This is a genomic window from Lacrimispora xylanisolvens, from assembly GCF_002934545.1.
Classification (GTDB): domain Bacteria; phylum Bacillota; class Clostridia; order Lachnospirales; family Lachnospiraceae; genus Lacrimispora; species Lacrimispora xylanisolvens.
Map to the genome: position 1 here is coordinate 57,672 of NZ_PTJA01000018.1, position 44,725 is coordinate 102,396.

The window sequence follows — 44,725 nt, forward strand, 5'->3', positions numbered from 1 at the left end:
GCTTGATCCGGAAAATAATGAAAAACTTCTGCCGATTGATGTGGTGGAAACCGGATTGGAATCTGATGGCACTCATAAAACTGGTTATGCACTTTCAAAAACAATCAGGCTTGATGAAGTAAGCAATAAGCTGACTGAACTGGGTAAGAATCCAAAAGATATCCTTCAATATAATACAGAAGGAGACCCGGTTAAGCTGGTTCTGGGACTGGAAGAGATTTATGCACCATCTAAGGTTACGATGGATGCAACGCTTCATGTTTTAAACGTGACAGTTCCAATTAGCAAGGATTATATTGATGAGCAGTATTTCTGGGATACCGGGAAAGCAACTGAATTCAGGCTGATTAACAAGGTTTCCAAAGAATATCCGGTAACTATTAAGAAATATGGCTATACCCCGGATACAGGCACATTCCAGAAAACAGATGATGAACTGGACGGGATGAATATTCAGAAAACCCCTCTTTCAGGGGTTGGGTTTGAAGTCTGGCAATATCAGTGGAATACATCTGGATATGATTATAAGAAATATGGCACTTATACAACAGACAGTACCGGCAAGATTTTAATACCCGGCGGACTTCCTTCCGGCCTCTATAGAATGAAGGAAACGCTGACTAAGGAACAGAACAAACAATATATTACCATGTATACCGGTGACAACGGGCTTTGGAGGTATTTTACCGTAGCCAGCACATCACTGACAGTACCTGTTTACAATCCGAAAAAGCCTATGCTTGAGATTGAAAAAACTGCATGGAACGGAGAGCGGCCAGAAGGACTTTCTGGTATTACATTTACATTAAAGACTCCTTCAGGCGGTCAGGTTACGGCTGTCACACAAAAGCAGGGAGACGGAAGATATGTTGCTGCATTAAACGGACTTGACAGCGGCACCTATACTTTGCTCAGTGAGAAGCTGGGAAGCAGCGCTGAAAATACGGCAACGGATAATTATTTCCAACAACAATCCGTATCCGTTGGTTATAAGCCGGTTGCAGACGGTAACAAAGTCACTCTGGTTCCGGTTGCTGACGGTATCGCTGGCCCTCTGGCTGCACTGACCGTTAGAAACCCAAGACTTGCACAGCTTACATTACATAAGACAGATGGTGAGGATAAGCAAAGCGGTGATTCCATGAAAGGAGCAGAGTTCCGCCTGGAATACATGAAGTTCCGAACTGGTACGGATCTAGACGGAGGTGTTCTGCGTAATGTGGAAGATCCTGCTTACGATAAACCAGGGGATGGATTTACAGCTTTGACAAAAACACTGGAAGATCAGGGAAATGGATCTTATATCCTTAAGAACTGTCAGCCAGGCTGGTATCGCATTACAGAAACAAAAGCGCCTGATGGATATACCGTTGGCACCGCACCGTTGGTGGTGGCTGTAACCGGAGATATGACCGGAACGTATCAAAATACAGAAGTAACCTTTGAGAATCGGCAAAAGGTTACCCTGACAATAACAAAGAAACTTATTTTTGGAGATGGGTTTATAAATGACCAGGATATGAAAGATAAACTTCCGTCTCAGGTTGTGTTTGATGTTTATACCTACTCTGATGCACAAAAGGACTATAAGCCGGTATATGATGAGAATAACCAGCCAGTTACTGTAACGATTCATAACTTTGTGGCAGCAGACGGCTATTATACCGCAGAAGGTAAGATTCAGCTGGCTCAGAATCCGGAAGGCGGAGCCTATTATGTAAAAGAGCGGGAAAATCCAGACTGGATGCTGACTGGAGAATCAGGAGTAACCAATGGAAAACTATGGTCGGATGGTTATATCCAGGCAGGAACAGGTTCAGATTTTACCACCAAGACTCCGGTTGCCATAGGAGTTGAGAATCAGTATGCAAAAGCAAAAATCCGCATAACGAAAGTTGATGCAGCAGATTCTACAAAGAAGCTGACCGGTGCTGGATTCAGCTTATATTCCGATCAGGCACTGACATCCTATGTAGGTGATTTTAAAGAAATCGGAACAAGCGGTATTTATGAGTTTTTATTATCTACAAAGAAATTCAATCCGGGGACCTATTATGTAAAGGAGACAAATGCCCCTCTGGGATATTTAACCATTGGGACAGCAGTTCCGGAACAGGGACTGACAGCTGAGACCGGAAAGACTACAGAGATTACCGTAGAAAATCAGGGCGGCATTGATTTCCAGATTACCAAATACAGCGGAGATGGTAAAACAGAGGCAGGAAAAGCTGGAATCACCTTTGAGCTTTATAAAAAAGAGGCCGGCGATACCTGGAACTATGTAACAGAGGGAACCACCGACGCCCAGGGTAAACTTTCTTTCCGGGGTCTGAAACAGGAATCTGGATATTCCTACGGGTTATATGAAGTGCCTGTAAAGGATCATGGATTTGATACCTTCCGGCTGGAGGCGTTTAATGGGGGAAGCGGAACTATTCTTCCCGTGACCGCAGATTTAAATAAGAATGGGGAGACCATACGGAACCTTGACTTATACGTGCTTTCTGATCGTAATACCAAAGCACCGGGAGTCTATCAGTTTACGGTTCATAATCAGGAAGCGCTGCCGTTAAAACTGTTTAAGAATGATATAAATAAACAGGATAATCCGTCCTCTGCAATAAACGCATTTGTAAAGGTAACAAATAAAGAGACCGGAAAACAGGCGGGAGATATTGTTTCAGTACCTTATGGTGAAAGCGGAACCACAGTTATGCTGCTTCCCGGAACCTATGAGATAGAAGAGACATCTATTACGCCAAATGCAGATGGATATGTAATTAATCCGGATGACAACAGAACCGTTTATAAAAAGGAAGTAACCATTGAAAAAGGAAATATTCCGTCACCCTTAGAATTTACCAATGTGAAGCAGAAGACAGGAGTAAATCTTGAAAAGTCCACTCAGACTACTTCTTTAAAAGATTTATGGTGGAATGACGGTCAGGTGGTTACCTACACCCTTACACCAGGAGCAGTTAATACCATTCCTCTTGATCAGTACGAAGTCACCGACCAGGGACTGACAATGCTTGATACAGGTAAAAATGTTCTTGATGAAAAAGAATACAGCAACGAAAAGTATACCATTCTTTCTGTTAAGCCAGGCAAGGCCGCTCAGGTAAACCGGCTGAAGGAAGGAAAAACAGGAACCATTATGGCGGATGTTACCTTCTATGGATTTGACGGAAGCCAGATTGGAACGGTGCAGACCGTAAGAGTTTCCGGGGATGGTGAGATTGGTGAGATAAAACCTGTTGGCAGCAGGAAAGTCAAATCATTTAAAATCAGTTACCGGGATGAGACGTTAAAGGGATCTACCAAAAACGCTTATACACTGGGGCAGGATTTTGTACCTGGAACGATTGCTGTTACAGCAAAACTGAATCGTCAGGATGCAACTCTTGCTGACGGAAGCTACAAAAAAGATATTAAATATATCCGTAACAAAGCGGATGTATCTATGAAATACCGGAAGTGGGATGTAAATGGAACCTTAAATTCCGGTCAGGATGCCAGCAAGGCAGAGGCTTTATGTGATATTTCCGTAGTGCAAAGCCAGGCTCCAATCCTGTCAGTAAGTAAAAATGTAAATCCTGTTAAGGGAGTACAGCCAGGTAATGAACTTACCTATACACTTACTGTAACCAATGCAACCACAAGCAGTGATGAAGGAATTGCACCAATCCAGAAGCCGGTTCTCATTGATCTGGTTCCTTTAGGTGTATCAGTTTCCGGAGAAACTTCAGGCGAGGATCGACTGCTGACGGCAGTTGCACTGGATCGTGCCCCCAATGGTGTGACCATTGATAAGACAGTCCGGAAAGTGGATCCTGAAACAGGGCGTGAGACATTGTTTATACGTCTGAATGGGAATCTGCAAAAAGGGGAGTCCGTTACAGTATCGGTAAAAGCAAAAGTTGCAGGAAATATTATTAATTATGGCAAGAACATTTTAAACACCCTGTTTGTAACAAGCGATGTGCTGCAGCCGGCATTTTCACTGAACCATACCGGTGCCTCCTTTATGATTAATACCAGCTCAGGTACCAAGTGGCCCAGCAATGATTTACCGTCTGGAGCGCTGTTGCCGGATGAAAAATACCGCAGCTACGGTTACGCTTCCGATTCCGCAGAGAATACCATGAGCACCGGAACGGGTATCCAGCTCTATAAAGAAGTAAAGGGTAATCTGGATACCAGATATGTTTCCGGTACGACCACGGGTAAGGTGGCGAAGTCAGCAGAGGATACCGAGCTTACACAGTATGATGGTACTGTATTATACCGGCTTATGGTAAACAATGCATCGTCACAGGACTATGTCAGCCAGCTGCAGCTTATGGATATTCTGCCGGTAAAAGGAGATTACAGTACCGGTAATTTTGAAAGAATCAGTGACTTCCGTTTGAAATATGACAGCATTCAGTCTATTGAAATTGAAAACAGAAAAGATACCGGAAGTTCAGGAAGAAAAGTTCAGGGCTTTGACTATGAGATCTCGTATTCCAATAAAACATTTGATAATCGGGATACGGCAGTTGCCGGAAAGAATGCAATGTTAAATAATACTTCAGGATTCTGGTCCAGTAGCTCCAGTGATCCTACCGCCATTCGCATTAAGATTACAGATCCTGAATTTTATCTGGCACCAGGAGAGAATCTGGTTGTTACCTACAAGACCGTGGTGCCTTACAGTACGGCAAAAGAGCTGGAGGATGTTGCTTACGGATATGCTGTCAATGATTTTGCAACTGCCTATAGTTATAAAGAAGCAAGTCTTGAGAGCATAGAAAAGCCGTTTTCACAGGTGCAGACCAGCAATTCCGTACAGGTGCTTCTGGTTCCTGGAAAAGTGAAGGTATCGGGACGAATCTGGATTGATGATGACAACAACGGAATACAGAATGAAAGTGTTAACAAGGATCATCTGCTTACCGACCTGTTCCCACTGCTACAAAGTGGTTACTTTAAGGTCAGCCTGATGAAGTTTAGTAAAAATGGTGATGATCAGACCTCTATGGTACCGGGAACGGGAGATGCCAGATTCTTATTTGACAGCCTGACTCCGGCTAAGCCTTACGATCTCCCTGACTCAGAAATCACGGAGAGCATACAGGATAAATGGTACAGCGGCACATCACTGAAATTAAACAGCTTAAAGGGAGATGATCCGGCTCATTATCAAATTGAAGTGAACGAAGGAACGATGCCGAAAGGCTTTGAGGATCTGATATTAAAACTCGCAAAGCCCAATATGCTGCCGGATGGAGAGAATAAAAAAGCTGGCAGATCCAGAGTTCCAAAGACATTGCAGGAGGGTGGAGCCAATTACGACGAAAGCCGTGACAGCAACTTTAATGAAACGAAAAACGGATATTCCTCAGAAGATTTCTTCTTATGGTCAACAGCAGGGGAATACGATACAACCAAGGACATAGGCTTTGTACCTTACAGAAGTGTAACAGTAAAGAAAACAAACAAAGCTCAAAATCCGGTTGAAGGAGCTCACTTTACGGTATATGGTCCTTTTACAAACCAGGAAATGGATTCCTTACGTAATACAATAATCACCAATACAAACGTGCTGAAGACTCCGGCTTCGGAAGGTAAAACAACGCTTACAGACGGTGAAGCAGTGTGGAATGCAGGAGAACTTCTGTATTACATGAACTATATCATTGTTGAGGATGGCGCTCCTGCAGGTTATCAGCTTTCTGATGCTGTGTCCAGTGATATGGAAGCAATGGATTCCTATCAGGTTCAGGGTCAAAAGGCATGGGTTCTTAAGAGTAAAGAGTTTAAGACAGAGGCTGAACCCATTCCAAGTACGGTTACAGTAGAGGATTCTTATATAGCCGGTTCACTTGATTTTACAAAGATTGACGGGATTACCAAAGAACAAATTGCCGGTGCTTCATTTCAGATTAATAAAAAGAGTGATGTGGTGAAAGATGCATGGGATGCTATGATTGCATCAATGAAGAAAGATGCCTTATCTATGGGAATAACTGATGTGAAAGAGAACAGTCAGGGCGTTAGTTTTAAAGTTACTGACGGATCGGTTCATATTACGGGAATACCCCTTGGAAGCTATACTCTTTCGGAAATCCAGGTTCCTGACGGATATGATATCTCAAAGAAACTGGAAGAAACCGCATTTGAAATCACTTTGGATGGGCAGAAGGCACAATTAAACAATATAGAAGGAAATGTAATTGAGAATACCAGAACAGAATACAGTTTAAGCATCAGAAAGGCGGATAACGCCGGAAATGAAGCAGTAAAGGGTATTTCATTTTCCATCTCAGGGCCAGGTAAGTATGAAAGCAATACCTGGAATCCATTTAGCAGAAACAAGTTTAAAGTAAATGATCCGGAGAATACCGGTTATGAAGTAAAACAGACTGGTAATGATGGCGTTGTAACCTGGAATCTGCCTTACGGCGATTATGAGCTTACAGAGCTTCCAGCTCCTGGATATCAGGCAATAGAGCCGTTCTATGTCAGAATTGGGCAGGATGGAGCGGTATCACTGCTAAACGCTAAAGACAGGACGGATATTGTTCTTGATAGTCAGGAACAGAAGACAATCAATGTGGTTGTAACAAACAACGTGCTGACTGCTCCCATTGTGATTGAGAAAATGGATGGGGAAAGTAAGAGTCTTATTACGGGAGCGTGGTTTGAACTCAGCGGTACGTCACTGGTAGAAGGAGCATTTAAAAAGTATTTGAGTAATGGTAATGTGACAGGATCCGGTGTTTCTAACGTTACAACTAAAACCAATGGAGATGTCCTCTCCGTAACATTCCGGGTAGACGGCCTGGGAGATTCCAAACAGGGAAAACTGACTCAGATACCATACGGAACCTATACACTGAAGGAGACTCAGGCACCAGCTGGATATCTCTTCGGCGGTGATTATGGGTTTATAAAAGAGTTTGAGCTGAAAGAACCGGAAGGAATCAGTCTGACAGGAAGTGAGGCAGTTATTAATACACCTCATGAACTGACAATTGAGAAACGGGATAAGTCAACAAATGCTCTGCTTTCCAATGCTGAATTTATTTTAATGACACCAGAAGGAAAGTATGTAAGCCTTGATGGCAATAACTCCTTTACCGGTCTGACAGACAAAAAAGAGGAAGGATCTTCCTTTACAACCAGCAGCAGCGGTACGGTAACGGTAAAACGCCTGCCTGCAGGAAACTATGTTTTAAAAGAAATAAAAGCCCCGGAAAACTACAGTGTGTCTGCGGATACGGAAATTTCCGTACTGGAAACTGGTAATACAGACAGGATCCAGGTATTTGATGCAAGAGAGCGGGCTAAGATACGTATTAATAAGGCTGCATCCCACAACCATGAAATGCGTCTTTCCGGAGCAGTATTTGATATTTACTCTGATCAGGGATTAACGGCACTGGCAGGTACCATCACAACTGGAACTGACGGATTGGGTGAGTCACAGATGCTTCCTCTTGGAACTTATTATTTGAAAGAGAAGGTTTCACCAGCGGGATTTGAAGCCGGCAGCAGGGTCTATGAAGTCACTTTAAAGGCAGACAGTGAAAGCAGCAACGTAACAACAGATGGAAGTGAATTTGTCTTCAATGATTATGGAACCGGAAACCTGACCTTTGACAAGGTGGATGGAGTGACAGAAAAACTTCTTCCGTCAGCGGAATTCTCTATAACGAAGAGAACCACACAGATCGAAGGGACATATGAAGATTTCGCTGATAAGCTGCTTAAAACCAGTGTGGAAGAACTGGAGGCCATGGGAATCAGGGATGTACAAAAAGACGGAGACAGCATTCGCTTTACAGCGTTAAGCGGTCACGTTGATATTGGCAATATACCTTATGGCACCTACACGCTGAAAGAGGAAAAAGCACCGGAGGGTTATTTAAGCTTAAACGGGAAAGCAGAATTTGAATTTACGCTCTCTGCAGACCAGAAGAACGCGAAGCTGAACGAAGATAACCAGGTAGTCAATGACCGGGCACAGTTTGTTATAAAGCTGAAGAAGACTGATAATCTGAAAAGAAGCATAAGCGGAATCAGCTTTTATATCCTGGGACCTGGTAAGTATGAGGATAACGGAATTTTATCCGTATTCGGAGCCAGCCGGTTCCACACCCTGCCGGATGCCGGAAACGGTACCTTTGTTACAGGGGATGACGGTACTATAAGTCTTGGTTTAAAACACGGAGATTACCAGATCAGAGAGGCTGCCACCGACCGCTATGATTCCATTGAACCGTTCTATATCAGAGTGGATGAAAAAGGGAAGGTAAGCATTCTAAAGGATAACAGCAAGGCAGTTTCGGTAGATAACGATTCTGAGGCAAGCTTAACCGTAACTAATCAGATCAGTACGGGAAGCATGAGCCTGGAAAAGGTAGACAGTGAAGATACAAATAAAAGGCTGGCTGGGGCAGAATTTACGCTTACCAATGTATCTACCATGGTACCGGGAGCATGGGACAGTTATCGAAGTCTGGCAGCTTCTGATGGAGCATCCTGGACGCCAGAGAATGTAAATGGCAGTTCCATTGTCTTCACACTTTCAGGGAAGGCAGTAATTACAAACCTGCCTTATGGAACGTACCGGATCACAGAGACGAAAGCGCCCAGTGGATATTTACTGGGAACTCAGCCATGGAGCAGAGAATTTACCTTAAGCCAGTCTGAAACCAGTGAGCTTTATGTGAAACCTGCTTTATTTGAAAAAACCAAGGGGGCAGTTGAAAATCAGCCATCTAAGGTAATTGTAGTTAAGACCAATGCGGTGTTTGCAGATATCAGACTGGGTGGGGCAGAGTTTATTGTAAAGGCCTCTAAAGATGGTTATGTGAAACTGAATAATGGTTCCTTTGCCGGATATACAGCCAACGAGAAAGAGGCTACCAGATTTGAAACAGACAGCAGCGGTCAATATTCAATAAAACGTCTGCCCGCAGACACGTATACATTTGTGGAGACGAGAGCACCATACGGATATCAGATTAACTCCAGTATTACACCTCTGACTCTTGACGGCGTCAATAGCTTTACAATTACCGTACAGGATGAAAGAATCCGAGGGGATGGAGGAGATGATGATGGTCCAGGTCCAAGTCCTAGAACTCCTCAAAGTACTGTAACCATTATACCGGATCCGGTTCCGCTGGCAAATATGCCGGGAGACAGCCAGATTGATTTCGTTACAATTGATGATGGGAATGTGCCTCTGGCAAAATTACCTAAGACAGGGGAACGAAAGTCCAATGCTGGAAAGGTGATGGTGGCACTGTCGGGCTTCATGCTGGCGCTCTATGCGGCTGTTAATAAAAAAAAGAAGCCAGATAAGTAAAATATAGGAAATGGTTTATTGACTTTACTAAATTAACTTGCTATAATTTTAAAAAGTTATGGCGGGGAGATAAGGCCGGAACTTTAAGGGGTTCCGGCCTTATTTTAACATTTGGAATAACTTTATTTTATTAATAATTCTGTATTATTTATAATCTTAGGAGGAAAGAAAATGATGTCTTACGTGGATGAAGTTTATGACAGAGTCGTAAAGCAGAACCCAGGAGAAGTAGAATTTCATCAGGCAGTAAAAGAAGTTCTTGATTCTCTGCGCATTGTCATTGAAGCAAATGAAGAAAAATTCAGAAGAGCCGCACTTTTAGAGCGCCTGGTAGAGCCTGAGCGTATCATCTCATTTCGTGTGCCGTGGGTAGATGACAACGGACAGGTAAGAGTTAATAAGGGATTTCGGGTTCAGTTTAACAGTGCTATTGGTCCATATAAAGGAGGCTTGAGACTTCATCCTTCTGTAAACCAGGGTATTTTAAAGTTTTTAGGATTTGAGCAGACATTTAAAAATTCTTTAACTGGTCTTCCCATCGGCGGAGGAAAAGGTGGATCGGATTTTGATCCCAAGGGCAAATCAGACAGAGAGGTCATGGCGTTCTGCCAGAGTTTTATGACCGAATTATCCAAATATATTGGTGCAGATCAGGATGTACCCGCCGGAGATATTGGCGTGGGAGCAAGAGAGATCGGCTTTTTATACGGACAATATAAACGTATGACCGGGCTTTATGAGGGTGTTCTTACAGGAAAAGGACTTACCTACGGAGGTTCTCTGGTGCGTACCCAGGCAACCGGTTACGGACTCATTTATATCCTTGATGAGATGCTCAGACATAATGGCAAGGAATTAGAAGGAAAGAGTGTGGTAATTTCCGGATCAGGTAATGTGGCAATTTATGCGTCGGAAAAGGCAATCCAGCTGGGAGCCAAGGTAGTGGCTTTAAGTGATTCCAACGGATATATCTATGACAAGAACGGCATTCGTCTTGAAGTAATAAAGGAAATTAAGGAAGTACGCAGAGGCCGTATTAAGGAATATGCCGATGAAGTTGCTTCTGCCGTATATACAGAAGGAAAGGGAATCTGGACAATCCCATGTGATATCGCCCTTCCCTGTGCAACCCAGAATGAGCTGAATTTAGAGGATGCAAAGGCACTGAAGGCCAACGGCTGTTTTGCAGTTGCAGAGGGTGCCAATATGCCTTCCACCAGAGAGGCAACCGATTTCTTCCTAGAAAATGGTATGCTGTTCATGCCTGGCAAGGCTGCCAATGCAGGCGGTGTTGCTACCTCTGCACTGGAGATGAGTCAGAACAGTTTAAGACTTTCCTGGACCTTTGAGGAAGTGGACAAGAAGCTTCATGACATCATGGTAGGAATCTATGAGAAGACTGCAAAAGCGGCAAAACGCTATGGTGTAAAAGGAAATTATGTGGCAGGTGCCAATATTGCCGGCTTTGAAAAAGTAGTAGAAGCCATGATGGCACAGGGCATCGTATAAGACCGGGTCCGTACCTTTTTTTGGAAGGTACGGACCTGAATTTATTAACATCAAAAATTTTACTGGAATTCTCAAATGTTTTAGTATATAATAAACCGTAAGGCTTGAGGCGGAGTATTCTTCGCCTTATTGTTTTCCTGAAAATTATCTTAGAAAAACAGAAAGCAGGTGATGATTCTATGCATAAATTCTTAAGAACCATAGGTTTCAGTCTTTATGAAAAAGACAGGGAAATTGATAAGCTGTTAGATAAGCTCTGTGAAGATCTGTCCGATGTAAAAAGGATACAGATTGACGAAGAGTCCAATCTGTGTGAAATCCGAAGAGAAGTGGCGCCCGGAATGGGGATTGCCATCTATGGAGAGATGGACCGGGATGGAAAGTTTCAAAGAATGTACTATTACCCATATTTAAAAAGCAGTGATATAACTTCAGAAGTATCATGCTCCATACAGCGTCACACAGAACGGGAAACCTACGCCGGGCTTTTAGACGAATATAAAGTTGGAATTTCTCTGATTTTTTATATAGACAATTCCTTTGAATGCAGAGAACGGATCATAGACCATCATTCCATGGATACCAGTTATTCATGCCTTACGGGTCTTGCAGTCAGCGGTAAGGTTCTTCTTCCCATTCAGAAGTCAGATAAGCAAAGGGAAAAGGCAAGAGTAGCTGCAAAGGATCGCAATAATCTGTTAGAGGCGGCTAAGAACGGCGATGAAGATGCGATGGAGACATTAACCATCGAGGACATTGATCTCTATTCCCAGGCGTCAAGACGGGTTATGAAAGAAGACTTGTATTCCATTATTGATTCGTGCTTTATGCCGTGCGGTGTAGAATGCGATCAGTATTCTGTAATTGGTGAGATTATTAAAATTGATGAGATGAAGAACCATATTACAGAAGAAGAGGTATACGATTTTACTCTTGAATGCAGTGATTTAATTTTCCATGTCTGTATCGCGAAAAAAGATTTAACGGGAACACCGGAAGTCGGACGCAGATTCAAAGGACAGATCTGGATGCAGGGAACTGTAAAATTCAAGGAATCAGAGGAATAAATCCAAGAATGACTTGACGAATTCTTTATATTTGAATATAATAAGTTTTGAACTGTGCTGCAGGCTGCCTGCAGCACAGAGATGTTTCCGTAGCTCAGCTGGATAGAGCGACCGCCTCCTAAGCGGTAGGCCGGGTGTTCAAATCACCTCGGGAACGGGATAAGGTATCGAAACCGTAATGGGTTTCGGTACCTTTTTTTTACTTTTATTATGAAAAAAAGGAAAAATATGGTATTATTAAACTCAGATGTGGCGATAAAAAACAATTAAAAAAGAGCATGGAGGGTAATAATGGCACTTTTTAATGTAATAAAATATAATGGAGAACCAGATGTCTTCGCATGGAAGTACCCAGACGAAGAGTTGGGTACATGGACGCAGCTTGTCGTCAGTGAATCCCAGGAGGCAGTTTTATTCAAGGGTGGTGAGGCCCTTGATGTTTTTAAGAGAGGAACTCATACTCTGGAAACTGCTAATGTGCCAATTTTAAATAAGATTATAAACCTTCCCTTTGGTGGTAAATCTCCTTTTACCGCTGAGGTGTGGTATGTGAACAAAGCGTCTTCACTTGATATAAAGTGGGGCACTCCATCACCAATACAGATACAGGATCCTAAATTTGGTTTGTTTATTCCAGTACGTTCTAACGGTATATTTGGAATAAAGATTTCAGATTCAAAAGAGTTTCTTACGAAAATGGTTGGAACATTGCCCTCATTTGACAAACCTGGTCTGGTAAAATTTTTTAGGGGTATCTATATTACAAAAGTAAAAGACGCAATTTCAACTTATTTGCTGAAACGACAAATCAGCGTACTAGAAATCAATGCGTATATAGACGAGTTATCTCAATTTTTGAAAGAACAGCTTATGCCGGTTATGTCTGAATATGGAATAGAATTAGTTAGTTTCTATGTAAATGATGTCAGTGTGCCTGAAGATGATACTGCAGTAAAGAAATTAAAAGATGCATTGGCTAAAAAAGCGGAGATGAATATACTGGGTTATAATTATCAGCAGGAACGATCATTTGATACAATGGAACATGTTGCTGGAAATCCCGGATCTATATCAGCGCCATTTATGAGTGCGGGTATGGGACTTGGTATGGGAACGGGCTTTGGAAACACATTAAATGCCATGACACAGTCATTGAATCTTGGACAGGAGTCGGGAGCAGTATGCCCCAATTGTCATTCTGTTAAGAGAAATGATCAGAGATACTGTGGTACCTGCGGATATGATTTCACCAATCCAACCGGCCCAAATTTATCTCAAAAATGTCCAGGATGTGGCGGGAGCATACCAGTAAATGCACGGTTTTGCCCGGAGTGCGGTAAAAATATCACCATTACCTGTTCCAAGTGTGGTGCTACAATGAATGGCAAGTCAAACTTCTGTCCGGAATGTGGGGAGAAATTTGTTTAGAAGAATATTTTAAAGGAGAATAAAATGCAAAGGGAGTATAGATTTCCTGGGTGGCTGGCTATCATCTTATGGTTTGTATTCTTTTGGCCTGTAGGTATATATAAGCTTAATGAAAGAATCAAAATAGACAAACCAGGGGCAAAACATAATTGTAGAATTATGTTTATATTTGGCGTGATATTAATGGTTTTTAATATTTGGCTGCTGGGGAGTGCGCATATAAATTTTGGAGATATTAAAACGTTTTACCCTGTATTAATCATAATGTTATTTCCTAATTTTTATATATTCTTGAGAGCAGTGTTATTAAAAAAAGAAGCAGATTACTATGAGAAGCAACGAATTGCATCAATTAATGAAAGTAAAAAATTTTTAAATAAAATGACAGATGATTTTATGAAAGATTTTAAAGATTTCCAAAATCAGACTACAATTTTATTTACTCAAAATCAAACAACTTATATGAATAAACAGGAAAATAATTGTGAAATGCCCAACAGGAGTTATGAGAAGGATACACAAAGGAATCCTAAGGTAGTCATTTGTCAAAGTTGCGGTGGAAAGAATACGGTTATTACAGGAACAGTAAGTGAATGTGAATACTGTGGATCACCATTATCATAAGTGGCACCTAGATAAAATACAACTAATCTAGATAATATGAAAGTAAAGGTGAGAAACAGTGAGAAGCTCGGAATCCCATATTAGCTTTGGACATTTTATTGCAAATTCAATGATCGGCTTAGGTATTTTTAATACAATTATTTTTGGTACGTTTACCCTATCGGTAATGATGCATCCAGAATTATCTTTTGTGTATCGTATCTTAGGTTTTTTAATTACTGGCTGCGGAATATCACTTATTGTTTTTGGAAAAAAACGAATGAAGCTAATAGATGAATTTAGAAGATATCAAATACTTTTGAGTACAAATTCTTCAGGCTCTATTGTGTCTCTTGCCAATGCAATTAATAGTCCTAAAGAAGAAGTAATTAAAAAACTAAATTTAATGATAAAGCGAAAATTTTTTAAGGATGTCTATATTGACATTGCGTCAGAATGTATTTTACCAGGAACTAAAGTGGTATCTCAAAGAAAAATCGAAGAAAAACAGAATTTTGTTACCGTGACATGCCACAATTGTGGAGCAAGCAATAAAATAATAAATGGAAAGGTTGGTGAGTGTGAGTATTGTGGCTCACCACTGAGTTGGAAGAAAAAATGAAGCATAAAACTAAGTTTATTTTATGGCCTGTAGTTATTATTTGGTTCTTGCTTTTTATGCCTGTTGGTTTTTTATTATTCCATAGGAAAATGAAGACAGATAAAGAAGGGGCTAAAATAAACAGCAGGATTATGGTTCTCTTAGGAATAATAGTTTTGCTGCTAAACTGTTATTATTGTTATTGGTTTAAATTTGTAAATACGGGTGCTGAATTTTCGGAAGCAATTCCGGGAATAATTTTGCTTACCTGTATTTCTTTACATATGTTTTATGGTTCCCGAAAAGTTAAGGAGTCAGGAGTCAGGTATCAAAGATATATGGAGCTAATTGTTGACAATCACCAAACAAATACCGAGCGTATAGCAGCAATGATGGCTCTAGATTTTCCAAAGGCTATAAAAGAAATACAGGAGATTATTGATGGGGGTTATTTAGAGGATTCTTATCTATATGACAATAATCGTAGAATTCATCTGTCGGATAGATTTAGCAGAACAAACATCAGGCATGAAGCAACAAAAGCAGAAAGTTTAAAAGTTCTTATTTGCCAGAACTGCGGGGCTCAAAATAAGGTCACGACTGGAACTGTATGTGAATGTGAATATTGCAAAACACCATTATCATAAAAATGTATCTTGAATTGGAAAAGAAAAATGACATAATCGCGTACCGGACCAGCTTTTTTTGAATAGTATAAATCAAAAAGATTGAGATATAAGATTATGGGTTATTATGTCACTGTTGATGGAAATGTCAACATTTATGTGGAGGATTTAAATCCGGACTGCGAAAATACCATCCTGTTTCTTCATGGATGGCCGGGAAGCCGTAAGTTGTTTGAATATCAGTTTGATGTACTTCCGGCTATGGGATTTCGCTGCATAGGGATTGATACACGGGGGTTTGGAGATTCGGATAAGCCTTTTTGCGGGTATGACTATGACAGACTTGCAGATGATGTGAGAGAAGTTATTGATGCACTGGGATTAAGAAATATCACCCTGGCAGGTCATTCGACCGGGGGTGCCATAGCAATCCGGTATATGGCAAGGCATAAGGGTCATGGTGTATCAAAGCTGGCTTTGTTTGCGGCAGCAGCCCCCAGTTTGATCAAACGAGAGAATTTTCCTTATGGAGTTGATGTACAGACCGTAACGGATATTATAAACGGGACTTATGAAGACCGGCCAAACATGTTAAGTAACTTTGGAAATATATTTTTTTTCCAGCATTTAACCGCACCATTTTCGGATTGGTTTTTCCAGGTGGGACTGCAGGCAGCCGGATGGGCGACGGCAAAAATTGCAAATACATGGATTCAGGAGGTTTTATTCCAGGATCTGACAGAAATTTGTGTACCAACTCTGATTATTCATGGAATCCATGATAAAGTGGTACCCTTCCCATTAGGGGAGATTCAGCATCAGTATATTAAAAATTCAGTACTTCTGCCATTTGAATTCAGCGGACATGGCGCGTTCTATGATCAGAAGGATGAGTTTAATCAGGCATTGGCAGAGTTTGCAAAGTAATTATGATAGCGTATATAGCAGGGCAATTAGAAGAAAGGGAACTGGTATTTTCTTCTGTTGTCCTGTTTTTCTATGCCTTTTTAAGATACTGTGAATTAAATCTCACGGGAATAAATGCTCATCACCATTCACAAATTCTCTTATATGAGGTATAATGAAATCACGTATACATAACTTTGTACTGTATTAAAGAGATAGAAAGGTGAGGGATGCTGCATGAATATGAGGAAGATTATGGCACTGATGCTTACGGCGGCATTGGTTACAGGGGCAAACTGTACCACTGCATCAGCTGCTTCCAGAAAGAAGATTACTACAGTAAAAATGACGGTGACGGCGGATATTGTGTTGGGCGGAAACATTTCTGAACAGCAGGCAGAAGTTACGGTAAAAGGCGATAAAATTGAGGTTGATCAGTGTGAATTTGTCAATGACGGTTTCCAATGGTATGAAAATGATGTTCCAAGACTGGAAGTAACCCTGCATTGTCAGGATGATTATTATTTTGACACTAAGGATGGAAGTTACACCATTGAGGGCGGGACGTATGTAAAGCAAAAAAAAGAAGATTATAATCAGACTGTGATTGTTACCATAGATTTATCTTCCGCTGGCGAATTTACCCAGCCAGTCAGCTCCTTAAACTGGACTGATGGACATGTGGCAAACTGGTCAAAGAGCGTGGGAGCAGGAAGTTATGAAGTCAAGCTTTATCGTGATGGAAAAGGCGTGGGAACTGCAAAAACAACGGATCAGACAAGTATGGAGCTGGGAGGCTTCCTGACAAAGGAAGGAAACTACACATTTCAGGTTCGCACCGTAAATGCAAAAAATCCGGAGAAAAAAGGCGCCTGGGTGGAATCTTCCTCAATCTTTATCAGTGGGGAACAGGCGAAGTCCAATTTTATAAACTATGCAGGCAGCTGGAAGCAGGATCAGACAGGCCGGTGGTATGAAAACGGAGATGGCAGCTATTCGAAAAACAGCTGGCAGAATATTAATGGAAAATGGTATTTCTTTAATGAACAGGGATATATGGCAACGGGCTGGATTGACTGGAATGGGAAACAGTATTACTGTGATACACAGACTGGACAGATGCTTACTGATAGTACGACTCCTGACGGTGCCAAAGTCGGTTCTGACGGAGCCCGGCTGCCTTAAAGATGGATTATATTTGCACGGGCTGCATATTGCAGTCCGTTTTTAATGCAAAGGAAACGGATTGCCCTGTGGCAGGACGTGGAAAATACTTGTAGAATGAGGAATTCTATCATATAATAACACGAAGGAGCAGATGGAAATGACAACAAATATGGCTGGAAACAAAGGAAAAAGGATTCTGGCACTGGCAGCTGTTCTTTGTATGATTATTCTGACTGGCTGCGTTTATAAAACAACCGGATCAGATGATTTTAATACTGCTGTGCGAAATGAGACTGATGGTCAGAAAGCTGGCTTTGGACTGGCTGCACATTTTATTGATGTAGGTCAGGGTGACAGCACCCTGATTGAAGCAAATGGTCACTTTATGCTTGTTGATGCAGGAGAAAAAGACCAGACGGATACAGTTATCAATTATTTAAAGGCACAGGGAGTAAAAAAACTTGATTATGTGATCGGCACACATCCCCACTCGGATCATATTGGCGGTCTGGAAGGAGTTATCCGGGAGTTTGATGTGACAACTGTTATGCTTCCGGAAAAAGAGCATACTACAAGAATCTATGAGCGGATGCTTGATGCCATTGCAGATAAGAATATTAAAGTTACCATCCCAAAAGCAGGTGAAAGCTACCGTCTGGGTGATGCCACTTTTCAGATTATCTCGCCCAACCAGGATTATGGGGATAATTTAAATAACTGGTCCATAGGCATGAGGCTGGTATACGGAAAAACCAGCTTTGTTTTATGTGGGGATGCGGAAAAGGAAGCGGAACAGGATATGCTGCTAAGTGGATTTCCTCTAAAAGCAGATGTTTTAAAAGTATCCCATCATGGCAGCAGTACCTCATCAACACCGGAATTTATAAAAGCGGTTAGTCCGCGGTATGCGGTTATCTCATGCGGGAAGAATAATGATTACGGACACCCTCACAAAGAAACAATGGATTTATTTAAGAAACAGGGAATTAAAGTTCTGCGGACGGATCAGATTGGAACAATCGTAATTGAAAGTGACGGAACCGGGCTTCGGTTTCCGGGGCAGGATGAGCAGCAGGAGAATCTTACGGGGGAAACCAGGGAAAATGAGACTGATACCCACAAGGATTATATTATAAATACCAATACGGGCAAATTTCACCTTCCGGATTGCAAACTTGCAAAATCCATAAAAGAGGAGAACCGGAAGCTATATACTGGAACAAGAGAAGAACTGATTAACCAGGGGTTAGAGCCGTGCAAAAGCTGTAATCCATAAAGAACCGGCATGAAGGGGGAAATACCATGCAATATATCATAGACCGGATCGAACAGGAGATTGCGATCTGCGAAGAGGAAAGCGGAGCTATGGTGAAGCTGCCTTTAAAGGAACTCCCAAAAGGATCCAGAGAAGGGGACGTATTGTTTCAAATAAACGGAGCGTTCCAATTTGATGGAGAAGAAACAAACCGGCGCAGACAGAAGATGCGTGAGAAACTGAACAGACTCATAAAATAAAGGATTTGAATATATGAAAAACTACATTGTACTGGATCTGGAATGGAACCAGAACGCTGGAGGGAAGGAGGAAGCAGTCGACCATTTTCCCTTTGAGATTATTGAAATCGGAGCAGTAAGGCTGAATGAGACCATGGAAGAAACGGGAGAGTACAGGAGACTGATTAAGCCCAGAGTCTATACTGAGCTTCATGAAAAAATCCTGGAAGTGACCCACATGGATCAACAGACGCTGATGGAAGAGGGAATCTGCTTTGAGGAGGCTGTGAAAGAGTTTTTTCTCTGGTGTGGAGACGATCCCGTATTTTGTACATGGGGATCCATGGATTTAACGGAGCTCCAGCGAAACATCGCTTATTATGGATTGCCAGATCCCTTTAAGAAACCCCTTCTTTATTACGACATCCAAAAACTTTACAGCCTCCTGGAGGGGGATGGGAAAGACCGGGTGTCTCTTGATGTTGCTGTTTTTGAATCAAAAGTGATGGAAGATCGTCCGTTTCACAGAGCTCTTGATGATGCTCATTATACAGGGCGGATTATGAGTAAAATGGACTTTAAAAAGGTGGAGGCATACTGGTCCACGGATTATTACTGCCTTCCTGCCAATAAAGAGGAAGAGATCTATCTGGTATTCCCCAGATATTCCAAATACATCTCAAGGCCCTTTGAATCAAAGCAGGCCGCCATTGAGGATAAGACGGTAACAGATCTGATCTGCTGCAAATGCAACCGGATGCTGAAGAAGAAAATCCGGTGGTTTTCTGTAAACCAGAAAGTATATACGGCACTGGGATGCTGCCCTGTTCATGGTAATGTAAAGGGTAAAATCAGGCTGAGGCGAAACGATGAGAGAATGGTTTATGTAGTAAAGACCATGAAGCTGATTGGTGAGGATGAAATTGGCGGAATCTATGAAAAAAAGGACGAAGCCAAGAAAAAACGGGTGGAAAAAACCAAAGTCCGCAAGCAGAACAAAAAGAAGGGGGCAATCCCCCCTTCTTAATATTCGCTTTCCCGCATTCGGTAGCCAACACCTATTTCCGTAAAAATATAATTTGGTTCTCCGGGATTTATTTCAATCTTTCTCCGGATGTGTGCCATATTCACTCTAAGAATCTGGTTATTGCTGTCTGCATAGGGTCCCCAGATATGGTTGATCATGTAATCATAGGTGAGTACCTTGCCGGAGTTTTCCGCCAGAAGGGATACCAGTTTGTATTCAATCTGAGTCAGATGGATCACATGCCCATTTAAAGTAACCAGGCGTTTGGCAAAATCAATTACAAGCCCCTTGCATTGATACGGAGTCTGTACCACAGAACCGTCGACTGTGCTGACTGTGGACTTGCCGTGTCGCAGCGCTGTGCGGATTCTGGCCAGAAGTTCGCTGGTGCCAAAGGGCTTGGTAATATAATCGTCAGCGCCATAATCAAGTGCTGTGACCTTTTCCTGTTCCTGGGTTCTGGCAGAAATAACAATAATAGGAATGGCTGACCAGCTTCTTACATTCTTGATGATATCCAATCCGTCTATATCAGGCAGACCCAAATCCAAAAGGATAACGTCAGGGCAGTTAGAACTGATCATAGCCAGCCCGTCTTTTCCATTCACTGCACTGATGACCTTATAATCATGTCTTTGCAGGGTGCTTTCAATAAAACCCGAAATATTCTTTTCGTCTTCAATAATTGCTATTGTAAATTTATTCACAAGTATTCTCTCCCAATGGTAATGTAAAAGTAAAGATTGCCCCAAGTGATTCATTGCCCGCTGTTATGGTTCCGTTATGTGCGGTTATGATTGTCTTACAGATGGACAAACCAATTCCCATACCCTTATGAGAATCTCCACTGCTGTTTGGGGAAGGGGTATATCCGTCAAATATGGTAGAAAGTCTTTCTGGTGCGATTCCGACTCCGTGATCACGGATGTCAAAGCGTGCGTTACTACCCTCAATTGAGATGGTTAAACTGACAGGATCTTTGGAGTTTGAATGGTACACTGCATTATCCAGAAGATTGATAATCACCTGCTCAATCAGCGTGGCATCCATGGGAACCATAACCAGTTCATCTGGTACTGTTACCTTTACCTCAGTATTAGGAAAACGTTTATGAAAACGCATAACTGCTTCGGACGCTACCTCCTCCAAGGGTTCCAGGGATTTTGCTATCTGTGTTTTCGTACCCCGGATTCTGGTGACCGTCAGCAAATTTTCTACCATGTTAAGAAGCCAGTTGGCATCCTCACGGATTCCGTTTACCAGATTTGCTTTTTCTTCTTCAGACATGGAATCGTTATCATCAAGATAAGAGTTGCTTGCACCGATAATTCCGGTTAAGGGTGTTCTGAGATCATGTGAAATGGCTCTCAGCAGATTCGCCCGCATCGTCTCTTTCTCTGCTTCCATTAAAAGCTTTTCCCGTTCACGGATAATTTTATTCTGATATTTTAAATGTGTTGTGGTGGCACTTGTAATACTGGATATGACCATCATGGCAATAAAGGTAACGGGATATCCATCCAAGGTGAAATTTAAGTGCATAAAGGGGTATGTAAATACCAGATTTACCCACATCACACTGATGAAAGATGCTACGACTCCCGGTATATAACCATTTGAAAAACGGGAGATCAGAACAACTGCCATCATATATACGATACTTACATTCGAGGTGTGTCCGCCGACAAAGACCAGCAGATAAGAAACTATGGTTGCTCCGGCCAGAGCTAAGAGGGTAACCAGAACGTTCCACACCAGTTCTTTTTTTGACAAGGACTTTTTCATAACCCCTCCCATTTACCGGAATTTAAATTTTCCTTTTTTCCAGCCTTTTTTTCTGGAGGTATAGATACCGCGGCGCTGTTGAAGAAGTGAATCAAATTCATCTGCCGAGACACCTGATTCCTTCAGACGTTTCAGTCTTTGTTCTCTCCGTATCAGAGAGTTTTGTTCTTCCTGGTGCTTCCTGTAAATCATAAAAGATATGAGGCCGCCGATAACAATGGCAGCTCCCACACATCCAAGGATCAGCCAGGCTGACAATGGGATCTCAAAAGGTCTTAATGCTTTTTCCCTGTAATCCTGGGCTGCCCGGTCTGCTTTCAGCTTTGCTGCGTCCCTTCCTGCTAAAGCGTCTACCGCTTCTTCGGACGTTTCAGAAGCTTTGGTAGAAGGAGCATCTTCAAGCTTTGATTTAACTGCGGATGCTACCAGGGAATCGTTGATTTCCAGAAAGGTAGAACCAACTACTCTGTCCTGGTAACGATAATTAATTTTAGCGATTGCATTTTCCGGATCATCGTTTGATATGTCATAACTTAATTCTGGCTGCGCATCATAAAAGTCGGCAGTCTTTGGTAATATAATGCGGCTGTCAGGGTCCAGTACCAGCGCTTCCGGTTTTGTGATGGAAAGACCGCTGAAGTTTAAATCGTTGGTAATGGAACTATAGGTCTTTTCGTATTCAGCCGCTTTTAAAGACGTAAAATTATTAAAACCAAATTCCAGAAGATTTTTGGTATCTGCCCAGTATTGGGGAGTGGACCCCTTTAATATAACGGTGATGAGCTTCATTCCGTTTTTCTCGGCACACGTAATCAGTGTATTGCCGGCAAGTGTGGTATAACCGGTTTTTCCGCCCACTGCCTCAGGATAGTAAAAAGGAGTACCTTTTCTCAACATTTTATGTCCCGGAAAAATGGCCAGTCCCTCTTTGTTAATGGAATTAGGTGGAAGTTTATAATAGGTGGTGGAATCGATCTCTTCAAAGATGGGATTATTAAAGGCTGCTCTGGCAATGAGTGCCATGTCATAGGGGGATGTATAATGTTCCGGGTTATTTAAACCGCTGGGATTGGCAAAATGAGTGTTTTTGCAGCCAAGTTCCTTTGCTCTTGCATTCATCATATCAGCAAAAGCCTCTCTGCTTCCTGCAACATGTTCTGCCAGCGCATTGGCAGATTCATTGGCAGATTTTAGTAAAAGAGCATAAAGGCAGTCTTTTACAGACAGCTGATCCCCTTCGTTAATTCCGGCATTGCTGCTTCCGGATTCCACATTGAATACCGCATCATGGGAAAAGGTTACAGTGTCGTCCAGTTTGCAGTTTTCTATCACCAGCAATGCAGTCATTACCTTTGTAATACTTGCAGGAAAATACTGGTTGTGTATATTCTGTCCCCATAGAATTGTCCCGGTATCCCCATCCATCAGGATCGCTCCATCTGCCTGTACGGATATATTGTCAGGCCAGTCAACTGCTGCTTTCCCGGTTACTGTAAAGGAAGAAGCGAACAAAAACAGACACAGGAAGAAACTTAATACTTTTTTAGTTAATTGGGTCATGCTCAATAATCTCTCCATAGTAATGTTTCAGTTTCAGATAATTTATCAATTTACAGTATAGGTGATTTTGGGTAACAAGTAAAGTTTATTTGCTATTTTTCCCCTTTTTACGCATAAGAAACACGCATAAAGCTAATATTACCACGACCGAGAAAAAGTAGAGAAAACCAATATAAAAAACAGTGTCCCTGAAAAAACCTTCCGGAACAATATTAATCAGCATGTCAGTAGATGGATCAAGCATCCAAAAATCATTTGTAAAAAACATATGGTGAAACAGTATAAAATACCTGGTAAAATCCGTAGAAATAATCCCTGCGATTCCTGCGGATCCAAGGAAAAATAACCCGCTTCCTATCAAAACCGATCGGGGAAATGTATTGTTCCAGCTTATTTTCAATAACATAAGGATAATGAGGCAAAGCACCATTATCATAAGGCAGCCTCTACGAATTGACATGGCTCCTAAAAACAGCCCCTGAACATCTTCCATATGAGCAATTTCTCTGGCACTGAAAAAATCTCTGCGGACTCCCCCCATTGTAGTTGTTACCTGAAGTTCTGTCCGGTTACCCTTTAAATACGCCATCATCTGGTTTGTGACGTCCATCAGATCATCCATTTTCATGGAAACGGATTCGGTTACATTATATTTTTTATATTCCTTTTCGAAATAGCCGGGAGTCCAGTAAACGGCTGCCTCCACTGCTGTGAATAACAGCACCACCATAAGGCAGATGGAAAAAATGATACCAATTGTATATTGCAGTAAACGGTTCATAAGTAACCTCCTGATTAATTATTTTTTACGGCTGTAGGCAGATTCCAGCAAAATCGGGTAGCCAGTAGACGAATTACAATCACAGTTGCAGCTCCTGCCAGCATGGCAATGTCTTCGTTGATGTGATTCATCAAACCGGCATACAGCATGGCACCTGCAATGGAAGCACAGGCATAGATGTGCTTTTTCAGTACATAAGGGGTCTGGCCTGCCATGATATCACGCAAAATGCCTCCGCCCACACCAGTGATGACACCTAGAAAAACTATGAGAAAATGATAATCACCATAGCCAGCCAAAACAGCAGTATCGATTCCAACTACTGTAAATGCGCCCAGACCGATTGCATCAAAGATATTCATGACCTTTTCAAATGTTTCCATGTGGCGGCCGGAAATAAATTTCTGATTCATCCTTACTGTAATAAATAGAAGCATAACCGTAATAAAGGCAAGTAATACGTAAATCGGGTCCTTAAACAGCGCAGGAGGGACATTTCCAATAATAATATCCCGCAACATACCGCCGCCCACTGCTGTTGTAACGCCCAGAACAATGACTCCCAGCAAATCAAGCTGTTTTTTTATGGCTACCATGGCTCCCGAAGAGGCAAAGGCAATGGTACCAACTGCTTCTACAAAAAAAAGCAAAGATAATTCTATTTTCATGGATATCCTCCGATTATTTCAAGTAGGGAAATTAAGGCAAGTATAAAAGCTGTGGGAGTGTTTGTCAATATACAAAAACTGTGAGAAATACAGCTGTTCACAAAATATATCTTGATTTTTTTATTGAAATTATATATTATATGAAAAAGTTCAAAAGTGAACTGTTGGAATATATTTACAAAGGGAAAGGAGCGGGTAGGTATTTGGTAAGACGGCGGAACTTGATGATCTGTTTTCAGAAAGAGGTGTTTGCATGATTGATCAGAAGGAATTTGAAAAAAACGTACAGGAGTGGTCAGATATCTGTTTAAATGATGAACGGATTGACTTAGAATCCTACGATAAATACGATGTAAAGAGGGGGCTTAGAGATAGGAACGGTAACGGAGTGGTTGCCGGTCTGACCAAAGTGTCAAAGATCTTGTCGAGTAAAACCATAGACGGAGAGAAGGTACCTTGTGAAGGGGAACTTTATTATCGGGGATATAATATTTATGACCTGGTAAATGGAGTAGTAAAAGAGGAGCGGTATGGATTTGAAGAAATTGCCTATCTTCTTTTATTTGGAGAATTGCCGGATAAAAAACAGCTGGAACGCTTCTCCCAGACACTGGGCTACAGCAGAACTCTCCCTACCAATTTTGTCAGGGATGTAGTGATGAAAGCACCAAGCCATGACATGATGTCCACCCTTGCCAGGAGTATACTCACCTTGTCAGCCTATGACGAAAAAGCAGGGGATATATCGGTGCCAAATGTTCTTCGCCAGAGTCTGATGTTAATCAGCGTCATGCCAATGCTGGCTGTCTATGGATACCATGCCTTTAATCACTATGAGCGGGGCGGGAGCATGTATATTCACAGACCCGATGAAAAGCTGTCCACAGCTGAAAACATTTTAAGACTTCTAAGACCTGATATGAAGTATTCGAAAGTGGAAGCTCATGTTCTTGACCTGGCCCTTATTCTTCACATGGAACACGGCGGCGGCAATAACTCCACGTTTACAACCCATGTGGTGACCTCTTCCGGTACGGATACCTACAGTGTGGTAGCGGCAGCTCTTGCATCATTAAAAGGACCAAAGCACGGCGGTGCCAACATCAAGGTAGTTGAGATGATGGAGGATTTAAGGAAAGAGGTACATGACTGGAAAGATGAAGAAGAAATAGAGGAGTACTTAAGAAAGCTGCTTCACAAGGAAGCATATGACCGGAAGGGATTGATCTACGGAATGGGACATGCTGTCTATTCCAAATCAGACCCCCGTGCGGAAATATTCAAAGGTTTTGTAAAACAACTCTCGGAAGAAAAGGGACGTATGGAAGATTTTAACCTTTATTCGTCCATAGAGAGACTGGCTCCCAAGGTAATCGGGGAAGAGCGCCGGATCTACAAAGGCGTCAGTGCCAATGTTGATTTTTACAGCGGATTTGTTTATTCCATGTTAGATATTCCCAATGAGTTGTTTACTCCCATTTTTGCAATAGCAAGAATCGTAGGCTGGAGTGCTCACCGGATTGAGGAGCTGATTAACATGGATAAGATTATACGTCCGGCTTATGTGAGTGTGATGCAGGAAGAAGAGTATAATCCTCTTGATTTAAGATGATTTTCTGGTTAGAAAAGCAGGCTGAAATGCCTGCTTTTTTTAACTGGAATGTATGATTCGGTGAAGCTCTGCAAATTTGTCAGTCAGATTGCCGGCAGCCCAATCATACATATCCCGGGTATCGTATTGGCGATAATCGCATTCCTGGATAACGAGGAGCATTGTGTAAACGTCATACCATATCGCCCGTAAGTATTCCTTATCAGTAAGGTGGTCAATGCCGTACCCCTTGAAAAAATCCGTGTCCGAATTATAGGTTCGAAATCCAACTTCCATCAGGGGATCTGCCCAAAGACTTCTCTCCCAGTCGATCAAACCGGTAATCCGGTTGTCTTTCACAAAGATATTCCCATCCCACAAATCCCAGTGGACCAGCGCGGGAGTTTTAACCTCATCAAACAGTTCTTTGCATGCTTCTAAATCCTGAAACAGCCGCTGCTTGGATATCTTTAAGTCAATGGACAAACGTTCTCCATCTGAAAAAGCAAGCTCTGTCATAGTAGAAAACACATGATACCAGTCATTTCCCTGCAAAGACGGTTGTCCCAGATAGCCGAATTTGTCTCCTTGAATGGAGTTGATTTTTCTGTTCAGACCGCCCGCTTCCGTTCGTATAGCTGACTGTACAACAGGGGATAGGCCGGAAAGAATGGAGTGAAAGCTGTCGCCCTCCAGTATCTCCATGAAAAAATACGGAGCATGAATCAGGCTTAAACTGTCATCATAAAATAAGACTTTTGCAACGGGTACATCAGATTGTTCTTTTACTGTACGCATAGCAAGGACTTCGCTCATCATAATATTCTTCTCATAAGACATAACAAGAGCATCCTCAGGAGGTGCAATCTTTAATATGCAGGAGGGAGCATGTTCCAGGGATATTTTATATGCCACATTAAAATAACCTTCTGTCAGTTCTTCAATACCTGTACAGATTGCCTGTGGAAATGCGTGATGAATAAGGTTAAGAAGAGTTTCTTCGGATTGAATGTTTTTGGTCAGGCTGTTCACCGTTCACCGTTCCTTTCTAAGAGCTGTTTGCTGGTTTTTTATTATTGTAACACAGTGATTTCACCATGTCACTAAAAGTACAGATACGGACACCTGGATTTAATTCATGGACGTTTTTTCCTCTCTTATGATATACTGAATTATGTAATTTCATCTCAGGATGAAAATTAAGGAGGAATTGTTACATGGCGAAGAAAAGTGTGCGCAATACCAGGGGGAAAATCGTAAGCGCAGCCTGGAAATTGTTTTATGAACAGGGATATGAAGATACCACTGTGGAGGAAATCATAGAACTTTCAAAGACGTCAAAAGGGTCGTTCTATCATTATTTTGATGGGAAGGATGCGCTTCTTAGTACGCTTAGTGTTTTATTTGATGATAAATATGAGGAGCTGAAAACTCAGCTTGATCCTGAACTTTCGGCTGTAGAAAAGCTGCTGCGGTTAAACAGTGAATTATTTACAATGATAGAGAATAGTATCTCCATTGATCTTCTGGCAAGATTATTGTCCACCCAGCTTATAACAAATGGAGAGAAGCATTTACTGGATCATAACCGCACCTATTATAAGCTGTTAAGAAAGATTATTGCCCAGGGACAGGAAGACGGACAGATTGGAACTAAAATGAGTGTCACTGAAATGGTGAAGCTTTATGCTCTCTGTGAACGGGCGTTATTATATGACTGGTGTCTGTGCGGAGGAGAGTATTCACTCAGACAATACAGTGCATTGGTGCTGCCATCCTTTCTAAGCGGATTTTTGCCGGAAAAATAAATTATATATACTTGTATTATAATTATAACTAACTTGAGTACAGTAAAAAATTCTTATAGAATATACATATATTCATATTTTGTTTAAAAAAGTATGGTATTTAGTCTATACTTCGTTCTGCGTTGCGTTCTATTTTTGTTGATGCTATAATACACCCATTATTGCTGGGGGTATAAGGCTGACAGCAGAAATAAGTAAGTAACAAGGAGGGACATTATGAGTATAGGTCAAATAGGCATATTGTCTGCCATTCTGGTTTATCTGGTGGCAATGGTCTATATCGGGTTTTATTACAGCAAAAAGGGTGGGGGTGACTCTGCTGATGAGTTTTATCTGGGAGGAAGGAAGCTGGGGCCGTTAGTAACTGCCATGAGTGCGGAGGCATCGGACATGAGCAGCTGGCTGCTGATGGGACTTCCAGGGGTTGCTTATATGACTGGCATTGCTGATGCCGGGTGGACAGCAATCGGTCTGGCAGCAGGCACTTACTTAAACTGGCTTTTGGTTGCAAAACGACTTCGACGGTATTCGGTAGTATGCAATACCATTACAATCCCGGATTTTTTCTCCCGACGCTATCGGGATGAGAAAAATATTCTTATGTGCATATCCGCCATAACGATTCTTATTTTCTTTATTCCATATACTGCTTCCGGTTTTAAAGCAATTGGTACGCTGTTTAACAGTCTGTATCAGATTGATTATCATACTGTTATGATTATTGGTGCAGTCGTAGTGGTGGGATACACGGTAATGGGTGGGTTCATGGCGGTTTCCACTACAGATCTTGTTCAGAGTATTGTTATGAGCATATCACTTATTATTATTGTTTTCTATGGAATATCAGTTGGTGGAGGCTGGGATAAAGTCACTGAGAATGCAGGTGCTCTGGAAGGCTATCTAAGCATGAGCAGAACCCATACTATGGCTGATCAGACTTCATCTCCTTACGGTGTATTAAATATTGTATCAACTCTGGCATGGGGACTGGGGTATTTTGGTATGCCTCATATTCTTCTGCGTTTTATGGCAATCAGCGATGAAAAAAAGCTTACAACTTCCCGCCGTATTGCGTCTACCTGGGTAGTGATATCCATGTTTGTAGCAATTCTAATCGGAATCATTGGTTACAGCGTTTCTGTGGCAGGTCATATTCCGGTATTTACTTCCGGATCGGAAGCAGAGACAGTGATTATCCAGCTGGCGGGGCTTTTGGGAAGTCATGGTTTTCTTTATTCCGTATTGGCAGGTGTGGTGCTTGCAGGGATACTTGCCTGTACCATGTCTACCGCTGACTCCCAGTTGTTAACAGCTGCATCAGGTGTATCCCAGGATCTTATGCAGGATTTTTTAAAGCTTAAAGTAAGTCATAAAACTTCCATGCTGGCGGCCAGGCTGACTGTAATCGGAGTCGCGCTGATTGCGGTGTTCCTTGCATGGGATCCCAATAGTTCCGTATTCACCATCGTTTCCTTTGCCTGGGCTGGCTTTGGAGCTTCCTTTGGCCCTGTAATGCTGTTTGCACTGTTCTGGAAAAGAAGCAATTTTTACGGTGCTGTTGCAGGAATGATATCTGGAGGTGCAATGGTGTTTATCTGGAAGTATCTGGTGAGGCCTCTGGGTGGAGTCTTTAACATCTATGAACTTCTTCCGGCTTTTACTGTGGCATGCGTGGCAATCATTATCGTATCGCTAATAACACCCGAACCTGATCTTCAAATTTATAAGGAATTTGATTCAGTAAATAAATGACAAAACAACAAAGTTTAACTGCCGGTTATTCGAATTCCGGCAGTTTTTGTTTGCTTTTTTGACATATGGGATTTACAATAATTAAAAATCTATTTTATAGACTGCAGCAATGGATGACATACTGATGGAATGAAAGGAGTTTATTGATGCTTTTTGATAACAGGAATATTCCTGAGCAAGTGGGAGAGGTTATTGAGAACCTGAATAAAAATAAAATGGCAGGATATTATGTGGATCAACAGGGGCTGTTGATTTCACTTTTGGATGAGCTGATCAAAGATGGAGAAACCGTAGGCTGCGGCGATTCCGTGACACTGGATCAGCTTGGGGTTTTCGATCATTTGAGAACTCGTAATATTCAGTTTCTGGATAAGTTTCAACCAACGCTGACGGGTAAAGATAAAAGAGAATTGTATTTGCAGAATTTCCGGGCAGATACGTTTGTTACCGGAGTGAATGCAATTACGAAGAAAGGTGAGCTGTTTAATATAGATGGAAATGGAAGCAGAGTGGCCCCCATGTTATATGGACCTGGTCAGGTAATTGTTGTAGCAGGAGTTAATAAAATCACTGATAATCTGGACGAAGCCATAAAAAGAACCAGGCAGATTGCAGCACCACTGGATGCAAAGCGGCTGGGCAAATCAACACCCTGCGCTGCTTTGGGCAGATGTATTGACTGCAATCATAAAGAAAGATTCTGTAATGATTTTGTTCTGATAACCGGCCAGTTTATAAAGGACCGGATAAAAGTGATTATTGTGGAGCAGAGTCTGGGATATTAAGGAGGCAGCAGCAGCCTTATTGGTTAAGCAGCTCTAAGAATTTTTCTGATGCAGTGGAAACCGGCATGCCTTTTTTTAATACAACCGCCAGATTTATCTTTGGAAGAGGCTCTAAAAGGGGAATAAGAAAAAGCTTTTTGCAGGCCAGTTCATTTGCCACATAGTCTTTTGTTACGCAGGCGATTCCTAAACCGTTTATGGTGAACTCAACAATCAGTTCCAATGTACTTAACTCTACCTGGGGACTTTTCTTAATTCCATGTGAGAGCAGAAATTGATCCAGAACTTTTCTTGTACTGCCGCCTTTGTGAAGTGCAATTAAGGGGTGCGCTTCTGTCAGTGCGTGAAGTGAGATGGGATTCCAGCTTAGAGGCTCATATTTCTTACCTGCAACAAAGCACATCTCTTTTTTTATTTCCCTGACCATATGAAGCTGTTCATTGTTATTTTCATGGAAATTAATTATTCCAACATCAATTTCTCCCTTATCAAGAAGCCTGGAGATTTCATAACTGGATTCATCTCTGACGTGGATGCGGATATCCGGATACAGCTGATGATAATGGGTAATGGGTTTTAGCAGGTCGTTTTTACAAACGGCAGAACAGACAGCAATTCGCAGCTGTCCCAAAGTCATATCTTTCAATTCTCCAAATTTGCGTTCGCCGGAGAGAATCAGAGAGCATCCTTTTTCGATATATTGGTACAGTATCTCTCCCTCAGCAGTCAGAGACACCCCTTTTGCATTTCTGAAAAATAACTGGCCGCCCAGTTTTTCCTCCAGTTGTTTTATGGAATAACTGACAGCTGGCTGAGAGGTGAAAAGCTCTTTGGAAGCTTTTGAAATGCTTCCAAGTCTGGCTGTGGTATAAAAAACACGGTAAAGTTCAAATGGAATAAACATATAAAATTTTAATATACCTCCCATATTTAATCTCTATTTTACTTATGGCTGTGAGCTGATTATAATAGTTTCAGATCACAACGTCAACGGATAAATGATTATAAAACAAGTGGGAGGTACCGCATGAAAAAAGTCTGTGTTTATTCAGGTTCTAATCTGGGAAACAAAGAAGAATATAAAGATTGCGCCAGAATGCTGGGTAAGATTCTCGGTGAAAGTGGTATGGAATTAATTTACGGAGGTTCCAACGTGGGATTAATGGGAGAACTGGCACAGGAAGTGCTGGAAAATGGCGGTAAGGCGACAGGCGTCATTCCCGCCGGACTGTTTCCCGGCCAGATTATCAATCAGGATCTGACACTTCTGATAGAAGTAAAGGATATGCATGAAAGAAAAAAAACAATGGCTGATCTGGCAGATGCATTTATTGCATTGCCTGGCGGGATTGGAACTTATGAGGAGCTGTTTGAAGTTCTCAGCTGGTCACAGCTTGGTATTCATAAAAAACCGGTAGGATTATTAAACGTAGCCCATTTTTTTGACCCTCTGTTAAATATGATAGATGTAGCGATTGGGGAAGGATTTATGAATCCTTCCAACAAGGGGCTTTTACTGGTGGATACACACCCACAGGGTCTGATTGAAAAAATGAAGAATTATTCTTCCCCAGATCTTGGCGTCAAGTGGAAGCAATTGTCAGAACGGAAGATTTAATATAAACAGGAGAGCTGAGATGCCGTTCAATCCGGTATCCCAGCTCTCTTGTTCTACATGCTTTTCTTGGTGCGCTTAATCACTTTAAGCCTTGTAAATTCCTCCCGGTCCTTTTCCTCCAGAGAATTTGTAATATTTCTGGTAAGAGTTTCGTAGCGGGGGATGGTAATGTTCTTTAATGCGTTAGCCCGTTTTTGTGTCCTTTTAATACTGTTAGCCAGACGATAAGCTGAGTTTTCCACCATGGAAAGTTTTACGGAAAGCAATTTTACCTTTTCAAAATGATAACGTGCTTCATCAAGAGATTCCCTGGTGCTGTAATAAGCATAGGTTAAGTTAAGAGGCATTTCCTCATGCTCCACTAACGGAATCTCAGTCCCCATAATACTTCGCGTCTTAATCCGCACCCTGTCATCAATGGGTACTGCCATGGCAATATCCTGCACGTAATTAATCCCCAGTTCAATATTTGCCTTCTGAAGTGCTTTGTACGCAGCAGTAAATGTCACGTCAATTTCCGACTGAATTCCCTTGGCCTCATCAATTAAGCTCATGAGTTCTTTGATCAGGATGTTCCTCTTTTTATCCATCAGCTCATAACCCTGTCTGGCTAATGTCAGGGAGTTCTTCGCAAGGATTAAATTACCCTTGGTTGGAAATGTATTCGGATTCATTCTGACCCCTCCTATTCGCCTGAAGCTTCAGCGGTGGTTTCCTTATAATACTGGTCTAATACTTTGGTATCGACACGGTCCAGCTCCGCTCTTGGGAGCAGACCAAGCAGTTCCCAGCCGATGGTTAATGTCTCAAGAATATTTCTGTTGGAGTGATTTCCCTGTCCGACAAAGCGGTCTTCGAATGCTTTACCAAATACCAGATACTTTTTATCAATGGGGGAAAGCTCATCTTCACCAATTACAGATGCCAGAGCTCTTGCGTCACCAACCTTGGCGTAACAGGAAAACAGCTGGTTCGCCACACCCTGGTGGTCCGCTCTGGTAAAGCCTTCTCCGATTCCATCCTTCATCAGACGGCTTAGGGACGGGAGCACGTTAATGGGTGGATAAACGGACTGCCCATATAAGTTCCGGTCCAAAACGATCTGTCCCTCTGTGATATAACCGGTAAGATCAGGGATTGGATGGGTGATGTCATCATTTGGCATGGTTAAAATGGGAATCTGGGTAACAGATCCATGCCGCCCCTTAACAATGCCTGCTCTCTCATAGATGGATGCCAGCTCGCTGTACAGATAGCCGGGGTAACCTTTTCTGGAGGGGATTTCTCCCTTGGAGGAAGAAACCTCACGAAGTGCCTCCGCATAAGCGGTCATGTCCGTTAAAATAACCAGGATATGCATCCCCTTTTCAAAAGCCAGGTATTCTGCCAGAGTAAGTGCCACTTTTGGGGTAATAAGACGTTCTACCACCGGATCATTGGCCAGGTTAATAAACATTGCCACATGGTCGGATACGCCGCTTTCTTCAAAGGTACGCCGAAAGAAATCGGCGACGTCGTATTTCACGCCCATGGCTGCGAATACAACAGCAAATTTTTCACCGGATTTGGAATCATCCCCTAAGGATGCCTGCTGTACAATCTGTGCAGCCAGCTCATCATGGGGAAGACCGTTTCCGGAGAATATGGGAAGCTTCTGACCGCGTATTAAGGTCATCAGACCGTCAATGGCTGAGATTCCGGTACGGATATAATCTCTGGGATATTCTCTGGTAACGGGATTTAATGGCTTTCCATTGATATCAAGATAGATATCTGAGTTAATATCACCCAATCCGTCAATGGGTTCTCCGATTCCGTTAAAGGTTCTGCCCAGCATGTCTTCGGAAACAGCAAGCTCCATGGGGCGTCCGGTCAGTCTTGTATGGACATTTCTAAGAGCCAGTCCGTCGGTTCCTCCAAATACCTGAATAATTGCCTTATCTTCATAAACTTCAATAATACGTCCCAGTTTCTGTGTTTTACCAGCTACTGTCATTTCCACGATTTCGTCAAAGGCAGCATTCTGGACGCCTTCTAAAACAACCAGGGGTCCGTTAATTGCACTTAAGCCTAAATATTCAATTGCCATCGTCTGCCTCCTTCCTATGCGTTTCGTTCTATGACAGAATCATAAAAGTTATCAATCTGTTTTTTATAGTCATCAAATAGATCCAGTCTGTCGTTTGGTACATCGTATTTCAGAGATATAATCTTATCAAAGACAGGATCTTCTTTCAGGACAGACATGGGCATTCCCATTGAAACCAGGGAACGGGACTTTTTATACAGATAGAGAATTAAGTCCATCATCTTAAACTGCTTTTCCATAGGAACGCAGGTGTCGTCCTTATGGAAGGCATTCTGCTGTAAAAATCCGATTCGGATGACCTTGGCAATCTCTAAAATCAGCTTTTGGTCATCAGGAAGCATATCTCCGCCAATCAGCTTTACAATCTCCATCAGACTGCTTTCCTGTGTCAGGATAAACACCATACGGTTTCTGTAATCCACAAACTTTTTATCCACCTTTTCCAGGTACCAGGGAGCCAGATCCGTTAAATACTCGGAATAGCTGCTAAGCCAGTGAATGGCTGGGAAATGACGCTCGTTAGCCAGATTCCGGTCAAGACCCCAGAAGCAGCGGACAAAACGTTTTGTGTTCTGTGTTACGGGCTCTGAGAAATCGCCTCCCTGGGGAGAAACAGCGCCGATAATTGTAACGGAGCCTTCTGTTCCATTAATATTCTGCATCATTCCTGCACGCTCGTAGAAAGCGGATAAACGTGATGCTAAGTAAGCAGGAAAGCCTTCTTCTGCAGGCATCTCTTCCAGACGGCCGGATAATTCACGAAGAGCCTCTGCCCACCTGGAGGTGGAATCTGCCATGATGGCTACATGATATCCCATATCACGGTAGTATTCTGCCAGAGTAAGACCGGAGTAAAGGCTGGCCTCACGGGCGGCTACCGGCATATTGGAGGTGTTGGCAATCAGAGTAGTCCGGTCCATTAAGGGGTTGCCGGAACGGGGGTCAATTAATTGTGAGAATTCTTCCAGTACCTGAGTCATCTCATTGCCGCGCTCTCCGCAGCCGATATAGATGATGATATCAGCATCTGACCATTTGGCAATCTGATGCTGAGTCATGGTTTTACCAGTACCAAAACCACCCGGGATACAGGCAGTACCGCCCTTGGCAAGAGGGAAGAGGGTATCAATAATTCTCTGACCGGTGATCAGCGGTTTGGTTGCCGGATATCGTTTTAATGTAGGTCTTGGAACCCGGATGGGCCACTTCTGTGTCATTGTCAGCTGCTTTTCTGTTCCGTCAGTAAGCTTTAGTGTAATGATTGGGTCAGATATGGTATAATTGCCGTCTTCAGCCACATCAAGTACGATTCCCTCCACATCAGGGGGGATCATTACCTTGTGAACGATGGCAGGTGTTTCCGGTACTTCTGCGATAATTGCGCCAGGAAGTAAGTGGTCGCCTTTTTTAACCGTAATATGAGTCTGCCAGAGCTTTTCGGTATCAAGGGAATCTACGTGGATTCCTCTGTCAATATAAGCGCCTCCTGTTTTTGCAATTTCGCTTAAGGGACGTTCGATCCCATCAAAAATATTGTTGAGAATTCCGGGGGCCAGAGTTACGGAAACAGGATAACCTGTGGAGGTGACTGTTTCCCCTGGCTTTATACCGCTGGTCTCCTCGTAAACCTGAACGATGGTGCGGCGGTCCGTAAGTCCGATTACCTCGCCGACTAAATGATCTTTTCCCACATGGACCATTTCATTCATTCTGAATCCGGGATCGCCCTTTAAATAAATGACGGGGCCGTTGATGCCGGAAATGGTGCCTGTATTAGTCATTTTCCGTACCTCCCATCAAATCTTTTATATTAAACCGGAAATCCCGTTTTGCCTCCGCCAGTTTTGTCTGGAAGGAGTTATCAATTAAAATGTGTCTGTTAGGAATCACGGCTCTTGTTCCGCCCATGAATGAATACTCGCTGACCCGGATATCAGCGCTTTCCGGTAAGGACAGGCTCCTGATTTTTTCCTCGTCAGCCGGATCAATGTAGATGGTAATAAATTCTTTTCCAGCCAGTTCCTTTGCTTCCCTGATTTCCTTTTCAATCAGCTCTGTATACTGGGGGGTGTTCCTGAAATGATTCACCATCTCCTGTAACTCCTGAAACAGTTTTTCTTTTAACTCATCCTGCTTTTTTCCAAATTCACGCTTTGTGCCGATCTGCTCTAAGGAGAGCCGTTTGTTAATCTCCCGTTCGATCTGTTCGCTTTCTGATGCCACCTGCTGTCTGGCTCTGCGTTTCGCATCTTCTTGATGTTCTGAAAAGGTCTGCTCTAATGCAGCGGTATATTCATCAAGCATCTTTGCACTGCGGGACCTGGCATCTTCCATACAAAACTCAAGGAAGTGCTGCAATTTTTCCTCAGTTGTCAAGATGACCACCTCTTTCTTATAGTTTTAATCCGATTGCTTCGTTGACATAGTCCGTGATAAAGTTGGGCTTGCGGCCAGTACCGTGGCGGTCAGGGATCTCGATAATTAACGGCAGCTTACGGTTTAATTTAACATCATTAATGATGTCGGGAAATGCTTTCCCGAATTTTTCCGTCAAGAGGATGATCCCGATCTCTTTGTCGGCCAGAACCTTATCAAGCTGGCTTTTCAATTCTGCTTTTTCGTGAACGACAGCGCCTTCCACACCGGCCAGTCTCATACCGGTCCAGGTATCCACATTGTCGCTGATCAGATACATTTTCATAAATTATAATTTACCTAAGATCATAAAGGATATGATCAGGCCATAGAGACAAACACCTTCGGCAAGACCTACGAAGATCAGTGATTTACCAAGTATGGAGCCATCTTCGCTAATGGCACCCAGTGCTGCGCTTGCTGCTGCGGAAACAGCGATTCCGCCGCCGATGCAGGCAAGACCGGTAGAAAGAGCGGCTGCCAGATATCCCATTCCTGCAACGCCGGCAGAAGCATTTGCAGCAGCTTCAGCAGCCTGTGCCTGGCCGTTAAAGAGAAAAATACCGGATACGGCAATGGTGCCAAGAAACAGAAGTAAGTTAATTCCCAGCGCTTTTTTATAACGCCCTTTTGATTTCTCCCCCATGGCAAAAGCTCCGAACGGGATTGCAATGCTTAAAAGTAATGCAGCTGCTAATGTAATTTTTACTAATGTTGACATATTGGTTTCCTCCTGAAATAATTAATTTTTCTTTCCGTAAGGTTTAAATGCACGGCCGGTTCCACGGTAAAAGCGGCTGAATAATTCATAATATTCCAGACGAAGGACCTGAATTCCTACGATCAGTCCTTCCATACCGCAGACAAATAAGTTGCCTAAGATCACTCCAATCCAGTTGGGGTTGCCGGCCTCTGCTCCGGAAAGCATTAATACAACTCCCATCATTGCAGCATGGCTGATTGCAAAAGCCCCCACCCTGACAAAGGAAAGTGTATTGGAAAAATAGCTTAAGAGAACTTCAAACAGTTCGAAAAATCCCTGTATAACAAACATCCCCCTGCCTTCCGACAGTACTGCCGCTTTGCGCTCTAACAGGGCGGTAAGCGGTTCTTTAAAGAATATAAGGAGCAGCGGAAGTCCGAACATGAACAATAAAATTGCGGATGCCGGAATTGGATTGCCTGTCATATAAAGAACAATGGTAAGGACAAGGCTTGCATAAAAGACAAGTCCTGCGGCACCGTTGGTATCAAAAAACGTTCGCTCCGGATCATGTGACCGGATGCTGTTTATGATATTTAAAATCATAGTAAGAAGTATAATCCCCATACCAATGCAAATTGCAACGATAAATACGGTATTCAGTTTACCGATAAACGGCAGATTGGTCATATGCTCCATTGGGCGCAGCCATACGGCATGTATCACATCTTCAAATCCAAATACGCTGCCAAACAGGAATCCGAATATGGTGGAAAAGAATCCGCAGCAGGATATGATGGCTGCCAGGCTGGCCTTTTTCAGACGGAAGAGAAGGAATCCGCCAAAAAGGAGACAAAGTCCCTGACCAACATCCCCAAACATGAAACCAAACAGGAATGAATAAGTAATTCCAATAAGAATCGTTGGATCGATCTCATTATATGCCGGAAGACCGTACATTTTTATAAACAATTCAAATGGCTGAAATAACCGGGGATTTAACAGCTTTGTGGGAGGATCGCTCATAATGTTACTGTGGTCATCTTCCACGATGCAGAAAGTCTTTTCGTCATTGGAGATTTCTTTCTGGAATGCCCTGGCGTCCCGGAAGCTCATCCAGCCGCAGAGAATGTAAAAGGTATTGATATTCTGCTTGGTGCAGGCGGCAAGCTTTCTCACATTAAAATTGGTGGAAAACGTTTCCAGACGGTTTAATCCGGATAATAGATCAATCCGTCTTGTCTCCAGTATCTGCGCCAGATTCTTTTTCACTGCATTTTGTTCTGTCTCAAGCACCTTTATTTTATCCTGCAGGGTATGAATGGCATCGGATGGAGTACCTTTATATTCGTCAGGCACAAAGAATCGTTCGAAATGCATGGACGAATAAATGGCATCAATCTGATTAGAGATTGTATCTGGAACAAAGTAAACCAGCCAGACGTATTCTGAATCTTCCCGGCATTTATAAAGGACTGTGTCTATGGTGTCATAAACGTAGCTTTCGAATTTGTTATAGTATTCATGTAAGATTCGTCCAAAACGGAATTTGATGTACTTAAAATGCAATATGGAACTCAAATCGTAATTCAGTCCCGTGAACGGTATTATTTTTTCCAGAGACTGGTTTAAGGCATCGATTTTTTCCTGATATTCTGCCTGTGCAGTGGTCAGCTCTTCCACCTGAGATCCAATTTCCTCAACCGTTCTGACCGCTTCTTCAATTGATACATCCTTTAAGCCTGTATCAGCAATGTTATCAGGAAGAAGTCTGGACAACTCCTGGGCCCGCTGATATGTGTCCTTATATGGATTGGTTTCGATATAAGGCCGTAAATCTTTTACCGTTTTCAGCTCGGACAACGCGTTCTCTAAATGAATCTCATATTTGGACAGATAGGTATCTATGACCCGGTCAATATCTTCTTTCGGTCCGGTAATACTTAAAAACTTCATTTTTTCAATCACAGGAAAAGCTACCCCCTTTACTGTTTAACTACATAGGAGATAATTTCTTCCGGCTTCAGCTGATACCGGATACTCTCTATGAGTGTTATTATTTTTTGAATTTCCTCCTCCTTTAAATAAAGATAGGAATTTAATGTTGCGATGGAATAAGGATTCTGTCTGCTTGTGGAACGGTATATCTTATCAAGCACCTCGCTGGTAAGCTGCTCTAAATCCGGTTTCTCCCTTACATCCATATCAGCCTTCTGACCATAAAAGGTAGTTTTAAGAACAGCAAAAAATTCATCCATGGTCCCGGCTTCTACCATCTTTGAAGTCTGATCCTTCTTTAAATGATAATGATAGGGAATAAGAAGTGCATAAATATCAGCGGATTTCAAGTGGTAATATTTAAGGGATCTGTATATCCACTGAATATTAAGCAAATCCAGTTTGCTGCCGAAACATTGGATTAGAAGTTCCTGTGACTTTTTGTTTAAGTATTTGCTCATTACTTTCCAGATTGTTTTGAAATAAAGCAGATCCAGATGTACTTCATAATCAAACAGTGTGGTTTCGGCTCCCTCTTCTAAATGGATCAGAAGATCGTAGTAGATGGAGCCTTCCAGATTTGCAATAAACTCATGTAAATTTGCGGAAGAGGAAAGCTTCAATAGATCCAGTTTAGAGTGTTTGAAAAAAAAGTCCCTGAATACAGAAAGATCGATATCCAGCTGGTTTCGTCCCATGGCGTTACGGAAACATTTTTTCAGGATATCGATTTCAAAGTGCATAAAATATAAGTCAAGGAATTTACGCTGTGTCAGGTTGGAAAAACGGTAGAGCTTTGCAAAATCCTGGTACAGTGACAGGATAAGCCGCTGTTCAATGGCACCCCGGTGAAGTTTTTCGTCATCCACATCGGAAAACAAGCCCTCATAGGCTTTTAAATGTCGTAAATACTCCACTGCATCGGAAACTGTTTCAAGAGCAGCCATATCACGGAACTGGCTGTCGGAGATCAGATGGCTTTCCATCGCCCGTACCTTGGTTGTCAAACCGCTGTAGGATAACAGATTTCCCATGGAATCACTCCTTTATCATGTTATTGAATAGTTCCTCTGCATATTGGGTATGATGGACCTCAAAGTTTTTTTCCATAGCTTTCAGGATTTCCTGCAATTCATCCTGCTGTTTCTTTAAGCGTTGATTCATTTTGATTTCCATACCTGCTCTCAGTTTCTCTATTTCTTTTTCTGTTTCATGTTCCAGCTGGGCATCAAATGCAGCAGTGCGTTCATCCATTTCTTTTGCAAACGCTTTTTTCTGTTCATTGGCATGTTCCATGATGGAAGTGGCAGCTGATTCGATCTCAGATATTTTATCAATCACAACATCCATTTTTTTGCCCTCCTTTTGTGAATAGTGAACTAAATAAAAAGGTTCTAATTATTAATAATACTACAATTAAAAAAAATTTCCATAGTAATTTGTAAAAAATCAAATAGAAGTCTGAATTTTAACATAAATATAAGGTATGCTAACGGTACTTTACTTATGCATTATATACATAAAAAAAGCGAAGACCAAAAGCTGTCTGCTTTTGATTCTTCGCTTAATAATCTTATTGACCTGCGGCTTTCGTGGTTTCGGAAGCCGATTCTGCTTCTGATTTACCAGTTCCTTCCGTAACAGTTAAAAATTCCGTTGCAACATAAGCCTGTTTGCCTTCAAACGTGATAACGGTCCATTTATCATCATAGGTATCAACATACTCCACAACAGTACCAGACGCTAGGCTTCCAAGCTTTGTGCTGTCGGAAGCAGGTTTGGACCGGACATTAAGTTTACTTTTAGTTGTATAAACTTTCGGAGGCTCTGTTTCTGTTTCCGCAGGCTCAGTGACAACTTCTGCAGTAGTAGATATTGGTTCTGAAGTAGCTTCTGTTGAAATCTCTGTAGGCAGAGTCTCATTCTTTTTATCTTTCCCTGGTATCAGCTTTACAATCATCAGCACCACAACAAAAAGAAGTAAAAATATAAGAAGCGGCTTTAACAAACCGGATAAATCAGAACGTCTGTTTTTGATACGGCGTCGGCTTCTGTTTTGAGAAGCCGGGCGTCTGTCATTCCTTGAGGCAGTGCCCTGGGGTGGTCTTTGACCTGATCTGGAACCAGAATTCTGTGGCGCTCTGCGGGAAGAACCGGTATTGGCTCTTTGAGGCGTTCCTGTTCTTCTGGGCTCATCTGCTGTAGCGGCAGTTCTCTGGGAGGCAGCTCTTGATGCGATGGGAGCGGCCTGTACACCTGCAGTGCGTGGTCTCTGGGCTTGTGAACTCTGATTGCTTTTATGAAATGCGTTTGTAAAGGCAGTAACTTCAATCGAAATCAGTTTACAGGCTTCTGACGCATCATAGGGGCTGTCATTGCCTTCGTGAACTGCTTTATTACCAAGTACCCGGATCCGATGGTAGTGATCTTTGACCGCCTGGGAAATAAATCGTCCTTCATATAACTGGTCAATGCTGTCTGCCAGATCGGTTTCCACAATCAAAGCCTTTTCGGCTAGAAAATGAATCATATATTCCAGAGTCTGACGGGCTTTGATCATGACCATGTTATACTGCTTCTGGTTCATAAGTGCCTCAGTTTCCCTCAAACCCTGCTGGATTTTGATCCAGAGACTGTTATCTGTAGTTCCCATGTATTTCCTCCTTTGCAAAACGGTTCTATCCTAATATACAGACATTATACTAGATTATAGTAAATTGCGCACCTGTTATTTTATTGTTTTTGAATTTGTAAGAGAAAATTAAAAAATATACAGGGAGTGCCTATAAATAAAGGATTCCCTGTATATAAAAATTAGCTGTGATACTATTTTGATACTAATTCCTGTAATTTGTTTGCAACTTTATTGTGTTTATTAGGATATAAATGCCCGTAAATGTTGTTTACCATGTCTACTGAATCCCCTATCCGCTCGGCTATTAGATAGGGAGAAAATCCCATGTCTATCAATAGGGAGACATGGCTATGTCGAATGTCGTGTATGCGTATTGGCTTGATTCCGGAAGATGCGCAGGCTTCCTTTAAGCCGATGCTTAGTTTGTATCGGGTGATTTGAAAAAGCCTGTCCTTAGGTCCTATTCCGTAGTTCATACCTATATAATTTTTCAAGCAATCTGTAAGGAACGGCGGTATAGTTATAAGCCGGGTACTGCCGACTGTTTTGGGTGAGGTAATAACGTCATTTTGATCATGTCGGTGATACGTTTTGGAAATTGAAATAGTGTTTGATTTAACGTCGATGTCCTCTGGACTGAGGGCCAGCAGCTCCCCACAACGCACTCCGGTATAGTATAAAGTATTAAAAGCTGTTTTGAGTGTAATATCATCTATTTTTGCTTCAAATAATTTAAAATCCCCCGGAGAGGTTAAAAGTCTGAAGGTTGCAAGGAAGCAGGAAGGGCAGTTTAAAAAGGTATATATTGAAGTGAGGGAGTGAGAGGGAGCACCTGGGAAACTGGGTGCTTCCTTTATGGAAAAATTTAGTATATAATTGTAGAAAATTGTTGGAGGATTCTATGGAAAAAATATTAAAAGACATTAAGCAATATAACAATACGAGGGCTTTAATTCTACCTATGGTGTATTTTGCATTTAGTATTGTGGCTTTGTTTTGTTGTAATAATGGGGGAAATAAATATTGGACTTACTTTGCTGGTATCACGTTGTGTTTATTAGCAGTAACATCTATCTATTATTATAATCTTGATAAGAGTATTGAAAAGGGTGATTGTTTATCTATAGGACGAAATGCGTGTAGAGTCTATAAGAAAGATAAACGGAAGAAATATGATTCTTTAAAAATTATATTACATGATTACAAAGCAGAGGAATTAAAATTGATTCGAGTTAAATTAAAAGTTGATAAAGAGAAAGATAAAAAGTATGGTTTGCCTGCCTTTTTGCCTATGACTATAAGCTGTTCAGCGCTCATAGTAGCGCTTGTTTCTAAAGATTTAGGATTCGAAGAATTTTTATCACTAAAAATTTATATGTTGTCAGTTGTTCTGTTTGTATTAGTTTCCTATGTTATCCTCTCACTTTTATATTATAATATAGATGATTATATTCTCTTTTGTATAGATGAAAGTTTAGAAGACAAGAAATGATTAATTAGCAATAGATTTGTCTTGGGTAAGATATAAGAATGACTATAAAAGTATACTATAAAGATGTAGATTAGCCCTTGTAAAATAAGCCTTTCCGCTTGCATACCCCCTCTCTTTCTGGTATAATATCTATAGCAAACAAATATTGACGAGTACCCCGGGTCACAGCCTGGAAGCCATAATAAGGCGTGGGAATAGCGATTCATCAAATTGATGGTTCGTTGTTCTTGCGTCTTTTTTTGTTTGCAAATTTAGTATAGAAAGGGGCGATAATCCATGATTGAAATTCCGGAGGAAATAAAGAACCTATACCGGGAAAATAATATATTTAAACAGACGGTAAAGACTGCCAGACTTAGGTTTTACGATAGAAGCGTTGATCTACTATATCCAGGAGACAATGTTTGGCCAGCAGACGATTTGTTTCCGGTAGATGATACTCCCCTGCTGTTGGTTGATAAGGACCAGATCTCGTCAGAATCGTTCGTACTGGAGCAGGCGGTATGCGACACTTCGGAACTAAAATTCGGGGAATGCAGTGCTGCCAGATTAGAGATTGTTGTTAATGATGTGAATATGGACGTTACCGGGAAAGAATTCGTACTGTCCATAGAGGTGGGAGATTATGAAATGATGCTGGGAATCTACAAGGTAGATAGCTTTGTTCGGCAGGCAGATGTAAGTAAGAAAAAGATTGTAGCCTATGACCGTATGCTGAACTTTGAAATCGATGTGTCAGCCTGGTACCGCGGTCTTACCTTTCCCATGACATTAAAACAATATCGTGATTCCCTGTGTGAATTCATTGGGATCCGGCAGCGGGATATAACACTTCCCCTGGACGATATGGAGGTAACAAGGTCCATTGATCCATCGAAGCTGTCAGGCAGGTATGCAATGAAAGCAATCTGTGAAATAAACGGCTGTTTTGGGCAGATTGATATAACCGGCAGATTTAAGTACGTAGGAACCTTTTAAGGGTTGTTATGGGGAAAGGGCAGGTACTTTGTACCGATCACAATCGGATCATAATAAGGGCTTAAAATAGAGCCATATTGTAAAAAATGCACCTGTCGAAAGATGGGTGTTTTCTTTTGGGTAATTACAGTGTTATATGTAAGAGGATATAAATTTATATTTAGGGGAGGGGCTCGATGAAAGGTAAATGGTAAATAACCCGTCTACTTTTGGATTCCTCATAAAATTGAGATAATGGTGTAAAGTTGAAAAGTTTCTAACAAACTTTTCACACAGAA

At 42.0% G+C, this 44,725-nt stretch carries 37 protein-coding genes and 1 tRNA gene (1 of these 38 running past the window's edge); 20 read left to right on the forward strand and 18 right to left on the reverse strand.

From position 1 onward, the window contains the following. From BXY41_RS24730 to BXY41_RS24790, 13 genes are all read left to right on the forward strand, one after another. On the forward strand, window positions 1–9,361 hold the 3' portion of the coding sequence (locus tag BXY41_RS24730; protein ID WP_104439553.1) for a doubled motif LPXTG anchor domain-containing protein. Its footprint begins 6,020 nt before the window's first position; the window shows 9,361 of its 15,381 coding nt (coding positions 6,021–15,381); the start codon falls outside the window, past its left edge; the stop codon is at window positions 9,359–9,361. A gap of 174 nt (window positions 9,362–9,535) precedes the next feature. Continuing rightward, window positions 9,536–10,870, forward strand: coding sequence for an NADP-specific glutamate dehydrogenase (gene gdhA / locus BXY41_RS24735; RefSeq protein WP_104439587.1), 1,335 nt, complete (start codon window positions 9,536–9,538; stop codon window positions 10,868–10,870). 179 nt (window positions 10,871–11,049) lie between these two features. Then, window positions 11,050–11,937, forward strand: coding sequence for a DUF3881 family protein (locus BXY41_RS24740; RefSeq protein ID WP_104439554.1), 888 nt, complete (start codon window positions 11,050–11,052; stop codon window positions 11,935–11,937). Window positions 11,938–12,020: 83 nt separating this feature from the next. Beyond that, window positions 12,021–12,094 (forward strand) — tRNA-Arg (locus BXY41_RS24745). A gap of 134 nt (window positions 12,095–12,228) precedes the next feature. After that, the gene (locus BXY41_RS24750; protein ID WP_104439555.1) at window positions 12,229–13,365 is read left to right on the forward strand and encodes an SPFH domain-containing protein; all 1,137 of its coding nucleotides are present in this window, start codon (window positions 12,229–12,231) and stop codon (window positions 13,363–13,365) included. A gap of 24 nt (window positions 13,366–13,389) precedes the next feature. Continuing rightward, window positions 13,390–13,989, forward strand: coding sequence for a hypothetical protein (locus BXY41_RS24755; RefSeq protein ID WP_104439556.1), 600 nt, complete (start codon window positions 13,390–13,392; stop codon window positions 13,987–13,989). 58 nt (window positions 13,990–14,047) lie between these two features. Continuing rightward, window positions 14,048–14,590 carry a hypothetical protein gene (locus BXY41_RS24760; RefSeq protein ID WP_104439557.1) on the forward strand — a complete coding sequence of 181 codons (543 nt, stop codon included), beginning with the start codon at window positions 14,048–14,050 and terminating at the stop codon, window positions 14,588–14,590. Then, window positions 14,587–15,216: a hypothetical protein gene (locus BXY41_RS24765; RefSeq protein WP_104439558.1), complete on the forward strand. Its 630-nt coding sequence runs from the start codon at window positions 14,587–14,589 to the stop codon at window positions 15,214–15,216. Before BXY41_RS24760 ends, BXY41_RS24765 begins: the two co-directional genes overlap by 4 nt. Window positions 15,217–15,312: 96 nt before the next feature. Further along, complete coding sequence (locus BXY41_RS24770; RefSeq protein WP_104439559.1) at window positions 15,313–16,122, forward strand: alpha/beta fold hydrolase; 810 nt, start codon at window positions 15,313–15,315, stop codon at window positions 16,120–16,122. A gap of 216 nt (window positions 16,123–16,338) precedes the next feature. Continuing rightward, entirely contained in the window at window positions 16,339–17,286 is a 948-nt protein-coding gene (locus tag BXY41_RS24775) for a PspC-like choline-binding domain-containing protein (protein WP_104439560.1), read from the forward strand. Window positions 17,287–17,437: 151 nt separating this feature from the next. Further along, window positions 17,438–18,544 (forward strand): ComEC/Rec2 family competence protein, encoded by a 1,107-nt coding sequence (locus tag BXY41_RS24780; protein WP_104439588.1) that lies wholly within the window; start codon window positions 17,438–17,440, stop codon window positions 18,542–18,544. A 26-nt stretch (window positions 18,545–18,570) separates the two neighbouring features. Then, window positions 18,571–18,783, forward strand: coding sequence for a DUF3006 domain-containing protein (locus BXY41_RS24785; protein WP_104439561.1), 213 nt, complete (start codon window positions 18,571–18,573; stop codon window positions 18,781–18,783). Between the two features lie 13 nt (window positions 18,784–18,796). Next, a complete protein-coding gene (locus BXY41_RS24790) occupies window positions 18,797–19,789 on the forward strand; it encodes a 3'-5' exonuclease (protein ID WP_104439562.1) in 993 nt (330 codons plus the stop codon). On the opposite strand, the gene BXY41_RS24795 is transcribed toward BXY41_RS24790, so the two are convergent. The 5 genes from BXY41_RS24795 to BXY41_RS24815 form a co-directional block, all read right to left on the reverse strand. Next, a complete protein-coding gene (locus BXY41_RS24795) occupies window positions 19,786–20,496 on the reverse strand; it encodes a response regulator (RefSeq protein WP_104439563.1) in 711 nt (236 codons plus the stop codon). The genes BXY41_RS24790 and BXY41_RS24795 overlap by 4 nt on opposite strands. Beyond that, complete coding sequence (locus BXY41_RS24800) at window positions 20,489–21,574, reverse strand: sensor histidine kinase (RefSeq protein ID WP_242980379.1); 1,086 nt, start codon at window positions 21,572–21,574, stop codon at window positions 20,489–20,491. Before BXY41_RS24800 ends, BXY41_RS24795 begins: the two co-directional genes overlap by 8 nt. A gap of 12 nt (window positions 21,575–21,586) precedes the next feature. Further along, window positions 21,587–23,134, reverse strand: coding sequence for a serine hydrolase (locus BXY41_RS24805; RefSeq protein ID WP_104439565.1), 1,548 nt, complete (start codon window positions 23,132–23,134; stop codon window positions 21,587–21,589). Window positions 23,135–23,219: 85 nt separating this feature from the next. After that, window positions 23,220–23,915 (reverse strand): TIGR01906 family membrane protein, encoded by a 696-nt coding sequence (locus BXY41_RS24810; protein ID WP_104439566.1) that lies wholly within the window; start codon window positions 23,913–23,915, stop codon window positions 23,220–23,222. A 14-nt stretch (window positions 23,916–23,929) separates the two neighbouring features. Next, the gene (locus BXY41_RS24815; protein WP_104439567.1) at window positions 23,930–24,583 is read right to left on the reverse strand and encodes a trimeric intracellular cation channel family protein; all 654 of its coding nucleotides are present in this window, start codon (window positions 24,581–24,583) and stop codon (window positions 23,930–23,932) included. A gap of 253 nt (window positions 24,584–24,836) precedes the next feature. Between BXY41_RS24815 and BXY41_RS24820 the strand changes: the two genes are divergently transcribed. Then, window positions 24,837–26,195, forward strand: a complete 1,359-nt coding sequence (locus BXY41_RS24820) for a citrate/2-methylcitrate synthase (RefSeq protein ID WP_104439568.1) — start codon at window positions 24,837–24,839, stop codon at window positions 26,193–26,195. A 39-nt stretch (window positions 26,196–26,234) separates the two neighbouring features. Here the strand turns inward: BXY41_RS24820 and BXY41_RS24825 are convergent, their stop codons facing one another. Next, window positions 26,235–27,206: a phosphotransferase family protein gene (locus tag BXY41_RS24825; RefSeq protein WP_104439569.1), complete on the reverse strand. Its 972-nt coding sequence runs from the start codon at window positions 27,204–27,206 to the stop codon at window positions 26,235–26,237. Window positions 27,207–27,391: 185 nt separating this feature from the next. On the opposite strand from BXY41_RS24825, the gene BXY41_RS24830 reads away from it, so the two are divergent. The 3 genes from BXY41_RS24830 (at window position 27,392) to BXY41_RS24840 (ending at window position 30,519) form a co-directional block, all read left to right on the forward strand. Next, window positions 27,392–27,982: a TetR/AcrR family transcriptional regulator gene (locus tag BXY41_RS24830; RefSeq protein WP_104439570.1), complete on the forward strand. Its 591-nt coding sequence runs from the start codon at window positions 27,392–27,394 to the stop codon at window positions 27,980–27,982. 216 nt (window positions 27,983–28,198) lie between these two features. Further along, a complete protein-coding gene (locus BXY41_RS24835) occupies window positions 28,199–29,734 on the forward strand; it encodes a sodium/proline symporter (RefSeq protein WP_104439571.1) in 1,536 nt (511 codons plus the stop codon). A gap of 146 nt (window positions 29,735–29,880) precedes the next feature. Then, window positions 29,881–30,519 (forward strand): lactate utilization protein, encoded by a 639-nt coding sequence (locus BXY41_RS24840; protein WP_104439572.1) that lies wholly within the window; start codon window positions 29,881–29,883, stop codon window positions 30,517–30,519. 16 nt (window positions 30,520–30,535) lie between these two features. Here BXY41_RS24840 and BXY41_RS24845 read toward each other — a convergent pair whose 3' ends face one another. Further along, window positions 30,536–31,447 carry a LysR family transcriptional regulator gene (locus BXY41_RS24845; RefSeq protein ID WP_242980381.1) on the reverse strand — a complete coding sequence of 304 codons (912 nt, stop codon included), beginning with the start codon at window positions 31,445–31,447 and terminating at the stop codon, window positions 30,536–30,538. Window positions 31,448–31,546: 99 nt separating this feature from the next. Here BXY41_RS24845 and BXY41_RS24850 point away from each other — a divergent pair, with 99 nt between their 5' ends. Then, window positions 31,547–32,137: an LOG family protein gene (locus BXY41_RS24850; RefSeq protein WP_104439573.1), complete on the forward strand. Its 591-nt coding sequence runs from the start codon at window positions 31,547–31,549 to the stop codon at window positions 32,135–32,137. 53 nt (window positions 32,138–32,190) lie between these two features. On the opposite strand, the gene BXY41_RS24855 is transcribed toward BXY41_RS24850, so the two are convergent. From BXY41_RS24855 to BXY41_RS27525, 11 genes are all read right to left on the reverse strand, one after another. Beyond that, complete coding sequence (locus BXY41_RS24855; RefSeq protein WP_104439574.1) at window positions 32,191–32,811, reverse strand: V-type ATP synthase subunit D; 621 nt, start codon at window positions 32,809–32,811, stop codon at window positions 32,191–32,193. An 11-nt stretch (window positions 32,812–32,822) separates the two neighbouring features. Continuing rightward, the gene (locus BXY41_RS24860; protein ID WP_104439575.1) at window positions 32,823–34,226 is read right to left on the reverse strand and encodes a V-type ATP synthase subunit B; all 1,404 of its coding nucleotides are present in this window, start codon (window positions 34,224–34,226) and stop codon (window positions 32,823–32,825) included. 14 nt (window positions 34,227–34,240) lie between these two features. Then, a complete protein-coding gene (locus BXY41_RS24865; RefSeq protein WP_104439576.1) occupies window positions 34,241–36,007 on the reverse strand; it encodes a V-type ATP synthase subunit A in 1,767 nt (588 codons plus the stop codon). Next, entirely contained in the window at window positions 36,000–36,602 is a 603-nt protein-coding gene (locus BXY41_RS24870; protein ID WP_104439577.1) for a V-type ATP synthase subunit E, read from the reverse strand. Before BXY41_RS24870 ends, BXY41_RS24865 begins: the two co-directional genes overlap by 8 nt. A 16-nt stretch (window positions 36,603–36,618) precedes the next feature. Then, the gene (locus BXY41_RS24875; RefSeq protein ID WP_104439578.1) at window positions 36,619–36,927 is read right to left on the reverse strand and encodes a V-type ATP synthase subunit F; all 309 of its coding nucleotides are present in this window, start codon (window positions 36,925–36,927) and stop codon (window positions 36,619–36,621) included. 3 nt (window positions 36,928–36,930) lie between these two features. After that, window positions 36,931–37,362: an ATP synthase subunit C gene (locus tag BXY41_RS24880; protein WP_104439579.1), complete on the reverse strand. Its 432-nt coding sequence runs from the start codon at window positions 37,360–37,362 to the stop codon at window positions 36,931–36,933. A 21-nt stretch (window positions 37,363–37,383) separates the two neighbouring features. Then, window positions 37,384–39,312: a V-type ATP synthase subunit I gene (locus BXY41_RS24885; RefSeq protein WP_104439580.1), complete on the reverse strand. Its 1,929-nt coding sequence runs from the start codon at window positions 39,310–39,312 to the stop codon at window positions 37,384–37,386. Between the two features lie 17 nt (window positions 39,313–39,329). Then, the gene (locus BXY41_RS24890) at window positions 39,330–40,376 is read right to left on the reverse strand and encodes a V0D/AC39 family V-type ATPase subunit (protein ID WP_104439581.1); all 1,047 of its coding nucleotides are present in this window, start codon (window positions 40,374–40,376) and stop codon (window positions 39,330–39,332) included. 4 nt (window positions 40,377–40,380) lie between these two features. Next, window positions 40,381–40,692 (reverse strand): DUF3970 family protein, encoded by a 312-nt coding sequence (locus tag BXY41_RS24895; RefSeq protein WP_104439582.1) that lies wholly within the window; start codon window positions 40,690–40,692, stop codon window positions 40,381–40,383. 223 nt (window positions 40,693–40,915) lie between these two features. Beyond that, window positions 40,916–41,995: an SH3 domain-containing protein gene (locus BXY41_RS24900; protein ID WP_104439583.1), complete on the reverse strand. Its 1,080-nt coding sequence runs from the start codon at window positions 41,993–41,995 to the stop codon at window positions 40,916–40,918. A 173-nt stretch (window positions 41,996–42,168) separates the two neighbouring features. Then, entirely contained in the window at window positions 42,169–42,864 is a 696-nt protein-coding gene (locus BXY41_RS27525; protein ID WP_104439584.1) for a site-specific integrase, read from the reverse strand. 14 nt (window positions 42,865–42,878) lie between these two features. On the opposite strand from BXY41_RS27525, the gene BXY41_RS24910 reads away from it, so the two are divergent. Both BXY41_RS24910 and BXY41_RS24915 read left to right on the forward strand, forming a co-directional pair. Continuing rightward, window positions 42,879–43,469 (forward strand): hypothetical protein, encoded by a 591-nt coding sequence (locus BXY41_RS24910; protein WP_104439585.1) that lies wholly within the window; start codon window positions 42,879–42,881, stop codon window positions 43,467–43,469. A 276-nt stretch (window positions 43,470–43,745) separates the two neighbouring features. After that, window positions 43,746–44,447, forward strand: coding sequence for a hypothetical protein (locus BXY41_RS24915; RefSeq protein WP_104439586.1), 702 nt, complete (start codon window positions 43,746–43,748; stop codon window positions 44,445–44,447). Window positions 44,448–44,725 lie beyond the last annotated feature (278 nt).

Excerpts from the sequence above, each read along its gene's own strand:
- BXY41_RS24835 (WP_104439571.1), top strand. The coding sequence starts at position 28,199 with ATGAGTATAGGTCAAATAGGCATATTGTCTGCCATTCTGGTTTATCTG.
- BXY41_RS24800 (WP_242980379.1), bottom strand. The coding sequence starts at position 21,574 with ATGAAAAAGTCCTTGTCAAAAAAAGAACTGGTGTGGAACGTTCTGGTT.
- BXY41_RS24855 (WP_104439574.1), bottom strand. The coding sequence starts at position 32,811 with ATGAATCCGAATACATTTCCAACCAAGGGTAATTTAATCCTTGCGAAG.
- BXY41_RS24865 (WP_104439576.1), bottom strand. The coding sequence starts at position 36,007 with ATGACTAATACAGGCACCATTTCCGGCATCAACGGCCCCGTCATTTAT.
- BXY41_RS24785 (WP_104439561.1), top strand. The coding sequence starts at position 18,571 with ATGCAATATATCATAGACCGGATCGAACAGGAGATTGCGATCTGCGAA.
- BXY41_RS24830 (WP_104439570.1), top strand. The coding sequence starts at position 27,392 with ATGGCGAAGAAAAGTGTGCGCAATACCAGGGGGAAAATCGTAAGCGCA.
- BXY41_RS24810 (WP_104439566.1), bottom strand. The coding sequence starts at position 23,915 with ATGAACCGTTTACTGCAATATACAATTGGTATCATTTTTTCCATCTGC.
- BXY41_RS24860 (WP_104439575.1), bottom strand. The coding sequence starts at position 34,226 with ATGGCAATTGAATATTTAGGCTTAAGTGCAATTAACGGACCCCTGGTT.
- BXY41_RS24755 (WP_104439556.1), top strand. The coding sequence starts at position 13,390 with ATGCAAAGGGAGTATAGATTTCCTGGGTGGCTGGCTATCATCTTATGG.
- BXY41_RS24895 (WP_104439582.1), bottom strand. The coding sequence starts at position 40,692 with ATGGATGTTGTGATTGATAAAATATCTGAGATCGAATCAGCTGCCACT.
- BXY41_RS24900 (WP_104439583.1), bottom strand. The coding sequence starts at position 41,995 with ATGGGAACTACAGATAACAGTCTCTGGATCAAAATCCAGCAGGGTTTG.
- BXY41_RS24915 (WP_104439586.1), top strand. The coding sequence starts at position 43,746 with ATGATTGAAATTCCGGAGGAAATAAAGAACCTATACCGGGAAAATAAT.
- BXY41_RS24910 (WP_104439585.1), top strand. The coding sequence starts at position 42,879 with ATGGAAAAAATATTAAAAGACATTAAGCAATATAACAATACGAGGGCT.
- BXY41_RS24770 (WP_104439559.1), top strand. The coding sequence starts at position 15,313 with ATGGGTTATTATGTCACTGTTGATGGAAATGTCAACATTTATGTGGAG.
- BXY41_RS24790 (WP_104439562.1), top strand. The coding sequence starts at position 18,797 with ATGAAAAACTACATTGTACTGGATCTGGAATGGAACCAGAACGCTGGA.
- BXY41_RS24880 (WP_104439579.1), bottom strand. The coding sequence starts at position 37,362 with ATGTCAACATTAGTAAAAATTACATTAGCAGCTGCATTACTTTTAAGC.
- BXY41_RS24740 (WP_104439554.1), top strand. The coding sequence starts at position 11,050 with ATGCATAAATTCTTAAGAACCATAGGTTTCAGTCTTTATGAAAAAGAC.
- BXY41_RS24815 (WP_104439567.1), bottom strand. The coding sequence starts at position 24,583 with ATGAAAATAGAATTATCTTTGCTTTTTTTTGTAGAAGCAGTTGGTACC.
- BXY41_RS24845 (WP_242980381.1), bottom strand. The coding sequence starts at position 31,447 with ATGGGAGGTATATTAAAATTTTATATGTTTATTCCATTTGAACTTTAC.
- BXY41_RS24775 (WP_104439560.1), top strand. The coding sequence starts at position 16,339 with ATGAATATGAGGAAGATTATGGCACTGATGCTTACGGCGGCATTGGTT.
- BXY41_RS24805 (WP_104439565.1), bottom strand. The coding sequence starts at position 23,134 with ATGACCCAATTAACTAAAAAAGTATTAAGTTTCTTCCTGTGTCTGTTT.
- gdhA (WP_104439587.1), top strand. The coding sequence starts at position 9,536 with ATGTCTTACGTGGATGAAGTTTATGACAGAGTCGTAAAGCAGAACCCA.
- BXY41_RS24780 (WP_104439588.1), top strand. The coding sequence starts at position 17,438 with ATGGCTGGAAACAAAGGAAAAAGGATTCTGGCACTGGCAGCTGTTCTT.
- BXY41_RS24765 (WP_104439558.1), top strand. The coding sequence starts at position 14,587 with ATGAAGCATAAAACTAAGTTTATTTTATGGCCTGTAGTTATTATTTGG.
- BXY41_RS24890 (WP_104439581.1), bottom strand. The coding sequence starts at position 40,376 with ATGGGAAATCTGTTATCCTACAGCGGTTTGACAACCAAGGTACGGGCG.
- BXY41_RS24820 (WP_104439568.1), top strand. The coding sequence starts at position 24,837 with ATGATTGATCAGAAGGAATTTGAAAAAAACGTACAGGAGTGGTCAGAT.
- BXY41_RS24840 (WP_104439572.1), top strand. The coding sequence starts at position 29,881 with ATGCTTTTTGATAACAGGAATATTCCTGAGCAAGTGGGAGAGGTTATT.
- BXY41_RS24750 (WP_104439555.1), top strand. The coding sequence starts at position 12,229 with ATGGCACTTTTTAATGTAATAAAATATAATGGAGAACCAGATGTCTTC.
- BXY41_RS24850 (WP_104439573.1), top strand. The coding sequence starts at position 31,547 with ATGAAAAAAGTCTGTGTTTATTCAGGTTCTAATCTGGGAAACAAAGAA.
- BXY41_RS24875 (WP_104439578.1), bottom strand. The coding sequence starts at position 36,927 with ATGAAAATGTATCTGATCAGCGACAATGTGGATACCTGGACCGGTATG.